The sequence below is a fragment of the Auritidibacter sp. NML100628 genome (assembly GCF_003185985.1).
In the GTDB taxonomy this organism is placed as follows: Bacteria; Actinomycetota; Actinomycetes; order Actinomycetales; family Micrococcaceae; genus Auritidibacter; species Auritidibacter ignavus.
The window spans coordinates 1-57130 of sequence record NZ_QHLP01000017.1 but is presented as its reverse complement, the minus strand read 5'-3'; the positions used below and the strand labels follow the sequence as shown (position 1 = coordinate 57130).

At 58.5% G+C, this 57130-nt stretch carries 51 protein-coding genes, 2 pseudogenes and 2 riboswitches (1 of these 55 cut by a window edge); of the genes and pseudogenes, 16 read left to right on the top strand and 37 right to left on the bottom strand.

Going from position 1 to position 57130, the window contains the following annotated elements; all coding sequences use genetic code 11:
- On the bottom strand, positions 1-796 hold the 5' portion of the coding sequence (locus tag DCC24_RS10460; RefSeq protein WP_110099857.1) for a hypothetical protein. It extends 311 nt beyond the left edge of the window; only the first 796 of its 1107 coding nucleotides appear in the window; its start codon is at positions 794-796; its stop codon lies beyond the left edge, outside the window.
- Positions 787-978 carry a hypothetical protein gene (locus DCC24_RS10455; RefSeq protein ID WP_110099856.1) on the bottom strand — a complete coding sequence of 64 codons (192 nt, stop codon included), beginning with the start codon at positions 976-978 and terminating at the stop codon, positions 787-789. The genes DCC24_RS10460 and DCC24_RS10455 overlap by 10 nt, the downstream gene beginning before the upstream one ends.
- Before the next feature lie 140 nt (positions 979-1118).
- Here DCC24_RS10455 and DCC24_RS10450 point away from each other — a divergent pair, with 140 nt between their 5' ends.
- From DCC24_RS10450 to DCC24_RS10440, 3 genes are read left to right on the top strand one after another with little or no spacing between them, the layout of a single operon-like run.
- Complete coding sequence (locus DCC24_RS10450) at positions 1119-2222, top strand: ABC transporter permease (protein ID WP_110099855.1); 1104 nt, start codon at positions 1119-1121, stop codon at positions 2220-2222.
- 55 nt (positions 2223-2277) lie between these two features.
- Positions 2278-3057, top strand: coding sequence for an ABC transporter ATP-binding protein (locus tag DCC24_RS10445; RefSeq protein WP_110099854.1), 780 nt, complete (start codon positions 2278-2280; stop codon positions 3055-3057).
- A 45-nt stretch (positions 3058-3102) separates the two neighbouring features.
- Positions 3103-5172, top strand: coding sequence for an acetoacetate--CoA ligase (locus tag DCC24_RS10440; protein WP_110099853.1), 2070 nt, complete (start codon positions 3103-3105; stop codon positions 5170-5172).
- Positions 5173-5178: 6 nt separating this feature from the next.
- On the opposite strand, the gene DCC24_RS10435 is transcribed toward DCC24_RS10440, so the two are convergent.
- The 3 genes from DCC24_RS10435 to DCC24_RS10425 all read right to left on the bottom strand — a co-directional run bounded on the left by DCC24_RS10435 (position 5179) and on the right by DCC24_RS10425 (position 7554).
- Positions 5179-6123: an aldo/keto reductase gene (locus tag DCC24_RS10435; protein WP_110099852.1), complete on the bottom strand. Its 945-nt coding sequence runs from the start codon at positions 6121-6123 to the stop codon at positions 5179-5181.
- Between the two features lie 91 nt (positions 6124-6214).
- Positions 6215-6811 (bottom strand): energy-coupling factor transporter transmembrane protein EcfT, encoded by a 597-nt coding sequence (locus DCC24_RS10430; RefSeq protein WP_110099851.1) that lies wholly within the window; start codon positions 6809-6811, stop codon positions 6215-6217.
- On the bottom strand, positions 6808-7554 hold the full coding sequence (locus DCC24_RS10425) for an energy-coupling factor ABC transporter ATP-binding protein (protein ID WP_110099850.1): 747 nt from the start codon (positions 7552-7554) through the stop codon (positions 6808-6810). The genes DCC24_RS10430 and DCC24_RS10425 overlap by 4 nt, the downstream gene beginning before the upstream one ends.
- A 15-nt stretch (positions 7555-7569) precedes the next feature.
- On the opposite strand from DCC24_RS10425, the gene DCC24_RS10420 reads away from it, so the two are divergent.
- On the top strand, positions 7570-8220 hold the full coding sequence (locus DCC24_RS10420; RefSeq protein ID WP_110099849.1) for a TetR/AcrR family transcriptional regulator: 651 nt from the start codon (positions 7570-7572) through the stop codon (positions 8218-8220).
- Here DCC24_RS10420 and DCC24_RS10415 read toward each other — a convergent pair.
- A complete protein-coding gene (locus DCC24_RS10415) occupies positions 8122-8754 on the bottom strand; it encodes a biotin transporter BioY (protein WP_110099848.1) in 633 nt (210 codons plus the stop codon). The genes DCC24_RS10420 and DCC24_RS10415 overlap by 99 nt on opposite strands.
- A 236-nt stretch (positions 8755-8990) precedes the next feature.
- On the opposite strand from DCC24_RS10415, the gene DCC24_RS10410 reads away from it, so the two are divergent.
- Positions 8991-9524 carry an SRPBCC family protein gene (locus DCC24_RS10410; protein WP_110099847.1) on the top strand — a complete coding sequence of 178 codons (534 nt, stop codon included), beginning with the start codon at positions 8991-8993 and terminating at the stop codon, positions 9522-9524.
- 2 nt (positions 9525-9526) lie between these two features.
- Positions 9527-10360, top strand: a complete 834-nt coding sequence (locus DCC24_RS10405; protein WP_199446271.1) for a DedA family protein — start codon at positions 9527-9529, stop codon at positions 10358-10360.
- A gap of 30 nt (positions 10361-10390) precedes the next feature.
- Here DCC24_RS10405 and DCC24_RS10400 read toward each other — a convergent pair whose 3' ends face one another.
- From DCC24_RS10400 to DCC24_RS10390, 3 genes are all read right to left on the bottom strand, one after another.
- The gene (locus tag DCC24_RS10400; RefSeq protein ID WP_110099846.1) at positions 10391-12031 is read right to left on the bottom strand and encodes a thiamine pyrophosphate-dependent enzyme; all 1641 of its coding nucleotides are present in this window, start codon (positions 12029-12031) and stop codon (positions 10391-10393) included.
- A gap of 212 nt (positions 12032-12243) precedes the next feature.
- Entirely contained in the window at positions 12244-12708 is a 465-nt protein-coding gene (locus DCC24_RS12230) for a hypothetical protein (RefSeq protein ID WP_199446270.1), read from the bottom strand.
- A 176-nt stretch (positions 12709-12884) separates the two neighbouring features.
- Positions 12885-13520, bottom strand: a complete 636-nt coding sequence (locus DCC24_RS10390; protein ID WP_146206321.1) for a hypothetical protein — start codon at positions 13518-13520, stop codon at positions 12885-12887.
- Between the two features lie 71 nt (positions 13521-13591).
- A riboswitch (SAM riboswitch) is annotated at positions 13592-13674 on the top strand.
- Between the two features lie 7 nt (positions 13675-13681).
- On the opposite strand from DCC24_RS10390, the gene DCC24_RS10385 reads away from it, so the two are divergent.
- Entirely contained in the window at positions 13682-14275 is a 594-nt protein-coding gene (locus tag DCC24_RS10385) for an OsmC family protein (protein WP_158278490.1), read from the top strand.
- Here the strand turns inward: DCC24_RS10385 and DCC24_RS10380 are convergent.
- From DCC24_RS10380 to DCC24_RS10360, 5 genes are all read right to left on the bottom strand, one after another.
- Positions 14272-15594 carry an MATE family efflux transporter gene (locus DCC24_RS10380; protein ID WP_233242922.1) on the bottom strand — a complete coding sequence of 441 codons (1323 nt, stop codon included), beginning with the start codon at positions 15592-15594 and terminating at the stop codon, positions 14272-14274. The two genes, DCC24_RS10385 and DCC24_RS10380, sit on opposite strands and share 4 nt — an antisense overlap.
- 67 nt (positions 15595-15661) lie before the next feature.
- Entirely contained in the window at positions 15662-16612 is a 951-nt protein-coding gene (locus tag DCC24_RS10375; protein ID WP_158278491.1) for a CPBP family intramembrane glutamic endopeptidase, read from the bottom strand.
- 10 nt (positions 16613-16622) lie between these two features.
- Positions 16623-18491 (bottom strand): ABC transporter ATP-binding protein, encoded by a 1869-nt coding sequence (locus tag DCC24_RS10370; RefSeq protein WP_110099842.1) that lies wholly within the window; start codon positions 18489-18491, stop codon positions 16623-16625.
- Positions 18488-20218: an ABC transporter ATP-binding protein gene (locus tag DCC24_RS10365; protein ID WP_110099841.1), complete on the bottom strand. Its 1731-nt coding sequence runs from the start codon at positions 20216-20218 to the stop codon at positions 18488-18490. The genes DCC24_RS10370 and DCC24_RS10365 overlap by 4 nt, the downstream gene beginning before the upstream one ends.
- 36 nt (positions 20219-20254) lie before the next feature.
- A complete protein-coding gene (locus DCC24_RS10360) occupies positions 20255-21205 on the bottom strand; it encodes an acyl-CoA thioesterase (RefSeq protein WP_158524662.1) in 951 nt (316 codons plus the stop codon).
- A 42-nt stretch (positions 21206-21247) separates the two neighbouring features.
- On the opposite strand from DCC24_RS10360, the gene DCC24_RS10355 reads away from it, so the two are divergent.
- Both DCC24_RS10355 and DCC24_RS10350 read left to right on the top strand, forming a co-directional pair.
- Positions 21248-21811, top strand: coding sequence for a HEAT repeat domain-containing protein (locus DCC24_RS10355; protein WP_110099862.1), 564 nt, complete (start codon positions 21248-21250; stop codon positions 21809-21811).
- Between the two features lie 186 nt (positions 21812-21997).
- Complete coding sequence (locus tag DCC24_RS10350; protein WP_110099839.1) at positions 21998-25843, top strand: phosphodiester glycosidase family protein; 3846 nt, start codon at positions 21998-22000, stop codon at positions 25841-25843.
- Between the two features lie 426 nt (positions 25844-26269).
- On the opposite strand, the gene DCC24_RS10345 is transcribed toward DCC24_RS10350, so the two are convergent.
- The 3 genes from DCC24_RS10345 to DCC24_RS10335 are packed head-to-tail and all read right to left on the bottom strand — an operon-like array spanning position 26270 to position 28739.
- Positions 26270-27187, bottom strand: a complete 918-nt coding sequence (locus DCC24_RS10345) for a MetQ/NlpA family ABC transporter substrate-binding protein (protein WP_110099838.1) — start codon at positions 27185-27187, stop codon at positions 26270-26272.
- 54 nt (positions 27188-27241) lie between these two features.
- The gene (locus DCC24_RS10340; protein WP_110099837.1) at positions 27242-27907 is read right to left on the bottom strand and encodes a methionine ABC transporter permease; all 666 of its coding nucleotides are present in this window, start codon (positions 27905-27907) and stop codon (positions 27242-27244) included.
- A 1-nt stretch (position 27908) separates the two neighbouring features.
- Positions 27909-28739 carry a methionine ABC transporter ATP-binding protein gene (locus DCC24_RS10335; RefSeq protein ID WP_110099836.1) on the bottom strand — a complete coding sequence of 277 codons (831 nt, stop codon included), beginning with the start codon at positions 28737-28739 and terminating at the stop codon, positions 27909-27911.
- Positions 28740-28745: 6 nt separating this feature from the next.
- Positions 28746-28837: riboswitch (SAM riboswitch) on the bottom strand.
- A 246-nt stretch (positions 28838-29083) separates the two neighbouring features.
- On the opposite strand from DCC24_RS10335, the gene DCC24_RS10330 reads away from it, so the two are divergent.
- The gene (locus DCC24_RS10330; protein ID WP_158524661.1) at positions 29084-30865 is read left to right on the top strand and encodes an HNH endonuclease signature motif containing protein; all 1782 of its coding nucleotides are present in this window, start codon (positions 29084-29086) and stop codon (positions 30863-30865) included.
- Here DCC24_RS10330 and DCC24_RS10325 read toward each other — a convergent pair.
- Genes DCC24_RS10325 through DCC24_RS10300 form a run of 6 tightly spaced genes read right to left on the bottom strand, consistent with a single transcriptional unit; the run spans position 30862 to position 36267 of the window.
- Positions 30862-31740 (bottom strand): dihydrodipicolinate synthase family protein, encoded by an 879-nt coding sequence (locus DCC24_RS10325; protein ID WP_110099834.1) that lies wholly within the window; start codon positions 31738-31740, stop codon positions 30862-30864. The two genes, DCC24_RS10330 and DCC24_RS10325, sit on opposite strands and share 4 nt — an antisense overlap.
- Positions 31740-32483, bottom strand: a complete 744-nt coding sequence (locus DCC24_RS10320; protein ID WP_110099833.1) for an amidohydrolase — start codon at positions 32481-32483, stop codon at positions 31740-31742. Before DCC24_RS10320 ends, DCC24_RS10325 begins: the two co-directional genes overlap by 1 nt.
- Entirely contained in the window at positions 32480-32893 is a 414-nt protein-coding gene (locus tag DCC24_RS10315; protein ID WP_110099832.1) for an RbsD/FucU family protein, read from the bottom strand. The genes DCC24_RS10320 and DCC24_RS10315 overlap by 4 nt, the downstream gene beginning before the upstream one ends.
- 4 nt (positions 32894-32897) lie before the next feature.
- Positions 32898-34154, bottom strand: coding sequence for an MFS transporter (locus DCC24_RS10310; RefSeq protein WP_110099831.1), 1257 nt, complete (start codon positions 34152-34154; stop codon positions 32898-32900).
- An 8-nt stretch (positions 34155-34162) separates the two neighbouring features.
- Positions 34163-34951 (bottom strand): SDR family oxidoreductase, encoded by a 789-nt coding sequence (locus tag DCC24_RS10305; RefSeq protein WP_110099830.1) that lies wholly within the window; start codon positions 34949-34951, stop codon positions 34163-34165.
- A gap of 11 nt (positions 34952-34962) precedes the next feature.
- Entirely contained in the window at positions 34963-36267 is a 1305-nt protein-coding gene (locus DCC24_RS10300; protein ID WP_110099861.1) for an enolase C-terminal domain-like protein, read from the bottom strand.
- Between the two features lie 105 nt (positions 36268-36372).
- On the opposite strand from DCC24_RS10300, the gene DCC24_RS10295 reads away from it, so the two are divergent.
- The gene (locus DCC24_RS10295; RefSeq protein ID WP_110099829.1) at positions 36373-37101 is read left to right on the top strand and encodes an IclR family transcriptional regulator; all 729 of its coding nucleotides are present in this window, start codon (positions 36373-36375) and stop codon (positions 37099-37101) included.
- On the opposite strand, the gene DCC24_RS10290 is transcribed toward DCC24_RS10295, so the two are convergent.
- The 3 genes from DCC24_RS10290 to DCC24_RS10280 are packed head-to-tail and all read right to left on the bottom strand — an operon-like array spanning position 37098 to position 40041.
- Entirely contained in the window at positions 37098-38063 is a 966-nt protein-coding gene (locus tag DCC24_RS10290) for an ArsA family ATPase (protein WP_158524660.1), read from the bottom strand. The two genes, DCC24_RS10295 and DCC24_RS10290, sit on opposite strands and share 4 nt — an antisense overlap.
- Positions 38054-38335 (bottom strand): cory-CC-star protein, encoded by a 282-nt coding sequence (locus DCC24_RS10285; protein WP_110099827.1) that lies wholly within the window; start codon positions 38333-38335, stop codon positions 38054-38056. Before DCC24_RS10285 ends, DCC24_RS10290 begins: the two co-directional genes overlap by 10 nt.
- Entirely contained in the window at positions 38335-40041 is a 1707-nt protein-coding gene (locus tag DCC24_RS10280) for a carbon starvation protein A (RefSeq protein WP_110099826.1), read from the bottom strand. Before DCC24_RS10280 ends, DCC24_RS10285 begins: the two co-directional genes overlap by 1 nt.
- A gap of 102 nt (positions 40042-40143) precedes the next feature.
- On the opposite strand from DCC24_RS10280, the gene DCC24_RS10275 reads away from it, so the two are divergent.
- Positions 40144-41367 carry a methyltransferase domain-containing protein gene (locus tag DCC24_RS10275; RefSeq protein ID WP_369860253.1) on the top strand — a complete coding sequence of 408 codons (1224 nt, stop codon included), beginning with the start codon at positions 40144-40146 and terminating at the stop codon, positions 41365-41367.
- On the opposite strand, the gene DCC24_RS10270 is transcribed toward DCC24_RS10275, so the two are convergent.
- From DCC24_RS10270 to DCC24_RS10255, 4 genes are all read right to left on the bottom strand, one after another.
- Entirely contained in the window at positions 41364-42197 is an 834-nt protein-coding gene (locus DCC24_RS10270) for a phosphosulfolactate synthase (RefSeq protein ID WP_110099825.1), read from the bottom strand. The genes DCC24_RS10275 and DCC24_RS10270 overlap by 4 nt on opposite strands.
- 18 nt (positions 42198-42215) lie before the next feature.
- Positions 42216-43580 carry an MmgE/PrpD family protein gene (locus DCC24_RS10265; RefSeq protein WP_110099824.1) on the bottom strand — a complete coding sequence of 455 codons (1365 nt, stop codon included), beginning with the start codon at positions 43578-43580 and terminating at the stop codon, positions 42216-42218.
- Positions 43581-43671: 91 nt separating this feature from the next.
- Positions 43672-44448, bottom strand: coding sequence for a carbon-nitrogen hydrolase family protein (locus tag DCC24_RS10260; protein ID WP_110099823.1), 777 nt, complete (start codon positions 44446-44448; stop codon positions 43672-43674).
- Positions 44445-46127 carry an NAD(P)/FAD-dependent oxidoreductase gene (locus DCC24_RS10255; RefSeq protein WP_110099822.1) on the bottom strand — a complete coding sequence of 561 codons (1683 nt, stop codon included), beginning with the start codon at positions 46125-46127 and terminating at the stop codon, positions 44445-44447. The genes DCC24_RS10260 and DCC24_RS10255 overlap by 4 nt, the downstream gene beginning before the upstream one ends.
- Before the next feature lie 66 nt (positions 46128-46193).
- On the opposite strand from DCC24_RS10255, the gene DCC24_RS10250 reads away from it, so the two are divergent.
- Positions 46194-46922: an alpha/beta fold hydrolase gene (locus DCC24_RS10250; RefSeq protein ID WP_158524659.1), complete on the top strand. Its 729-nt coding sequence runs from the start codon at positions 46194-46196 to the stop codon at positions 46920-46922.
- A gap of 23 nt (positions 46923-46945) precedes the next feature.
- Here DCC24_RS10250 and DCC24_RS10245 read toward each other — a convergent pair whose 3' ends face one another.
- The gene (locus DCC24_RS10245; RefSeq protein ID WP_110099820.1) at positions 46946-47911 is read right to left on the bottom strand and encodes a hydroxymethylglutaryl-CoA lyase; all 966 of its coding nucleotides are present in this window, start codon (positions 47909-47911) and stop codon (positions 46946-46948) included.
- On the bottom strand, positions 47911-49125 hold the full coding sequence (locus DCC24_RS10240; protein ID WP_110099819.1) for a CaiB/BaiF CoA-transferase family protein: 1215 nt from the start codon (positions 49123-49125) through the stop codon (positions 47911-47913). The genes DCC24_RS10245 and DCC24_RS10240 overlap by 1 nt, the downstream gene beginning before the upstream one ends.
- A gap of 254 nt (positions 49126-49379) precedes the next feature.
- Here DCC24_RS10240 and DCC24_RS12085 point away from each other — a divergent pair, with 254 nt between their 5' ends.
- Positions 49380-49517 (top strand): hypothetical protein, encoded by a 138-nt coding sequence (locus tag DCC24_RS12085; RefSeq protein WP_158524658.1) that lies wholly within the window; start codon positions 49380-49382, stop codon positions 49515-49517.
- Positions 49518-49848: 331 nt separating this feature from the next.
- On the opposite strand, the gene DCC24_RS12665 is transcribed toward DCC24_RS12085, so the two are convergent.
- From DCC24_RS12665 to DCC24_RS10225, 5 genes and pseudogenes are all read right to left on the bottom strand, one after another.
- Entirely contained in the window at positions 49849-50121 is a 273-nt protein-coding gene (locus DCC24_RS12665) for a thiamine pyrophosphate-dependent enzyme (protein WP_369860249.1), read from the bottom strand.
- Between the two features lie 324 nt (positions 50122-50445).
- Positions 50446-50802 carry a hypothetical protein gene (locus DCC24_RS12660; protein WP_369860248.1) on the bottom strand — a complete coding sequence of 119 codons (357 nt, stop codon included), beginning with the start codon at positions 50800-50802 and terminating at the stop codon, positions 50446-50448.
- Between the two features lie 244 nt (positions 50803-51046).
- Positions 51047-51328: pseudogene (locus DCC24_RS12655) on the bottom strand (thiamine pyrophosphate-binding protein); the annotation flags it as partial.
- A 61-nt stretch (positions 51329-51389) separates the two neighbouring features.
- Positions 51390-52379: an agmatinase gene (speB, locus tag DCC24_RS10230; protein WP_110099818.1), complete on the bottom strand. Its 990-nt coding sequence runs from the start codon at positions 52377-52379 to the stop codon at positions 51390-51392.
- Positions 52380-52430: 51 nt separating this feature from the next.
- A complete protein-coding gene (locus tag DCC24_RS10225; RefSeq protein ID WP_110099817.1) occupies positions 52431-53012 on the bottom strand; it encodes a helix-turn-helix domain-containing protein in 582 nt (193 codons plus the stop codon).
- A gap of 219 nt (positions 53013-53231) precedes the next feature.
- Between DCC24_RS10225 and DCC24_RS10220 the strand changes: the two are divergent.
- A pseudogene (locus DCC24_RS10220) lies at positions 53232-54758 on the top strand (sodium:solute symporter).
- Positions 54759-55367: 609 nt separating this feature from the next.
- Positions 55368-56837, top strand: a complete 1470-nt coding sequence (locus DCC24_RS10215) for a cytosine permease (protein WP_199446269.1) — start codon at positions 55368-55370, stop codon at positions 56835-56837.
- Positions 56838-57130 lie beyond the last annotated feature (293 nt).

Genomic DNA, 57130 nt, shown 5'->3' with positions numbered 1-57130 from the left:
CGACTGCCAGCAATCCAACGGCTACCAAAGGAATTGGATCAGAAACTACGGGGAACTGCGCGCCTGTTGTATCTACTACCTGCGTAATCGTGTTGTCTTCGATTTCGTAGTGAGTTGGCAGCCTCGTACCATCAGCATCCACTGACCAGGCGGTCTGATAAGCACCGACTACTTCCCAGCCTTCTACTACTTCGAAGTCGCCTGCCAATTCTTCCTCGGTAGCAACGTCTTCGCTACCAACCTGAGTTTCTGAGTCGAACGCCTGGTGGCCCTCAGTAGCAATCTCTTCGCCGTCAACCCAATCGGTTCCTTCTGCGTCTTCGTTATCCTCAGGAAGGACGTCCGCCAAACTCACCGGTTCATTTTCCACAGCAGTCGGAGTTGGAGCAAGAACAAAAACAGTGCCCTGGTCGCTCTGCTCGAGAACTGCACCATCCGGAAGATCAATTTCATATGAATACCGGTGTTCGGAGGTATCACTATAGTCTTCATCTGCGACCGTAAGAATTCGAGCTAAGCCCTCATCTCCTGCTTCAACGATCACGTCGAGTCCAGGAATGACATCCGCGAAAACTGCGGTTCCGTCATCACTCACGAGACCTTCTGCAGCCCCGGAGGGAAGTGAAATATTAGGGTAAGCATCCCCCAGAAGAACTTCACCACCCTCCACTGCAACCCCTGATTCAGCGAGAAGAACCCCTTCGCTGACTTCAATAAAAGGTGCTGTCTCGGAAAGCTCAGCGCCTACAGCATCAGCAGTAGACAGTGCTAACTGAGAGGATTCAGCTACATCCACTTGAACGTCATCTGCATCCCAGAGCTCAGCGTTTCGCAGAGCACGGCTCGGATCGTGGCGAAGACCAGCAGAAACGCAAACATCACGTGCAACACCACCCGCAACCAGCGCATCACCGACTCCACCGGAGCCGGATGGCCGGTGGTCAGATGCGCTACGGGCTCGGGTGTCGCAACGGTCACGTGTTGTCAGCGTAGTCGGGTTTCTCACCGAGTGCATCAACCAAAAGGTTGAGCCAGGTTCCAACCGGTTAGCCGATGTGTCTGCTCTTCCTCACGCGAAGACTAGAAGGCATAGCTGGTGAGTCAACGAAAGGAACCCCATGTTTCTTGCTGTTCGTGAAATATTCCATGCCAAAGGCAGGTTCAGCCTGATCACCGCAGTGATCGCGATGATGACCCTGTTGCTGATTATGCTGACCGGGCTCACCGCCGGACTCGGCGCCCAGAACACCTCCGCGTTGCAGGCCCTGGACGCCGACCGGGTGGTGTTCTCCGCAGAACAAAACCCAGACGGCTCTACCGCCGACCCCAGCTTCGCCAATTCCCAGATCACCGCCAGCCAGGCCGAGGACTGGGCCGAGACCAGCGGTGTAGATCAGGTCGCCGGTCTGGGCGCCAGCCAAACCACGATGGAGACCGACTCCACCTCCTCGATCGCCCTACTGTCTCTGCCGGAGGGAACCGCGATCCCCTCAGGGGAAACCGTTCGGCCCGGCACCGCTCTGGTGTCCCAGTCGGTGGCGGATGACCATGAGTTGCGCGTAGGCGAGACCATCACGGTCGGCTCTGGACAGGTCGAGGTCGCTGGTATCAGCGAGGATGAGTACTACTCACACTCCCCAGTGGTCTGGACCGACACCGACACCTGGGCGGCCGCCACCCATCAGCACGCTGATGCCGAGACCGTTGTGGGCACCGTGCTGTTGGTCCAGGGCACCGAGCCTGACGAGGCCGATGGCCTGTGGTCCACCACCGCCGAAAACACCGATACCCTGGCAGTGACCACCCAGGAATCTTTCTCCGCACTTCCGGCCCACCAATCCGAACAGGGTTCGCTGGTGAGCATGCAGGGCTTCCTCTACGTGATTTCTGCTCTGGTCATCGTCTCCTTTCTGACCGTCTGGACCTTGCAACGCACCCGCGAGCTCTCGGTGCTTCGCGCCCTGGGAGCCTCCGGGAGCTATCTGTTCAAAGATGCCCTGGGCCAAGCCGGCATCATTTTGGCCGTCGGCGTCATCATTGGCACCCTGGCCGGTGGCGGACTCGGCGCCCTAGCAGCCGGTGTCCTACCGTTCGAACTCACCTGGCTGACCCTATTCGGCCCGATGGTCGGTATCTGGGCGCTGGGCATGATCGGCGGACTGATCGCCACCCGCAAGGTCGCCACCGTCAACCCACTCGAAGCCCTGGGCACCGCAGCCTAGCCACCAGCCACCGACCCCAACCAGGCTTCTGCCCTCTCTGCACACAGGAGACACCATGACTGCATCGACACTGACGACACCAACCCTGCAACTGAACCAGATCACCCAGATCTTCCCCGACGGAGACTCCGAAATCACCGCCCTGGACCACGTCGACCTCACCGCCTACCCCGGTGACGTCACCGGACTGCTGGGAGAATCCGGATCTGGTAAGTCCACGTTGCTGTCCATCGCCGCCGGATTGATCGCCCCCACCAGCGGCGAGGTGATCATCGCCGGCGACGACATCTCCTCCGCCTCAGCGTCGGAACGGGCCCGGGTACGACTGAATCACATTGGTTTCATTTTCCAGCAACCGAATTTATTGAGCTCGCTGACCGTGATGGACCAGTTACTGATCACCGAGCACCTGCGCGGTGTGCGCGGTCGGGCCCTGCACGCCCGTCGGTCTCGGGCCGAACAGCTATTGGAACGGGTTGGTCTGCCCGGCTACGGGTCCCGCAACACCTCCCAGCTCTCCGGCGGTCAGAAACAGCGTGTCAATATCGCCCGGGCACTGATGGGTGAGCCCGAGGTGCTCCTGGCCGATGAGCCCACCTCGGCCCTGGACCACGAGCTGTCCACCCGGATCATGACGTTGCTGTCCGAACTGACCCGCGAGTTGAATCTCGCCTCGGTGATTATTACCCACGACCGGTCGATGCTTGCGGTAATGGACCGCACCGTGGTGCTACAGGACGGTGTGCTCTACGAACAGCACGAGGACCACCCCGCCACCCCACAACTGGCTTACGCCTCACCGGAGGTGTGTTGTGTTTTGTCTCACAGGCGGTAATCTAAGGGGCGAACACTCCGTCGGCATCGGAAGGAACCCCAGGCTATGGCATCAACCGCTGAGACCACACACCCGGTATTGTGGCAGCCCACCGCTGAACACACCGCCCATCATCCGATGACCCGTTTTGCTCGGCGGATCGAGGACAAATATGGGGTGACTCTGGCAAACTACGCGGACTTGCACCGGTGGTCGGTGGATCACCTGGCCGACTTCTGGCGCGAAGTCTGGGACTTCTCCGATGTGATCGCCTCGGCCGGCTCCGAGACGGTTTACGAGGGCGAGGAGATGCAGCACACGCGCTGGTTCCCGGATGCTCGTCTGAACTTCGCCGAAAACATGCTCCGCCATGTTGCCACGCACCCCGAGGCCGAAGCCATCATCGGTGAACACGAGCTCAGCGGCACCGAAACACTCACCTGGCAACAATTCCACGACCAGGTTGCTGCACTGGCCCACTATCTGCGTGCAGTCGGGGTACAACCCGGGGACGCGGTCTCGGCGGTACTACCGAATCTGCCACAGACCATAGTGGCCATGCTGGCCACGGCCTCGGTGGGTGCCATCTGGTCAGTGGTCAATACGGACTTCTCCGCCCACGGTGTGGCCGACCGTTTCGCGCAGATTGAGCCGAAGGTGCTGATCACCGCCGAAGGGTTCGAGTTCAACGGCACCTACCGCGATCTGCGCCCGACCATTCCCGCCTTGCTCGAGGTGCTTCCTACCGTGGAACATCACCTGCTGATTGACCGCTACTGCGCCGATGAGCACCTCACCGCTGCCGGGGTGGAGCTGGGCGACGAGTTACCCGATCTGGGCTCAATCACCTCCACCCGGTACTCCCAGGTCATTGCTGAAACCCACGAGGCGGTATACGAGCAAGTACCCTTTGGCCACCCGCTGTGGGTGCTCTATTCGTCCGGCACCACCGGCAAGCCCAAAGGCATCGTTCACTCGCACGGCGGAATGACCATCGAGTTCTACAAGCTCGGTGGCATCCACGCCGGGTTGGGACCCGATGATCGCAGCTATTACGCGGTGGCCACCACCTGGATGGTGTGGAACCTGTTGCTGGCGATGCTAATGTCCGGGGCAACCATCATCACCTACGACGGCTCCCCCACCGCCGGCGGACCCGCCAAAACCTTCGAGATCCTGGCCAAACACCGCGTCACGTTCTTCGGCACCGGCGCCGCCCTGCTCTCACTGGCCGAACGTGCCGGGATCTTCCCCAACCGTCAGATGGATCTCTCCAGCATCAAGACCATGATGGTCACCGGCTCCCCGTTGCCCGACACCACCTGGGAATGGGTGTATCAGGCGATTAATCCCGACCTGCGACTGGGTTCGGACTCAGGTGGCACCGATATGTGCTCGGCCTTTGTCGGCACTAACCCGTATCGGCCGGTACGTCGCGGTGTGTTGATGGGTGCCTATCTGGGGGTTGATGCCCGCGTCGTCAATCCCCAAGGCCAGCGCGTCTTTGACGAGGTCGGCGAACTCGTCGTCGCCCAGCCCATGCCGTCCATGCCCATCTACTTCTGGAACGACCCGGATGGCCAACGCTATCACTCCGCCTATTTCGACGTCTTCGATGGCCTGTGGCGTCACGGGGACTGGGCCACCGAACTCTCCGGGGGCGAAACACTCAGCGCAACCGGCGAGACTGCTGGCAACGGCTTCATCATTCACGGCCGGTCTGACTCCACCATCAACCGTGGTGGCATCCGGATGGGCTCGGCTGACATCACCCAGGTGGTCGACGGGGTTGACGGCGTCGCAGCATCCATGGTGATCGGTGCCGAGCTGTCCGGTGGCGACTACTATATGCCACTATTTGTGGTGCCCATCCCGGGCACCTCTGTGACCGAGGAGCTCAAACAGGATATCGTCACGGCCATTCGCACCCGGATTTCTCCGCGCTATGTCCCGGACGAGATCATCGAAGCCCCGGCAGTACCCACCACCAAGACCGGCAAGCTCTTGGAGGTTCCGGTGAAACGACTCTTCCAAGGTGCTTCACCCGATACCGTCAATAAGGCCACCGCCAGCGATGCCGACACCCTGGAGTGGTACATCAAGAAAGCTGAGGACTTCGTCGCTCAGCGTCAGTGACGGTGATCAGGCGAAGATCTCGGAGGCCTCAGTCAGCAACCGGACTTCTTCGTCGCTGAGTTGTAGCGTGGTGGCTTCCAGCAAGGCCGGGAGCTGTTCGACCGTGCGGGCTGAGGCAATCGGGGCCGTGACTCCACGGGCCAACAGCCACGCCAGCGCTACGGAGGCCGGTTGGACCTGGTGGTGCTGCGCAACCTCGACGAGCTGGTCCACCACACGCAGACCGTCAGCGTTGAAGTACTCGGAGACGTGGTTCTTTCGTTCGGTCTCTAAGTCAGCCTCGGTGCGATACTTCCCGGTCAAGAACCCTGCTGCCAAACCGAAGTAGGGGAACACCGCGAGATTATTCTCTTCGGCCACGGCCCGGTAGGTGTTTTCATAGTCGGCACGACGAACCAGGTTGTAGTGCGGTTGGATCGCCACCGGCAACGCCAAATTCTCCTTTCGGGCCACGCGGAACCACTCCCGCATCCGATCGGGCGAATAATTCGACAGACCGATATAGCGAATGTGCCCGGCGGTGACGAGCTCGTCAAAGGCCCGAGCTTGATCGGCAATCGGCACCTCAGTGTTGTCGAAGTGCCCGTAGTACAGATCGATGTAGTCAGTCTGGAGACGGCGTAGGGACTCCTTCACCTGCGACTGAAGATAGTCCAAGGTCTGTGGTGCCTGCGGAAAATCGCGGACTTTGGTGGCCACCACAACGCGGTCACGAGGCTGGCGAGCCAGCCAGGACCCAATCACGGCCTCGGATTCACCTCCCACAGCATTCGGCGCCCAATGGGGGTAGGTGTCGGCGGTGTCTAAAAAGTTACCCCCGGCATCACAGTAGGCGTCCAAGATCCGGTGGGCGGTGGGTTCATCTGCGGTCCAGCCGAACGTATTAGTCCCCAGGTTCAGTGGAAAAACGTCCAAGTCTGTCTGGGGGATCGTGACACGTTGTTGTGTCATCTCCGAGCCATCCTTTCTCTACCGGGGTACTGCTTTTCTCATCACAACACAACAGCGGGGGTGGATTCCAGGACCTCGTTGAGCAGACGGGTTAGTCCAGGCCACGGGCGGTGAGCGCATCCCCCAGATCATCGGCGTGTTTCAAGCTCAGGACCAAAACGGGCACCACCCACGACCACGGCGCGATGCGCACACCCCGGGCGCGTTGGGCTTCTCTGACCTGGTTGATGACCGCCGAGAGGGTTCCCACCGAGTTGAGCATCAGCCCCAGCGCCAACCCAATCTTCTCCGGATTCGCCCCGAACCGGCGCAGGGGCCCGAAGAGTTTTTCGGTCGTGGCCACAATGCCCGAAATCTCGGTGGTGCGGGTCAGCACCTGGGCGAGCAGGATGATCGAGATGAGTCGTGCGGTATTGGTGGCAGCTTGGACGGGGTCCAGAAAGATCAGCTGGGTGACCACCAGAAAGACCAGCAGAAAAGAGAGTCGCAACAGGTCGGTCACCAGCAATCGCAGCGGAAGTTGAGCCACCAGATACCCCAGAATCGGCAGGAGCACGAAAACTACGGCCGCCGGATAGGAGGGTGGAATCAGAAACAACACCAGAGCAGTCAGGGCCAGCACGAGCAGTTTCAGCCCGGCCGGGGCTCGGTGTACCAGCGAGTTTCCGGGGATATAGAGCGAAATCATATTCGTTCCTGGTCGATCTCGGAATGAATAAAGTCCAGGTAGTTTTCCACCACCGTACGGGGGTGACCGTGTTCGCGCAGACGCCCCTGATGGATCCACAAGCAGTCGTCGCAGGCGGTGGCAAAGTCCAGGTCGTGGGTGACCAACACCAGCTGGGTTTCTCTCGGCAGGTGCAATAGTCTGCGTCGGACTAACAAGGCGTGGCGGGTGTCCAGCATCGAGGTCGGCTCATCGGCGATCACCAGCTGTGGCTCGGTAATCAGTACCGAGCACAGCGCCAAGCGTTGCAGTTGTCCCGACGACAGAGACAGGCACGGCCGATCGGCCAGCTCGGTGAGGTGATGCGCTTCCATGGCCGCCTGCACGCGGACGGTCATCTCGTCTTTGGACAGCCCGGAGCCACGCAATGAGAGCGCGATGTCTTCTTCCACCGTGGGCATGACCACCTGAGCGGCTGCCTGCGGGAAGATCATCCCGATCCTGCCACGCAACCCCGGAGCCATTTTTGCTTTCCCAGGCCCCTGGGAGACCAGGTGTCCATTCACCGTGGCGGCACCGGAGGTATACCCCAGCAGGCCGGCCAGCACGCGGGCCAGGGTGGATTTACCCGAACCGTTCTCGCCAATAATGGCGATTCGAGGTGCGTCGAGTTCGGCGGTGATATCGGTCAGAAGTTGTGCTTGGCCGGAGGATTCACCGGGTGCATCAACCCTGACGCACAACTGATCGAAGGCAATCGTCATCGTTATGATATTCCCATGGTCTCTCGGAAAACATCGGTCCCTATCGTGGTGGACGATCTCATCCGGTGCGGACTGGAGATCCTGCGCACCCACGGGCTAGCCGATGTCTCGATGCGCCGGGTGGCCACCACGCTGGGGGTGCGGCCCTCGGCATTGTACTGGCATGTCAAAGATAAACAGTCGTTGCTGGCACTGATGGCCGATGAGATTTTGGCTGGCATGAAGATTCGTAACACCGATTCATTGAGCCACCGCGCCCTGACGCTGTACCAGGGATTGCTCGCCACCCGCGATGCCGCAGAACTCGTCAGCTCGGTGATTGCACTGGGAACCGGAGGCAACCGGCTTCGGCGTAGCTTACGCCAGGCCAGAGAAATGGACCAGGAACCAGACCCCGAGTTGCTGACCGACACGCTGGTGTCACTGATCTTAGGTGCGGCCGTGGTCTCCCAACAGCGATTGCAGGCCGAACAACTGGGCGTCACCACCGCGGACACGGTGCCGGAGCGGAACCAGATGCGCAGTGATTTTGCCCAGATGCTCAAGGTGGTTATTCCCTCCTCGGCCTCAGGCGCGGAAGGCCTTCGGGTAGGCGCGCCACAGCCCCATGGTGATCAGCACGGTCAGCACCACCTTGGTGAGGTCACCGGGCAAGAAGACCAGTGAGGTATAGGCGGTCTCCAGCATGCTCAGCCCGGTCATCAACGCCTGCCCCGGGATACCAAAAGCATAAATCACCAAAATACCGCCGACGATGCTGCCCAGTGCCACTTTCCACCAGGTAATGCGCAACCCGGTACGCCATGAGCTCGCGCCGTGGACGATCAGGCCGATGACGACAACACCGGCCAACCAGCCGATCAAGTAGCCCACCGTCGGGGTGGCGAACACGCCGATACCACCACGACCACCAGCCAGCAGGGGCAGTCCCAGTGTTACGGCCAGTTCCAGCAGCGCCACCGCACCGAGTCCGCGCCAGGGTCCCAGCACGGAACCGGCCAGCATCACCCCCAAGGTTTGTAGCGTAATGGGCACACCGCCGGCAATATTGATGCTGCCAACGAGTCCGAAGGCTCCGATGAGCGCGGCAAACACCGCTATTTGTGCCAGCGCGCGGGCCGAGACACCGCCTCGAAAGCGAGAGGTTCTCGCCTCGTGTTGAGGTGTGCGCGCATCGTCAGGGGTGGTGGTTTCAGCCATGATGTGAATTCTTCCAACGGTCGATGAGAAATCATCCGCAGGCGGGACACCTGAGGGTTTAAAACACCGTTCACTGAACAGCGTTCAATACATGGTAGACCCGCAAGCCCCACCTGCGAAAATCCGGGGCAGTATTACTGCGGATCGGGCTGCGAGATCTGGCTGTGGATACGGCACCGGATCGGCATTTTCGCGTACAGTATGACACGCAACCATCATCCGAAAGGTGCCCTGTGATGAACGATTCCTCATCCCGTCCGATCAACCCCGACACCGGGCTGCCACAAACCGCACCCCAGGCTGGGTGGCCAACGGCGGTCGACGCTGGCCCGAAGGTCATCTCCTACCGCGTCAACGTCAAGGCCAGCCCGGAGGAACTCTGGGAGATTCTGGCCGACCCCCACCGCCACCACGAGATCGACGGCTCTGACACGGTCAAGCCCAAAGTCTCCGGACCGCACCGGCTGACGATCGGCGATACGTTTAAAGTCGCCATGCACAAGTTCGGCATCGACTACACCATGAAGTTGACCACAGTAGCCGCAATCCCGGGAGAGATTGTGGAATGGAAACACCCCGCTGGCCACACCTGGCGCTGGGAACTTGCCGCCGATGCGCACCACCCTGGCTACACCACGGTCACCGAATCTTTCGACTATTCCTCGGTGCCGTTCTTGGTGGCGATGGCCTACTACTTCTCGAATACCGTGGCATTCAACGCCCAGGGTATCCAGGCATCGTTGACTCGACTGGCAGGACGCTATCTCTGATCATGACCACTTCGTATCCCGATCCGCACTCCGACGCCTGGCAACCGGGCGAAACCGAGCCGGGGGCAGAATATCGGCGCGATCCGCACCCGCAACAAAAGACCGCCGAAGAAGATCTCAACCTCCCCGAGTTCTTGGCCCACCCCACCAAAGTGGATATCTTCCTGCTGATCATGCTGTTCGCCATGGCCGTGTGGGGCATTGCTCTCATCCCGTTCCGTGCCTGGCTGTTGACCGAGCCGGTGGCCTACACGTTATTGGTGGGTGGCTACACCTCGTCGGTGATTGGTGGCGCCCACGCCTCAGTCGGTGAAGGGCCCTGGTGGATGTACTGGTTATTCACTCTGGTCGGGGCACTAAAGTTTGTCCCCTTCTACTACTGGATGGGTAAACGGTGGGGCATGGATTTCATCGACATGTCGGTGAAGTACACGCCCTGGCTGAAGAAAATGGCCCACCGGGCGATGACGTCCACGAAGGCCAAAGGGATCACCGGCGCACTGGTGCCCCTGTGCTATACCCCCGGACCAGTGCCGAGCAATATCATCAACGCGTTGCTGGGGTTATTGCGGGTCTCAGCTGGATTGATGATCGTACTTAACGCGGTCAGTGTGCTAGCAATCAATGGGCTGTTTATCTGGTTGGGCTACACCTTCGGAGATCAGGTGCTGGCCGTGGTTGAGGTCGTCAACCGCTATCTGCTGTGGATTACGCTGGCGCTGATTGTGGTGGCGATCTTCCAGGCTCGTCGTACCATGAAACGCAATGCGGCCCTGAACGCCGACACGAACCAGGACGAACCTGGGAAAGCCAACGCGCAGGACCGCAACGTCTAAGAACCAGATCAGGGCCACATCCCGACCGGGTTAGTACGCCTTCCGGCGTTGCTCGACGACCAGGTGGATCAGCGCGAAGGTGCCGTCTTCGTCCACAGCTTTCAGCGCACGCTCGAGAGCGGCCGGAATCTCCGCGTTGTGGGTGACCTTGACCCCGAACCCACCGAAGGCTTCCGCCATGCCAGCGAAATCCGGGTTGAACAGCTGCGTACCGGACACACGTCCCGGGTAATCGCGTTCCTGGTGGGTGCGGATAGTGCCGTACTCCTGGTTATCCATTACGATCACCAGCGGGGTGGCACCGTACTGGCGGGCGGTGGCCAGTTCCTGCCCGTTCATCAAGAACTCACCGTCACCGGCAATCGTGATGATCCGACGGTCCGGGTAGTTCAACGAGGCGGCCACACCCGAGGGCACCGAGTAGCCCATCGAGCCGTTACGGGCCGAGATCATCGAGGCATAGGAGCGGGTCGGGAAGTAACGGTGGGCCCAGTTGGTGTGTTCACCGGCGCCAAAGGTAACCATTGGATCCTGGGGTGCAGGAAGTGCCGCAACCAGATGGGCCATCATTTCATCCATGGTGGCCGGGCCTTCACCGGTGATCTCCGGCAACGCCGCAAACTCTTCCTGTTGGGCCCGCATCTTCGCGGTCCAGGTCTTCCAGGAGTCCTTGACCTCCAGGTCCATGCGGACCAGGTCGTGGATAAACAGATCCGGTTTCGCCACGATCTGGTAGGACACCGGGCCAGAACGACCGCGCAGTGACGGGTCGATAGTGACCAGGAAGTTGGTTTTCTCCCAGTTCTGGCGCACCCGGAAACCGTCGGTAACAGTATCACCGGGCACCGTGCCAACGAAGACGATCAGGTCGGTTTCTTCCAGCAAATCGTAGGTGGGCTTGGGCCGACCATACCCGATTGGCCCCACATAGCTGGGTGAGTCAGAGGGGATGGTGCCTTCGGTGCGCCATTCGGCTGCTGCGGCGATGTGGTGGTCTTCCAGCCATCGGGTTAGTTCCTCAGCGGATTCGTGGCTCCAGTCGTTCCCACCGGTGATGAATAGCGGCTTATCGGAGTTCAACAGCGCAGAGTGCAGTGCCTTCCAGTCGTCCACGGTCATACCGCCACCAGCCACCGGAATCTGTGGGTGCAGCCGGGCGTCAATCTCGTGGGTGATGACATCTTCGGGCAGACCGACAATCACCGGACCGGGGCGACCCGAGGCGGCTGCGAACATCGCTTCGGCGACGATCTCGGAGGCGCGCTCAGCATGGTCGAGCACCATGACACGCTTGGCTCCAGAGTCAAACCAGGCATGCGGATCGAATTCCTGGAAGGCTTCCTTATCGCGGTGTTCGAACGGGATGAGTCCAACAAACAGCACCATCGGGGTCGAGTCCTGCCAGGCGGTGTGCAGTCCCACGTGCGCATTCGAGGCACCGGGACCACGGGTCACCATGGCCACACCGGGGGTGGAATTCATCTTGCCCTCGGCTTCGGCCATATAGGCCGCCCCGCCCTCGTGGCGACAGACAATATTGTCAATGGGTGAATCATAGAGTCCGTCTAGCACGTTCAGGTAGCTCTCCCCTGGAACGCTGTAGACGCGTTTCACGCCGTGAGCGACCAACGTATCAACGATGACGTGGCCGGCAGGCTTCTTCTGGCTCATCTGGCTCCTCAGCTCCACACAGAATGTGTTTACAACACTTTTTCATCATGAACCGCGATCTCATGGTGGTGGACAACGGTTATCTCTCGCTTGACTATCCAAACTACCATCGACCCGATGTCCGCCCCGTCACATTCCGGGGCAGATTCAGTCCTTTGTGAACATGCCGGGACATTTCTATGATGTCCACCACGTTCGTTGCACAGAACGCGTTAGGAGGAGCGACCCTCACCGTGCTGTGGGTCCTCGCGGTCCGCATCCTCCGCGTGCTGCGGGGTTGAGTCGCGCGGGTGAGATGCTGGGGAGCGCTGCGCTTCGGCCCGTTCGGCCTCAGCGCGTTTTTTCGCCCGCGCTTTGGCCATGGCTTCACGGTGCATTTGTTCCGAGGACCGGTTAATGCCGGAGCCTTCGGAAAGGTGTTCGGGGTTGTCTCGTGATGCCAGCTGGAGCAAGGAGACCACCAGCAGGGAGACGATGAAAAACACCCCGAAAGCGATCAAACCCAGGTCCAGGCGGAGGGGCCTATCGGGGTTGTTCAGGCCACCGGTGGAGGCCAGCGTGACCACGACACCACCGATCAAACCGAGGACGGCTGAGAAAATCAGGGGTGCCGCAACGCCGAGGGGTTTCTTCTTCTCGGGGCCGTTCGGAGGTTGCGGGCCGCGCTGAGTAGTCACGACTCACGCTCCTGGGGTGCTCGATGATCACAATACATAATGCCTGCACGCTCCGGATGATCCACGTCGTGGGGCACCAGGGCGCACCTGACTATTCTAATCACGGCATGCTGACAGAATCCGCACGTGACCTCTCAGAGTGAACAACAGGGCGCACCACAGACCAGCACTGCAGGTCAGGATTCTTTCGGTCTCCACCCACGACGACGAGCCCGGCGGGTGTCGAGGTAGTACCCCACCCCGGGAATACTGCAAAACACCACGTGAATAAAGGCCGCCGAGCCCACAATACCGAGCAGATTGTGGAAGTCAGCGCCGACGAAGATCGCGATGACGGTGGCCACCGCCGTGAGCACATCGACGGCTCCGGGGATCAACCAGTCGCGGGCCGGGGGAAATTCTTTGCGGTATCCACCACCGGCCACCAGCTGAGCGATACCGGCAACCAGCAAGGCCAGGCTGAGGATGATCGCGGTGGCCATCACCCCGGCGGAGAACAGTTGGGCCCCAACTAATGCAACCGGCCCAAGCACCCAGGCGGCCGCAGCCATCGACAAAGGCGAGCGCATGGCCTCCGGCACCGGTTCTTGGCGCAGGAATTCCCACATCGCCACCCCGGTGAGAAACAGGTAGATGGCGCAGCTGACATTAACCCAGGCAGGGCCGGAGTCCATCAGGTCGGGCGCTTGGTAGATCAGCGAGAAGATCCCGAAGGCTAAGGCCACCCCGGCACGAATCAGATACGGTCGAAAAATCAGGTGGGCGGTGTCGGGGCTGATCTTGGACGGAGGCTGCTGTTGGGTCTGAGTCACGGGAGACATTCTAGGCAAGAAAACGTTCTCCGGCAGTTTTCTCCTTCGCGACCGGTATGACAGAATATAAATGTCCATCACGAGCGGCCGAGAGATCTGGCTCCGTGACGCCGCAGCAATCTATCTCGAGTGCTAATGCCAGAATCGATGGGAGGAAGAATATGACAACGTTCACCGAACAGCCCCAGGTGGCCGAATCTGAATCCAACCGGGTGTCCGGCGTGTTCCACGGTTCCGCGCAAACAACCGTGAGCACCGGTGCGTACCGTTTCCTGGTTGATGAGCCGGAAGCCTCCGGTGGAAAGAATGCAGCGCCTAACCCGATGGAATACATTCTCGGGGCCACCAACGGGTGTATTTCCGTGGTGATTGAGGCCAAGTCCGGCACACACCAGATCCCGATTCAGGGCATTCACACCTACTCCTATGCCTCCCAGGATTTGGGTGGTCTGGTGGCAGGCCGGGATGTCCAACCTCACTTTCACACCTATCATTTGGCCGTGTTAGTCCAGACCGATGTGCGCGACGCGGACCGGCTACGGGCCTTCGCCCAGGACGTGGAGCACGCTTGCCCGGCAGCCAACCTGTTGCGAGCGGCCCAAGGGCTACAGCTGACCGTGCACTGGCAGTTCGTCGACCGGCTGGTTGATCACGATGCCGAGGCCGTGGTGAATCAGGGGCTGGGGGTCCCCAACCGGAATGAGCCGGTGGACGCTGCCGAACCATTTCTGACGCTCACCAACCCCGATGCCTAGGACGAGCGCGACGGGCCGACCTCACTGCCCAACACGATCCAGGCCTCGCCCCGAATCCGCCACCACAGTGTCAGCGCACGAGCGCCCAGATATACCACGGCGAAGCCGACCCAGACCAACACCACCGATACGACCCCGGAGCCGTCGTCGAGCTGGGCGGCCAGCCAGCCGAGAAACAGAATGAACGGCAGGTAGAGCACCAAGGCGACCACTGAGGCGATCCCGAGGTATTTGGCGTCCCCGGCCCCCATCAGGATGCCGTCAAGGATGAACACATACCCCGCCAGCGGCTGGGCGATGGCCAACACCATCAGCCCGGCCGCTCCGGCCTGGATCACGACCGGGTCTTGGCTAAACAGTCGCGGGATCACCGCAGACAGCCCGGCCAACAACAGCCCGGTGATCACCCCGAAGCCCATCGACCAGCGGATCATCGTCCGGGTCAGCTCCCGAACTTCCCGGCGGTGGCTGGCGCCGAGTTCCTGACCGATCAGTGCCTGGGCGGCGATGGCCAGCGCGTCCAGGGCGAAGGACAGCGTGGAGAAGATGGTCATCACCATCTGGTGGCTGGCCAACACTGGGGCGCCCAGTTGCGTGGCGGTCAGTACTGTGACCAAAATCCCGGCACGCAGTGCTGCCGAACGCACCAGCAACCACGACCCGATCTGGGCGGTGTCTTTCAGCCCCGCCAGCGTGGGCAACAGGCGACCGCCCTTTCCCCGGTAGCGGGTGGTGAGAATCATCAGGTAGATGCAGAACATCGCCCATTGGATCACTGAGGTGCCCAAGGCGGAGCCGATCACGCCGAGTCCGACCACGTAGATCAGCAGGTAATTGACCGCAATGTTGATCGCAAAGCCTACACCGGCGACCACCAGCGGGGTTTTGGCGTCGGCCAGTCCCCGCAGGGTGCCCACCGTGGCCAGGATAGCGGTCATGGCCGGAAGCCCGATCATCGAATACTGCAGATACTCCACCGCGTGAGCGTGGGTCTGCCCGCTAGCCCCCAGCGCGCTCAGCACCCACGGGGCAGTGAGAGCCAAAGGTATGGCGATCACCACGCCCAGTAGCAACCCCAACCAGATACCGTCACGACCACGTTGCAGGGCCCGGTTGAGCTCACCGGCACCGAGAAAACGGGCGACAGCCGGGGTGGTGGAATAGGCCAGAAAGACGAGCAAGCCGGTCACGGTCTGCAGCACCGTGGCGGCCAGGCCGACCCCGGCCAGCTGACTGGTACCCAGGTTGCCGATCATGGCGGTATCGACGACTAAAAACAGTGGCTCGGCGATCAGTGCCCCGAGTGAGGGCACGGCCAATGAAAGAATCTGGGCAGATACCGACCGCGGCCGGTCTGAACGGCGGGACTCAGCCTCAGGCACCGCGTTAAGCCAGGCCTGCCCACGGTGCGATGGTGAACCACCATGCCGCACCCAACTGCTCCCGGCCTTGTTCCAACAGCTCTGCCGGGGTGAGGTAGAGCAGACAGACCGCCACCGCGTTATTGAAGGCGTGTTGGACGTAGCTGAAGGCCAGCGAGAACTTCATCAGCGTGTAGACCAGCGAGAACGCCAGTCCCATCACCGCGTACGGAATGGTTTCAATGATGTTGAATTGGCCCGCCCCAATGAAATGTAACAGCGAGAAGGTGATCACCGAAATCGGTACCGAAACCCACACCGTGACCCAGCGGGAGAGCTTACCGATCAGCAGGTGGCGGAAAATGTACTCTTCGACCAGCGGGCCACAAATTACCACAGTGATAAACATCAGCCAGAACGGGGCCACGGTGGTCATTTCCTCGAGCACCAGCTGGTTCTCCGAGCTGGGGACCTCACCGATCAACACGGTCACGACCAGGTTGATGATGATGGTGCCGAACCAGATGGCCGGAATCATCAACAGTTTCAGTGGCCACAGCCGGCGGAAGGATCGGAGCGAGGACAGTAGCGTCGGGCCGGCGGCGATGAGCACCAACACGGTCATGATCAGGTAGTTGATCAGATTCACCGCGAAACCGATTTCAACCGGGAACACGCCCCGGGCAAGGTCTTCGACGCTGACCGGATCGGTGCCCACCAGCCACGCCGAGAAGGACACAAACCCTGGAATGAACAGCATCAGCGCTCCGAGTCCGAGCAGAAACAGCAACACGTAACCCAGCACGGCGAGCAGATCGCGCCACACAAACGGGCCGGGCCGGCAGTCCGGGATCACCGGATCGCGGGGCTCGCCCAACCGGGAGGGCGGTGCGGAGCCGGGCCAGCCCGACGGGATCGGATACGGGGCGCCGGCCGGCTGCGTCCACCCCGGCGGAAGCTGTTGCTGATCAGTCATGACTGCCAGTCTACTGGGGGTACTGGTCACCGGTGTTGTCAGTGTTGTGAGTGGCACCGTTGCTGGCATACTGATCGTGGTACAGCCGGGCGTAGGCGCCGCCACGGCGTAGTAGTTGCTCGTGTCTGCCCTGTTCGACAATCCGGCCGTGGTCCATGACCAAAATATGGTCGGCGTGTCGGATGGTGGATAGCCGGTGGGCGATCACGAAGGTGGTCCGATCTGCTCGAAGCGTGGCCATGCCCTGCTGGATCAACTCTTCGGTGCGGGTATCGACCGAGCTGGTGGCTTCATCCAGAATCAGCACCTTCGGGTCGGCTAAAAACGCTCGGGCAATGGTCAACCGCTGTAACTCGCCGACGGAGAGGTTCTCGGCCTGCAACGAAATCTCCGTGTCATACCCCTCGGGCAACGTGGTCACGAACTCGTGGACCCGGGTGGCCTTTGCGGCTGCTATCAGCTGCGCTTCGGTGGCCTCGGGCCGGCCGAGTCGCAGGTTCTCGGCGATGGTCCCGGTGAGCACCACCCCGTCTTGGAGCACCATGCCGATCTTCCGGCGCAGTTTGCCCCGGGAGATCTTCGAAATGTCCTCGCCATCGAGGGTGATCCGACCGGCATCCAGCTCGTAGAACCGCATCAGCAGATTCACCAATGTGGTCTTACCGGCCCCGGTGGGACCGACAATGGCGACCATCTCCCCGGGCGCCACATCCAGGTTGATCTCGCGAATCAGTGGCTCGTCGGTATAGGAAAAGCTCACGTCCTCAAAACGCACCGCACCCCGACCCGAGGTGGCGTCTGGTTCCGTGTTGTCAATGGCGGGATCGGCTTCGGGCTCGGCATCCAAGAACTCGAAGATCCGCCCGGCCGAGACCACCGCGGAGATCACCATATTCGAGGTGGAGGCCACCTCGCTGACCGGTTGGGAGAACTGTCGGGAGTACTGGATGAAGGCAGTCACCCCGCCTAAGGTCATCGACCCGCCGGCGACCTTCAGCGCACCCAGCACCGCCAGGCCCACATAGGCCAGCTGGGTGATCCACTCCATCAGCGGGTAGATCAGCCCTGAATAAAACTCTGCCTGAGCCGAGGCAGCATACAGGCGCTGATTGTCTTCGCGGAACTGGTCGCGCACCCATTGCGCCCGCCCGAAGGCGACCACCACCGGATAGGAGCTGACGGTTTCTTCCACACGCGCGTTCACCTCACCGGTCACCGCCCACTGTTCGGTGAATTTCCGATGTGACCGGGCCCCGACCAGCACCACCACGATCGCTCCGGCAGGCAGGATCCCCAGGGCGACCAGGGCCAGCTGCCAGTCCAGCGCCAACATCATCACCGCGATCCCGATCAGAGTCATCAGCCCGTTGATCAGCGAGACCATACCACCTTGGATCGCCCCGTGCAGGTTATCCACATCGTTGGTGGTGCGTGAGAGTAGATCCCCGCGCGCCCGGCCATCCACCCAGGCCAGTGGCACCCGGTTCAGCTGAGCCTCGATCCGCTGGCGCAACCGGTACACCACCTGCACCGACACGCGGTTGACCACCAGTCCCTGCAGATACTCAAATCCCTGGGCCACGCCATAGAGCGCCAAGGCCAGCAACGCGTAGCGATTCAACTGGCCGAAGTCGATGCCGGTCCCGGCGGTGTAGTCGGTCTCCACCGCGCCGGAAAAAATCACGTCCATCGCTGCCCCGAGCATCAGCGGGGCCGCCACCGCGGCGGCCACCGAGACCACCGCGAGCACCGGAACCACCAGCATCAGCCGCCAGTGGGGACCAAAGAGTCCGAGCACCCGCCCGCTGGTGGCAAAAAATCCCGGGGTGTTCTGTGCTGGCTGCGCTGACTGCTCTGTCTGGGCCGTCTGCTCTGTCATGAGGTCACCTGCTGCGAGTCGATAATCTGCCGGTAGACCGCATTCGTTTCGCTCAGTTCGGCATGCGTGCCGATCCCGACGATCCGCCCCTGATCGATGACCAGGATCTGATCCGCCTCGGTGATCGCCGAAACGCGCTGTGCCACCATCACCACACTGGCCCCACTGTCCCGCTGCAGCCGAGCCAGACCGGCACGCACCGCCGCCTCGGTGCTGGCGTCCAGGGCCGAGAGCGCATCGTCAAACACGTAGATCTGCCGCCCACCAACCAGCGCGCGAGCGATGCTGAGCCGCTGACGTTGCCCGCCGGACAGATTCGCCCCACCCTGGCTGATCGGGTACTCCAGGGACTCCGCTAGCTCTTGAGGCAGAAAGTCCCAGCACTGGGCGATCTCCAAAGCCTCGCGCAACTGCTCGTCGGTGGCTTGCGGGGCGGCGAACCGTAGATTCGAGCCCACGGTTCCGGAAAACAAGGTCGCGGTTTGTGGGGCCAGCCCCACCAGATCCGATACCGTCTGTCGCGACAGCTCGCGCAGATCCACCCCACCGAGCCGGACCACCCCCGCGGTGGGATCAATCAGCCGGCTCATCAGCTTCACCAGTGTGGTCTTCCCTGACCCGGTGGAACCGATGATCGCTGTGGTAGTCCCCGGCGGAATCCGGAAACTGACCTCATCCACGATGGGTGCCTCAGCCCCGGGTAGCTGGACCTGCACGTGATCAAACACCAGCTCCGCCGAGGCCGGTTGTGCCATCTGCCGGTGCGGGGAAACCAACTCCGGTTCGGTAGTCAGCACCTCCTGGATGCGCCGGGCTGCCACCGCCGCCCGCGGGATCATCATGAACACGAACACGCCCATCATCACCGCCATGAGGATCAGCGTCAGATACTGCATCAGCGCGGCAACGCCACCGACCTGCACTTCCCCGGCCGCCACCCGGTGCCCGCCGAAATACAGCACCGCGACTATCGCTGCCTGCAGGATCATGGCGATCACCGGGCCCATCAGCACCATCCAGCGACCAATGCCCAGGCTGATCGCAGTCAGTTTCCGGTTCGCCCGATCAAACCGTCGGGTCTGCTCGGCCTCCCGCACAAAGGCTCGCACCACGCGGATGCCAGCGATCTGCTCGCGCAGCACGGTATTCACCCCGTCAATGCTGTCTTGCATGGCCTGGAATAACGGCATCACCCGCGCGAAGAGTAACCAGACGAACAGCAACAACACCGGGACTGCCACCCACACCACGGCGGAGAGCACCACGTCTTGTTCCATGGCCATCACCAGCCCGCCGACCAGCATAATCGGGGACAATAACACCGTGGAGGCCACCACCAAGGCCAGCGACTGCACCTGTTCGACATCGTTGGTGGTCCGGGTGAGCAAGGTGCCGGGACCGAACTGTTGGACCTGATGTACCGACAGGTCGGTGACCTGCTGAAAGAGATCGGCCCGCAGATCCCGGCCGATCCCCATCGTCGCCCGTGCTGCGAAGAATGTGGCCGCGACCTCACAGACCACCTGAAGGCCCGCCACCCCGAGCATCACCAACCCGGTGGAACCGATATATCCGGTATCCCCGGTGGCAATTCCGTGATCGATAATGTCAGCATTCAGTCGCGGCAGTGCCAGTGTCGCCATCGTGGCCATCACCTGCGCGATCACCACGATCAACAGATGCCACCCGTAGGGTTTGGCGTAGCGACTGAGCAGGCGGAGAAGCACTCTCGCCATTCTACCGGACGGCCAGACCACCCAGCATTACAGGGCCCAGGAATAGGCAATCTCATTGCGCATCCGCACCAGCTCGGTGCAGTGTTGCTCCAGCTCGGTTTCCAACACCGTGCGCGGATGCCAGGGTCGAATTCGCTTGGCCTTCCCGTCCTCGCCGGGATCCACCAATACCGTGATCCCGTGGGCCACCGGGATCTGCGTGGGATCAAACCGGGTCGAAGTCCAGGCCCGCAACATCACGTGCATGGAGTGTGCCGAGGTGTGCACCAGGCGAGCCTCGATCTCCAGTAAGTCACCGCCGTACACCATATTCTCGAACCGCACGCCCCCGGCAAAAACCGCAACCACATTGTCCTGCACCCAGCGGGCCCCGCACACGTTGGCGGCCTCATCCAGCCACCGCAACACCGAGCCACCGCCGACGCGTACGCCGACACCGGCATCCGGTTCGGAGACAATAAACCGCAGACGAATGATCTCGGCGGTAGTCTCTTCCTGCTCCGGAAAAGCAATGGTCATCAACGACTTTTCGGAGGCTTTCAGCTGATCCGAGCGGGCCTTGGCTTTCACCGCCCGCTCCTGGGCCGCATCCGTGGTCGGCTCCCAGGGCTTGACCCGGACCTTCTCACCGTTGTCGTCAATGGCCACATAGACCATGATCACCTCGGTGGCCACCGTCGGTTGCCCCTCGTCATCCCGAATGGTCGGAAGCACCAACCGAGACTGCACATGTACCGAGGAGGTTCCGGTATACAGCATGCGACACTGCACCGTGATCGGGGTTTCCACCGGCACCGGATGCGCGAAATGCAAGTTGCCCACATACCCGGCGACCACATTCGTTCCGGTCCACGAGGCCGCGGTGGCATACCCGGCCTTATCCAGCCAGCTCATCACCGTTCCCGCGGTCACGCTCCCGGTCGGAAAATCGTACGCCTCGGCACGAAACTGCAGAGAAAGTGAACTACGGGAGCGCATGCCTCTCAATTTATCACTGTGGCATCGACCATAATAGAGACCATGAGCAACACAGCACCGCATTCACTGTCCCCCACCACCGTATCCCGCATTCACGACGCTGCTGAAACCCTCGGAACCAACCCGTTGCTGGACTGGGTCTGCCGCCTGCTGGATGGTCGCGCCCAGCCCGGAGCAGACAGCGATCCGGATATCGCCGTGCTGGGCGGAATGGAGGCCGTCGAGGACTGGATGGGCCGTGTCTGGGCCGCCCAAACGCTACTAGAACTCTGGCACCACACCGCCACCACATCCGTGATCACCGCGCTCAACGATCCCGCCTGGCAGGTCCGCGTCATCGCCGTTGAGGTCGCCGGTTACCGCGACCTCAACGAGGCCACCGACACCTTGCTCGACCTGCTCGACGACCCCACCCCGCAGGTCCGCTCGCAGGCCGCCACCGCGTTGGGCGAGATCATCTCCGCCGAGAACGAATCCGCCCTGAAAGCCCTCAACAGCGCGGTCACCAGCACCGATTCGGTCATGGCTGACGCCGCCGAGTCTGCGCTGAACCGCGTGGCCGAACGCTTTGACCGCAGCGACCTGCGTCCCAGCCCGCGGTACTAGCCGATTACAAGAGATAAGTCGGCCCTGACGATCAGCACCTCGAAATACCCCGCTCGTGTCGCGCGCTCATCAACGCGTACCCATTAATACGTACGGGACATCATTCGGTAACTCACCCGTCACGATCAGTCTACCTCTCACACCTATGGTCAGTGCGTCGAATATCACTCTGACCTGGGAGAAAAGGTGTCACACTCTCTTCACTCAACTACCGCGCACGAGCGTGGCCGGTCGACGCGGTTCCGTCGTTTCGGTCGCTTCGCGACGATCGCCACACTCGCTTTCGGCCTCACTCTGTCACAGACCCCGGCATTCGCCACCCCTGCATTTCCCCACTCACAACGAACCACTGAGCAGGCATCCAAACAGCCCGTTGGTGAAACGCTCGAGACAGGCGGGCTCAACCTCACCGGTAGCGGCTCGACTCTGCATCAAGCAAACACTGAAACGATTGCCCCGGGCCTCAACCACACCTCGTTCACGCGCGAACAAAAGACCGGCTTCCAAACGGGTCATGTATTGAACGTGGACTTGACCGACGCTTCACTCTCACTCGATGTCGTCGATGGCGGTTCTGTGTCCGGCGTTTCGAGCGTATCCAATCAGATCGAGAACGAAGACAACGTCGTCGCTGCCGTCAACGGTGATTGTTTTGATATGAACAACACCGGAGCCCCCATAGGCACAAATGTGTCTGCTTCAGAAGGGATCCGTTCCATCGCAAATGGCTCATCACAGGCGCTGTCTGTGCATGAAGGAACAGCGAGCATTGGAGCACTGACCAGTGCCGCCACGGCCACCATCGAAGGCAGAACCTACGACGTGCCGTCGGTGAACTCGCCAACCGAAGACCGCGACGGCATTGCGTACTACACCGCTGCCTGGGGCACAACACCGATTTCTCAAGCTCTGTCTGCCAACAAACGGACCGCCGTCAAAGTCATCGACGGGGCTGTTACCGAGATTCTCGAAGCCAGCGCTCTAGATTCAGACACCAATCTTTCCGAGGGCGAGGGCGTGCTCGTCTTTTCCGGTTCAAGCTCGGATCACGTCCCGACTGTTGGTACCAACGTTGAAATCTCGGTAGCGCTGGACCGCGATGTTGACCTGGCGGTTTCTGGCCAACAGGTGCTCGTCCGTGACGGTCGCGCCACCGGCGCAGAACAGGCAACTGCCGCCCGGACAGCTGTCGGGATCTCTCAAGACGGGACACAGCTATTTGTCGTTTCAATCGAGGGTCGGCAAGATGACGCGGTCGGTATGCGGCTCAGCGAACTTTCGGAGTTGATGGTAGATCTCGGTGCCTACCAGGCTCTCAACCTTGATGGTGGTGGATCCACCACTTTGCACACCCGCAATCCAGGCGACGCATCAGCATCACCGACCAACCGTCCTTCCGACGGTAAGGAGCGCGACGTCGCCAACGCCCTCGTCTTCCGTTCAACTGCTCAGGCACCGGCGGAAACCGCCGGCGTCACCGTCAACCCCGCAAGCGACTCGGAACGAACCGACCGCGTATTCACCGGACTTGGCCGGACTGTCATCGGTACCGCGACGAACTCCAGTGGTGATCCACTCACAGCTGACGTTGCAGTCTCGCCTGGTGATGGCCTCGAGCTACTCGGCACCCCGACACAGAACGACCGCGGACAAACAGTGGCCCGAGTTACTGGAACCAAGCACGGCCTCTCCACCGTTCGCGGTGAAAGCAACGGCGGACAAGGAGAGTTGCCTGTGCGCGTTCTCGGAGAGCTCGAGCATCTCGAGCTAAGTCATCAAAGATTAGCGTTAGAAAATGCGGACGCTTCCGCTTCGGTGCGTGTGCTAGGAATTGACGGCGACGGTTTCCGTGCACCCATCGAAACCGAGGATATCGAGGTTTCCAGCAACGACACCATCGAGGTGACACCCAGTGGCGTGGACACTTTCACCGTGTCCCCGAACGCCGGTAGTGGAAGTGGCACCATCCACTTTAAAGTCGGCGAGAAGCGCATCGATCTCCCAGTGACCATTGGCTTCGAAGAAGTCACTATTTCTGATTTCTCAGATGCTGACAGCTGGGAGTTCAGCCAGGCCCGCGCCTCTGGATCGGTCTCCCCTAGCGAGGGTGAAAATGGTGAAAATGCTCTTGAAATCTCCTACGACTTCACGGGGTCGACTGCAACTCGGGGCGCTTATGCTGCTCCGCCTCACCCGATTCAAGTGGATGGACAGCCCCGTTCAATTACCCTGAGCATCTACGGTGACGGCAATGGCGCATGGCCCCGTATTCAGTATTTAAACGGAGCAGGCACACGATCGAATCTTGATGGTGGAAATATCACCTGGCACGGGTGGCGAGATGTCACGTTCCCCGTTCCCGACGGGATCGAGTATCCCATCACGATCGAAATGGTGCGACTCATGGAAACGCGCCCTAACGCTTCCTATTCGGGCAGCGTGAAAATTGCGAACCTGGGCGCCGTGGTAGCCCCCGACACTGATGCGGGCGAAAAGACAGAAATTCACGATTCCGTTGTCGATACCGCTCGTCTGTATGAAGAACGACCGCAACAGATCGCAGTGATGAGCGATGCTCAGTTCGTCGCTCGTTCACCTCAGAGTCAAAATGTCCAAGGAGCGCGACGGGCACTGCAAGAGATCAAAGCCGCATCTCCTGATGCAATATTCATCGTTGGCGACTTTGTCGATGAGGCCTCGCCGGAAGATTTTGAACTCGCTAAGCGGATCCTTGATGAAGAAATTGGTGATGAAATTCCGGTGACCTATGCGCCCGGAAACCACGAAATCATGGGCGGGGAGATCGACAACTTTGTGGAAGCATTCGGCGACACAAGGACTTCTCAAAATCTACAGGGGACACAGTTCCTGACCCTCAACACCGCTCAGGGCGGGCTCCGGTCTTCCGATCGAGACCAACTTCCTTGGCTTGAAGATCGGCTGGAAGCAGCAGCCACAGATGAAGGCACGACCAGTGTCGTTTTGATGTGGCACCACCCAATGAATGATCCGCTACCAACCAAGCTCAGCCAGATGGGAAATCGCGTTGAAGCACGAGAGGTCCAAGACCGTCTGTCCCGCTTCCGGACCGAAACAGGCAAATCCGTCGCGGTTATCAACGGACATGTTGGAGTATTCCATGCGTCAACCGCCGACGGCGTGCCCGCAATTATCAACGGCAACAGTGGCAAAGGTCCCTCCGGCACACCCGAGACCGGAGGATTCGTCGGTTGGAGCATGCTCACAATAGATCCTTCTCAGGGCATCGTCGGTAAGTCCCCAGAGCCTGAAGTCGCACGTAATGCCTGGCTACAAGTGCAGATGCATCCTTTTGTCGATTCGATCACGCTCGGTGCAACTACCGAGCTCCCGTCAACCATGACGGTCGGTGACCAGGTATCCGTTGACGCTAGTTTCACCCAGGACGGCAAGCACATGCCGTTTGTCTGGCCGATGAGCGCCAAATGGGGTGGCGACCACGTAGAAGTCAACAATGGTGGATCAGAAGGGAATGCCGCGGTGATCCGAGTCAATCCTGCCACTGGTCAACTCGTAGCCACCCAACCGGGTACCGCAACGCTCACCTTCACGATTAATGGCGAGACCGCTTCACACACAGTCGAGGTCGTTGCCGCCCCAGCACAAGATCCCGAGGAGGAGCCGGAACCTAATCCAGACGCTACCCCTGAGCCACAACCGGTTCCGGAGCCTACCTCCGAAACAAGCACCGCCCCGCAACCAGGACCAGATACAGAACCAACCCCTGAACCCACCACGGGAACCACCACCCCCGAACAACAACCAACCCAGGAACCCACCGCGGGAACCACCACCCCCGAACAAGATATTGCTGGAGATCCGGGAGCTGGAACAGAACAAGTTCAAGAAGATTCTCCAGGTCGCGCTGAGTCAGAGAAAACTGGCACTCTCGCGAGCACAGGAGCCAACTTACTCCTTGTCCTCGGGGCAGGAATACTGCTTCTCGCAGGGGGATCTCTAGCCGCACTGTCGGCAACACGTCGCAGACACTAGGGACCTAGCCTACGAAATTGCCACCCCGGCGCATGCTTCAGCCCTCTGACAATGCGCGGGGGTGGCTCTCTTCGACAGCTATTCCGCAAATCTGATAGGCGGGTAGAAACATGGCCCTTGAGATTCTGGCACCCCCAACGCTTCCCTCAACCATTCGTCCCCCTTGCGCACGCCCACGCACCGGTGTAATGTGAAGTGCATCACAATTAAGCGCGGGTTTACTGCCAATAGTCCTCAAGCACCCGCTGGCGATGGCTCAGGTTTTGTGTGTTGACCGAGCCAGGAGGGCACTGCGGAATCCAGCGCGATCACCACAGAAGTCTCAGCGAGCCGATCTTCCACGGTGACGAGCAACACCTCGGCCCTGAGACAGTGATCGCACCGCAGAGCCCTCCATTTCTCTGTTCAGCCCGCGTCCGCCGAGCCTTACAGCTTGCCCGACGTGAACTCCTCCCACTTCTGAGCCGAATCACCTACGGTGATCGTATCCTCAGGCGCGACCACTCCCCCTCCGAGATAATCCTCATACCACTGCTGGACTTCCTCAGACTGGTACGCCTCCTGTAAGACCTGAGCCGCCTCGGTATCGCGGAATTCCGGCTTGGCAGCCACGACAACAGTGAAGGGGACCTCAACCTCAGGATTATCCTCGAGAATCAGAGCCGTCTCCTCCACGTCATATCCGGCTTCGGCAATCAATCTGACGAACCCGAAGCCCGCGTCAACATCGGGCAAGGACCGCCCCAAGGACTGCTGATCGATCTCCACGAACTCAATATTCTTCGGGTTGGCGGTGATGTCCTCTTGAGATAGCGCCGTCACCTCTTTGGACTCATCCACCTCGATCAAGCCTCCCTCGGCCAACAGCTTGAGAGCACGACCGTTATTGGAGGTATCGACCGGAATGGCAACGGTCGCCCCCTCCGGAAGCTCGTCCAAGCTCTCGTACTTCTCCGAGAAAATACCGGAGTGAGCGTAATTAACCGAGAAGAGCGGCTCAACATCGGTTCCGTTGTCTTGATTGAACTGACGCAAGAACGCTTGATGCTGGAAGAAGTTGACGTCGTACTCACCTTGGCTCACCGCCTCATTCGGCAAGACGATGTCGGTGACATAGGTGGTATTCAGCGTCCACCCCTCTTCCTCAAGCTGATCTTTCACGATCTCAGTGGGCTCCTGGAAGGGCGCCGATTCGGTGACGATCATCGAAATGGTCTGTTCCTCATCAACAGTGCTTTGCGGATTAGCTAACCCGCAGGAGGTCAAGGACAGCCCGGCCAGCAGGCCCGCGCCGAGAGCGCCCCATCGTCGCGAGGGTGCAGTGGTGAGCATGGTGATTGACATGGTGAGTTTCCTTTCGCAGCAAGATTTCTGAAGGACCTGATGACCACTGGCGAGCTAAGCCAAGCGTTTATCGGTGATGCGCACCAGGCGGTTACCCAGGATTTGCACCGCGCTGACCAGCAACAGCATCAGGACGATGGCGACCAGCATGACTTCAGTTTCATAGCGGTAATAGCCGTAGCGGATCGCGAAGTCCCCGATCCCACCACCTCCGACCAGGCCGACCATGGCCGAATACGAAATAAACGAGACGGTGGTGATCGTGATGGAGCCGATCAGCGCCGGCCGGGCGTCTACCAGCATGACCTGCCGGATGATCTGACTACGGGTCGCTCCCATCGCGCGGGCCGCCTCGATCGGCCCGGAGCCGAGTTGATTGATGTTCTGTTCCACCAGTCGAGCGAAGTACGGGATGGCATTGACCGTCAGCGGAACGATAGCCGCCGCTGTGCCGACCGTAGTTCCCACCAGCAAACGGGTGAAGGGAATGATCGCGATCAGCAGGATCAAGAACGGGAATGACCGCACCGCATTCACCAGAGCCGATATCACCTTGTGGAGTTGAGGTGAAGGCGAAATCCCGTCGGGCGCGTGGTTGACCAACCAAATTCCCAACGGGGTTCCGAGCAGCACCGCGATCGGGATCGCGACCCCGATCATGACGAAGGTCTGTAACAGTGCTGTGGTGAGTTCGGGAAGGAGCTCGAGGATGCGTTCCATCTCACTCACCCACCTTCTGCAGTGCCAACTCCGCGGCCTCTTCCACCACGACAGGAACATCCGGGGGCGTACTCCGTCCCTTCTGTACCGAGATCCCTTCAGAAAGCAGGTAACGCCCGATCGCGGTCTGAGGCTGGAAAGTTGCGGCCCGCAGGTCATCGGTGGTGAATTGCTCCACGATCGAGCCGTGCTCCATAACCGTCACGTCATCGGCCAGGGCTTTAATCACTTCCATTTCGTGGGTCACCAGCACAATGGTGATCCCCAGTTGAACGTTAATATCAGCCAGATATTGCAAGACCGTGGCAGTAGTGAACGGATCCAATGCCGAGGTTGGCTCATCGCACAACAACACATTCGGCTGGGTGGCTAGCGCCCGCGCAATCGCAACACGCTGTTTTTGGCCACCAGATAGCTGCGCCGGATAGGCCCTAGCCTTCTCCGCAAGATCCACCAAGTCGAGCGCTTCCAGCGCCCGCCGGCGACGCTCACGTCGGTCTTTCACCCCGGAAAACGTCAAAGACTGCTCGACATTGGCCAGCGCTGTGTGATTATTGACCAGGTTGAACCCCTGGAAGATCATCCCGATCTGATGGCGACGCTGACGCAGTTGCTCAGCGTTGAGCTGTGTCAGCTCCTCGCCATCGACCCACACCTGCCCGGCCGTGGGCCGTTCGAGCAGATTGATATTGCGCAACAGTGTGGATTTACCGGCTCCCGAAAAACCGATAATGCCATGGATCGAGCCCCGACGTATCTCAAGGCTGACGTTATCGACTGCGGTAATCTCACCACCTTTGAACGTTGTGGTGACGTGACGCAGAGAAATCATAGGAATCCTCCATCGTAGCTGGCAGTGGCACCTTCGCCTCATAGGGCGGGTTGCCTCGACGTCATCGAGCCAGGTCTCTCGGTCGATCTGGATGGTTACCGGGCTAGTCTGACACACCACAATGAGGCTGTCATGACCGCTGTCACATACACGACTTCAGAGCTCGACGAGCCCGTTCAACCTCAATACAGACCCAGAGATGACTCCGTAAGACGCCACACTGCACGCTATCCACAGTCACAATCGGCGGTCTTATCGTGTCCTCAGGAATCGGTACTATGTTCTACATAACGATTGGCAGAGCATATTATCAAACAATTGATCGACGATGGGAGGTGTGGACGATGACGGTCACTGACTCACCGCGCGCCCACCACCCATTGTCATTTTTGGATCTCGATGGCGTGGCCGGGGCCTCCATGGGAGATAAGGCCGCCGCTGCTCTGGTATTGCTCAAATCGCTGGGGCAGGACCTGGCCGCATCGGACGCTTACGAGAAATTCGCTCGCTACACTCCCGAAACCGCGAGCGCAGACTGGAACTCGTCGCTCGCCTCCGCCCCGCAACAACATGACTCCACGCGGTTAGTGGAACCTGACAACTACTGGGACTCGTTGCCGGAAATAAACCATGTGGCAGAAGCCTTGCAGACTGCGTTGGCCGGGGCCCAGACGCTGTTGAGCGGTCATACCCAACGCGCCACGGCGTCCAGTGCCGATCAGCAGGATCTTTTGGGCGTTCCCGAGGGCGCTCGTGGTTACCGGGATGGCCGGAAGTACTTTACCGAGTCTGTCGGGATCGGAACTCGAGAAGCCAAACAACGCCAGCAACGCTCCGAATTCATCTCCGGCGGTCCACCACCGATCAGTGGCGGCCCCGAGATCCCACCGGAGTTTCCCGCAGCGACGAAGGCCTTCAGCATTGGGTCGATCAGCACAGAACACTTGGACCGGCTCATTCGCCTGGTCAATGATGTCAAGAAGTATGCCCGGAACACACATACTCCACCTGGTTTGATCGATCGACTGCTTGATGAGGTCGTGCCCCTGCTGGTCGAGCGCGCCGAGGAACTCAGCGTCAACGAGTTCAACACGCTCTGCAAGGAATGGCTACCCAAGATCTGCCACCACATTGATCAAGACGGCCCGGCACCCGAGGAGGTCGTCGACCCACAGCGGGGCCGGGAAGATTTTTGGGTCCGACCGCGTGAAGATGGTGGCCTTGATTTCGGTGGTACGGTGTACGGGTTGTCTGCCGAACTCCTCTCGACCATCGACCATGCTGCGAACAACTACGCTGCCCTGAAAAACAACGCCACCAACGAGGCTCAGGCGCAGACGCCACGCAATCCGCTGATCAAAGCAATCATGGCAAACTTCCCAGAGCTGAAACCCCACGATGTGATCAGTGTTGACGAGAACGGCACTGAGCAGGTGTACGCAGAGCACGATCTGCTCGACCGGAGAAGTCGCAATCAGCGTACGCTGAATGCACTGTTCGCGGTCCTCACCGCGGGACTCAGAGCAGGCCGTCAGAAGAACGCGCTCCCCTCCACCCGCGGTCAAGATACGAAGATGATCGTGACCATGGACTACGAAACCTTCAGCCATCAACTCTCCCGACGCTTCCAGCTCGATGAGGATCTCAGAAGGTCCACACTTCGAGATTGGTTGGTTGATGACCCCACCACTCGCGGACACAGATTCCGATCCGAAGGTCAATATTCTGCAACGATTCATCCCTCACGACTCAGAGCGATGGCCTGCCACGCCGGAATCATCCCGCAACTCATGGATGGCGATCACGAGGTCCTAGACATGGGACGGCAGCGACGCGATTTTTCCGCCGCTCAACACCGCTGCCTGGTGGCTCGAGACCGCGGGTGTGCCACACCGGGGTGCACTATGCCTCCAGCCTGGTGCCACGTCCACCACATCACAGAGTGGGAACACGGTGGCGAAACGGACATCGATAACGCGGTACTACTCTGTAGCGCCCACCATACCGATGTGCACACCGGTAAGTGGAGTATTGTCAGAGTCGACCGCGAGGGAGTGTGGTTCTCACCGGCTCCGTGGCTGAACCCTGATCCCACTCCCCGTCGAAACGTCAGGGCACACAGTTAAGATTTCAAAACTTTACTTACACTTTTTTCTAGCTCTTGATCAGCCTGTACGCCTGGTTCGAGAATCTCTGTGCTTATCGGTAGTCCCTTGGTTTTTACCGCTACTTTTATGGCCGAAATGAAAAGATCAGCTGTGTCATAAAGTCGCATCAAACTTGTTATACGAGTAGCACACTCGACCACGGTCTGGCAGTGTTTTGCTTGGTAAGCCCGGTGTAGCCTGACGAACAGCTCGGGTTCAACATTGGTCAACCCAGAAAGTATCCCGGCACCACCACTGACTCTGTTGGTCAAATAGTACTCATCAAAACCCGATAGCACTGAAAAGTCATCCCGGGCTTTCGACACAGCTTGAATAACTTCCCTGGTATGCGAAGCAGAATCCACCGTATCTTTGATCCCCACAATATTTTGATATTTGCTCGCGAGACGGGTTACAAGCTCCGGGCCGAGGTCCGAACCAGTCCGGGCCGGAAAGTTATAGAGCATAACCGGCATGTGGACAGATTCAGCGACGGTAGCGAAAAACTTCTCAGCCGAGCATTCCGAAGGGCCGAAGTAGTACGGTGAAACCACAACTACTGCATCTGCACCATGTTCGCGCGAGTAATTCGATAATTCGATTACGTCTTCTTGGCGAGTAGCTCCGGTCCCCACTAACAGTTGGATCCTCGAATCAAGATGCTCAGCCAGAATAGCCACGGCTTCTTTCTTTTGCTCCAAGGTGAACCCGTAGAACTCACCAATAGAACCAAAGAGCAACACGCCGTCTATCCCAGCCTCAACTAGATGATCGAGGTGTCGTTTCCAGTTGTCAAAATCGAAGGAACCGTTTTGCAGCGGGGTAATTGACGGCGTATAGACTCCGTTAAACATTATCGCTCCTGACCAATTTGATAAGCGCGAAGCGCGTTGAAGGCGAAGACATCCTCGTCATCTTTAAAGACTGATCGGACAAAGCAGAAGTGCTCATCGAAGTCAGCTCGCACCGGGAAATTTGATGCGTAAAGCACTTTGAACTTCCCGAACGTTTCGGCAACATAGTCCACTACTTCCTTCTGCACCGGGTCATCGCCGGAGATCTTGACATAGCAGCTAGGCAACTGGGCCAAATCCCGCAACGCAGCTCGTGATTCAGGGGTCAAATCGGTGACATTGCCCAGGTGATCCAAAACGAGCTGTGCTTCAGGAACCTTAGCCAGGGCTCGGGCTATATCCGTGATGTCTTCGCCTCTGCATGTGACATCAAAGGGCAGAGGCAGAGAGCGCAGACCTTCTATAAAACTCTGTTCCATCACTCTTCCAGAAGGAGCAGTGTGAAGCGGCTCTCGAATGCCGGTAGCGTGGACAGGCACCCTCATCCACGGGCTTAGTTGAGATCGCAAAACCCGTCCGAGGATTTGTGGTCTCTGACGTTCGTAGACCAACTGATCTTCCTGTTCTGGATCATCTTGATCAATTTCAACGTAGACCCCACCGAGAAACTCGACGTCATCATACTTGTCATATTCAGCCCGAAGATCCTCGAACCGGTACGTTCGGTTCAGTCTGTCGCTCAGCCACGGGATCGACTGAACATTCGGATCCCACTGGTGAAAATGGGCGTCAATGACCTTCATACAACCACCCCTTTGGTCAAGATCAAATTGGCATACTGCGCGACTTCGCCCGTAGCCACCACTGCATAAGCCTGCTGAGCCTGCTCATAGAAGTCGAAGCGGTTCAAAAACCCAATATTCTCCTCGTTTAGGAGCTCGATATAATCGTTCCAGATAGGCGTTTCTACCCGATCTCCAGCCACGACTTCCATAAGCGTAACGGGTTTCTCAATGTAGGTATCTAACGGGATCAGCTCAAGAACTGCCTTGACTAGCCGTAAAGTCCCGTGGCCATCAGCACGCACAATCCGCTGCCCGATGGAAGTCGCGGGAAAGTGCGCGTCCGCAAGCACAATTGTGTCCCCGTGGCCCATTTCAGCAAGGACCTTAAGAAGTTCCGGCGAAATGACCGAGTCAATTCCCTTGAGCATTGTCCTAACTCACTTTCTGGTGGTAGCCGATTCGAGAACCGGAAATGCCGTACCAAACCAGGTAGGCAAAGCCAATCAGAGACACAAATAGCGAAGCTTCCAAACCGAAAGCGTCTTGGACGAAACCCAACAGGAGCGGGATAACTGCTCCACCGCCAATAGTCATCGTGAGTATCGCTGCACCGTTCTTCGCCGCGGCTCCATCAATGCCACGCAGTGCCAACGCGTAAATAGTTGGGAAGCCAATCGACATAAAGAAGTAAAGCACCATAAACGCGATCACTGAGATGGGCCCGAGTCCAAGTGCCGCTAAGAACATCATCGCAAAACCAGCACTGAAATAGATGGCAAGAACTTTTCCAGATTCAACGTATTTGAAAACTGGCGCCGTGGCGAAGCGCCCCAACGCGAAGAGCACAGTCAGAACTGCCAAAAGGGTAGAAGCCACTCCGGCGTTGATCCCGTCCCACTGCTGCTGAGCAAAGGTCGAAAACACTGAAAATCCAAGAGTTTGCAACCCCACGTAAACGAACAAGGCAACTACACCAAAGGTGAAGTAGGGCCTAAAGAACACCGCTCCAAACCTCGCCGAATTAGCCATCCCCACATCATCGCCTGCGGGTGTGGGGAGTTTGGCGAAGACGAATACCAGCAACACGGCAAGCACAACAATACCGATGACCGTATAGATCAGTGCGGTCTGCCCCATAAAAGTATCCCGGGCTTCCTGGAAGCCGGGGTCGCCGGCGGTTACCGTCTCACCCAGGATCAGGCCAAGCAACAAGGGGCCAATGACCTGACCAATACCGTTAAACCCCTGGGCGATGTTCATCCGCGTCGACGCAGTACTTTCACCCCCAATCTTGGTCATATACGGGTTGCAGTTAGCTTCCAGCGCAGCGGCCCCCAGAGCAATAACGAACATCGCTATAAGAAATATCCAGTAGGACAATGTAGAAGTCGCAGGGATAGTCAGCGCCGCACCGAGAACAAAAAATACGAGCCCGACAATCATGCCACCCTTATACCCATGCCGTTTCGCCACCATTGTTGCTGGGATCGCCATCACGAAATATGCCCCGAAATAAGCGACCTGCAAGAGCGAAGACTCCGCACCGGAAAGTTGAAGATAGGTGGCAAACGGGTCACGGATGCCATTGACGAGGTTCATGGTCAAACCCCAGATAAAGAAGAGGGCAGTAACCAAGATAATGGCCGTGCGGACGGCCGAGGTTTTTCGTCCGGTATTTTCCGCAGACATGATGGCTCCTAATTCAGCGCGCGGTCGAGATGAACGTACCCACCGTCAACGTAAATCTGCTGACCTGTGGTGTGGCTGGACAGTGGTGAGAGCAAGAAAACACCCATATCAGCGATTTCTTTCGGAGTCGTCATCCGCTTTTCCAAGGGGATGTTTTCGGTGATCTCCTCAAGTCGCGCTTGTTGTTCGGCTTCTGCCCCGAAAGTTCTAATCCAATTGGCATACATCGGGGTCCAGGCTTCTGCAACCACAATCGCATTAGCACGTACCGAGTCCTTCGCAAGGGCGGCCGCCCACTCGCGTGTCAGACCAAGGATCGCACCTTTCGCGGCCGCATAGGCGGACGTCTTTCCCTGACCCGTTACCGCGGTTTTGGACGTGATATTTAGAATGGACCCCTTAGATTCGCGCAAGTAATTCACCGAGGCATGCACGGTTTCGTAGTAATGGGTGAGATTGCCGTGCAGAGACTTCTCGAATTCTTCCCAAGTGGTGCTATCTAGATCCAGGTTGTCATTTGTCCCAGCGTTATTGACCACTCCGGCCAGGACACCGTACTTCCGGTAGACTTCATCAACGATCGGTGCAATTTGCTCCGTATTGTTTAGGTCAACCGTGTAATATTCATAGGTAGCGCCTAGATCACTCATTGAAGCGGTAAAATCCTCATCGGCTTCCGAACGGTTCAAGACGACGGGTATAGCACCTTCACGTGCCAGAGATTCAGTGATGGCCCGTCCAATGCCATGTTTACCACCGGTAACAATTATGGGTTTTTCTGCTAGTTTCAGATCCACGATAGGTCTCCTTATTGCTGGTTTAGAAGTCGCTGCGACGCGGCGTCAAAGGTATATGCCGTGATTGATTCAGGCTTCATTTCGCTCGACGCGCCTGGAGTTCTGGGAGCCACATAATGGCCCTGACGAATTTCGGTGGGAGTCACAAAATGCTCGTGTAGGTTATCGACATATTCGATGAATCGGTTTTCTTTAGTCGCCGAAACGGCGATATAGTCAAACATTGACATGTGAGCCACCAACTCGCATAGCCCTACACCGCCAGCATGGGGGCAAACGCGAACTCCGTACTTAGCGGCCAATAGCAAGATCGCTATGTTCTCATTCGGTCCGGCTACCCGAGTGGCATCCATCTGATAAACGTCTAGAGCACCCGAAGTAATGAACTGCTTGGCGATGATCCGGTTCTGCATTTGTTCACCGGTCGCGACTGGGATAGGGGTAATGGCCTCACGTATCGCACGATGCCCGAGAATATCGTCCGGGCTGGTCGGCTCTTCTACCCATGCTAAATCGTAATCTTGAAGCTGGTTGATCCACTCAATTGCTTCGGGAACATCCCAAACTTGGTTGGCATCGACCGCTAGTTTCACGTCCGGCCCCACAGCCTCACGAGCGAGAGCAAGTCGTCGCCAGTCATCTTCCACGCTGCCACCGACTTTGAGCTTAATCTGACCGAAACCGTGGTCCTTAACGGCCTCTTGACACAAGCCCACCATCTTCTCGTCTGAGTAGCCCAACCACCCCGGAGCTGTCGAGTATCCCGGGTAACCATTGGCTAAGAGGTCAGCTTTGCGCTCGGCACGAGTGGGCTCAGCACATCGCAGTATGTCGAGAGCTTCATTGCGAGTGATGGCATCTGATAAATAACGAAAGTCCACCAGATCGACGAGTTGCTCTGGTGTCATGTCCGCAAGCAATTCCCAGAGCGGTTTCTTCTCTCGCTTGGCTTTAAGGTCCCAGAGGGCGGTGAGCATCGCTCCAATGGCCATGTGCTCCACGCCTTTTTCCGGACCAAGCCAGCGGAGCTGAGAATCGTTTATAAACATTTGAGATGTCGCACCCATATCTGCCAGTAGCGCGTCCACCTCGGAGCCGACAACATAGTGTTTCAGCGAATCAATCGCTGCGACAACCACGTCGTTTCCGCGACCAATAGTGAACACAAACCCATGGCCGGTCTCCCCGGCGTCAGTTTCGACAGTGAGATAGGCCACCGAGTAATCCGGATCGGGGTTCATCGCGTCAGAACCATCGAGAAAATCGGAGGTTGGAAAACGCACGTCACTTGTGCGCGCTTGGGTAATCAGGCTCATGTCATACTCCCCATTGAGTTCCATCAGATGAAACTAAGTTTCATATTTTGTTTTGTACTATTGAGCCTAGTTTCACCGATCTCCCAGCACAAGGATTTGTCTCCTATGGAGCCTGTGACCGCCACCGACAAAACTCTGATGGTGCTACGTTCTGCTATCACTCATCGACGTTTCACCGATATCGTTGAAGATACTGGTCTAGCGAAAGCCACCGTGCATCGGATCCTGCAGAAACTACTGAGCTACGGTTTCTTAACCTTCGACGAGCAATATTTTCCAGGGCCAGTAATGTTATCGATGGCATCCGAAGCTTTTGACGCGATCGATATTTCCGCAGTAGCCACACCGGTTATCCATCGTCTAGCGCACGAGACCGGGTTTACGGTACATGTGGGAGCTCGTAACGATAATGAGGCCATATATGTGGCTATCGACAACGGTCGAATGCCCTACAGACTCCCTTCCCATGTTGGTGATCGCCTGTCGCTACATTCCACCTCGATCGGCAAGGTGCTACTGGCAACCTCCAGCCCAGAATATGTGGCTGATTACGCCGACCACCCAGGTCTAAACGCCAAGACTCCCCGGACAATTACAAACTTGACGGCGTTAACCAAAGAGCTGGATCGGGTGCGCGAACAGGGGTACGCCCTCGACGATGAAGAGAATGTGCCGGGCATTCGTTGCGTCGGGGCACCCGTGACCAACTACTTGGGACAAGTTTCTCATGCGGTTTCGGTGACCACCTTGGCCATGGAAAACGTCAACATGCATGGACTTGCCGATGAAGTCGTTAGGGCTGCGACAGAGATTTCCTATCGGCTTGGATCTTAGCCAGCATCGGTGGAGGCCAAGATCTGCTCCAGGTCGCCGTCGGTATAGAGCGGAACCTGGAAAACCGGGGAGAATGTCTCGGTGACGCGCTGAGCCCATACTGCTTCACGCTCCCGGCGCTCGGCAAAAACTCCCTCGGATCCGGCCGGCGTTCGGCGATTAATCATCACCGCGACGACAGGGATGCGACTGGATCGCAGTTGATCGGTCAGCTCCAGCGTTTCCTGAACCGGAAGTCGCTCAGCGGCGGTGACCGGGATGAAACCACACCGGGCAGAATCAGTCAGCAATCGATGAAAGTTCTCCAGCAATTCCTTGCGACGGTACAGCGCGGTACGGATTCTGGCATTGCGTTCATCGGTGGGCGTGGTGCCTTCGGGTTGGTCAGGACCGGGCAATGCATTTAGGGCCGCGACGTAGTTCTCGGATTTCCGGCGCCGCGACAGCATGGCTTCAGCCCAGGTCGTCATCGTCTCGGGCAGTTCCAGCAGCCGGAGCGTATGACCGGTCGGGGCGGTATCAAAAATCACCAGATCCCAGTCCGGGCTCAAGCTCAGCTGCGCCATATGCTCCAACAGCGCAGCCTCGTGAGCGCCCGGCGAGGCGGTGGCGGCCCGGAAATACCGGGTGACCTCGCCGTGCAAATGCGGGGGCATCATGCCTCGGACCGTCTCGGCCACGGTATCAAAATGCTCAGCGGCAACCCGTTGCGGATCGGCTTCAAGTACCCAAAGGTTGTCGTGTAATCGTTCGGGCTGATCCGAAAACTGCCGCTCAAACAGGTGCCCGAGGTTATGTGCAGGGTCGGTCGAGACCAACAGAAGACGCGCGTCAGGGCGAGCACGAGCCACGGCCAGTGCGGCGGTGGCAGACAACGTGGTCTTACCGACTCCACCTTTCCCACCAAAGAGCACGACGGATCGGTTGCCGATCACCTGGGTGAGGAACTGGTTTAGCAGCACCGTAGTCCTTCCACCGGCGAGCGTTCCATTCCCATGCGTCGGTGCCAGTCGTGGAAATTCTCGTACAGCACGGGCATCAGCTCAGCCGTGTAGTAAGTGGCCGGGTTGGGAATACCTAATGCTTCGGAGAAAACCATCATCATCAGCAGGTCATCCTCGTCGCGGGCGGATCGTGCGAAGGTCTGACGATAAGGCCCGGCGTAGAACTCCTGGAGCCCTGCGGCGAGTCCGGTAAATTTGTCCCGGACCCACCGCCAGCGTGCCGTAGCCATTAGACCTTGGCCTGCGCGTTGGCCTCGAGATCATCGTGCTCGGTATCAAGATCCAGCGGTTCGTTGCGGGTGGTGATGTAGGCCCGCACCGCGGTGATGATCACCAACAGCGAGGCGACCAGGATGATGATATCTAGCACCAGGAGCAACCAATTTTCCTCTCGGTAGAACTGGCCCAGCTGAATGATCAGCGCGTAGACCGAGACCACCAGCACAAAGACCAATGGGATCACCACCGGCCAGATGGGACGCTTCAGGCGTGCCAGGATGATGGTCAAGACCGACAGGGTGAGGGCAGCCATCAGCTGGTTGGTGGTACCGAAGAGCGGCCAGATGATCATGCCACCTTCGCCATCCGCACCAGCCGAGAAAGCCAGCCCCATGGTCACCAGCATCACGATCAAGGTGGCCACGAGAGGATTGAGCTTCAGGCCCATGGTCTGACCAATTTCAGCAACCACGAAACGTTGCAACCGGACGCCGGTATCCATGGTGGTGGCTGCAAAAAGCACGGCCATGGTGGCCAGGATCGTGGCCGACAGCGACGGTGGGATGCCCAATCCCATGTTCAGAATGTTGCCACCGGCTTCCACAAAGGCTGGGGCACCACCGGCATTGAACTCCGAGTAGACCTCTTTCCAATCCGCCAAGGCTTGGAAACCTGAGGTGGTCGCGATGATGGTACCCAGGGCGAGCAAGCCTTCGCCCACCGCACCGAAGTAGCCCACGAACCGCGCATCGGATTCCTTATCGAGCTGTTTGGACGAGGTCCCCGAGGAGACGATGCCGTGGAAACCAGAGATCGCCCCACAGGCAATCGTGACGAACAACAACGGGAAGATTCCCGGAGTACCCTCGGGGAGGTCTTGGTTCACCGCGGGAGCAACCACGGTGGGGTTCGAGATCAAGATAGCGCCGTAGAGTAGGGCCAGACCGACGAAGAGCTGCAGACCGTTGATGTAGTCACGTGGCTGCAACAGCATCCACACAGGAAGCACCGAGGCGATCCCGGCGTAGATGAACAGCACCACAATCCAGAACGCACTAGCGGACAGGCCCATGATGGTCTCGGGCAGTTCAACGGGGTACCGGTCGCCAAGGATCATCAAGCCGTAGAGGACGACCACACCGATCACCGATACGAGCGGCAGGTTCCACTTCCACTTATAGATGGCCTGACCGATCAGCAGCGCTACCACGATCGCACCCCAGGTGGGGATCACGGCGGTTGGGGTGGAGACCAGCAATCCGGAGATGACCACTGCAAAGGCGGCGTTGACCATCAGCAGGAGCAAGAAGATGACCACCAGGAACAGGTTTCGCCCGTGCGTTCCGATGTAACGGCCGGACAGGGTTCCGATGGAACGGCCTTTGTGCCGGCTGGAGGCCCACAGGGCACCGAGGTCGTGCATGCCGGCGAAGAAGATGGTGCCGAGGGTCACCCAAAGGAACGCCGGAGCCCAACCCCAGATCACCGCGACCGCGGGACCAACGATCGGGGCCGCACCGGCCACCGAGGTGAAGTGGTGGCCCCACAGCACATATTTATTGGTGGGAACGAAGTCCACCCCGTCACGGAACTGGTGAGCCGGCGTGACGTAGGTGGAGGAAAGCTTGTAGACCTTTTGCGAGAGGAATTTCGAATAGAGAAAGTAGCCCAACAGGATCATGGCGACCCCGACCACGGCAAGAATGAGTGAGTTCATGATGTCCTCAGGTGTGAGATGGAATACTGCCGAAAGCGTACTACATCACAGCAGATTTTTACTTCTGAAGGCTAGTAGATGACGCCCGTGGTCAACCACTGTGTGACACTGTTTAAAATTGAGGACATGCGCTGCGACTACTTCGACAAGGGGCTGTGCCGGTCGTGCACCTGGATGAATATCCCGTATACGGTGCAGTTGTCCGAAAAGGTCTCCACAGTGCGCTCCTACCTTGACCCAATCCTGACCAGTCGGGATAGCAACCCCGACGACTTCTGGACGGCGCCGGTGTGCTCACCGGAGAAAGGGTTCCGCAATAAGGCCAAGATGGTCGTGACCGGATCTGCCCACGAACCGAATCTCGGAATTCTGGATCCGGATCAACATCCGAAGCATCACGATGGCACCGGGGTAGATCTGTCCGAGTGCCCGCTATACGAGCCGGCAATCGTGGCGAGTTTTGAGCCGATCCGCCGACTGATCATAGCCGCCGGGATCGAGCCGTATCAGATGCCCACGCGTCGCGGCGAACTCAAGCACGTGATCATCACGGTTTCACCGCAACAACAGCTGATGATCCGGTTCGTGTTGCGCTCCACCGAACAACTCGCCCCGCTACGCGAGCATCTGCCAGCACTCCAAGACGAGCTGGCACGGCGCCAGGCCCCGGCCCGGGTGATCACCGCCAATATTTTGCCCCAGCATCAAGCGTTGCTGGAAGGCGACGAGGAGATCCACCTGGCCGGAGATCAGACGCTGACGATGTTGCTCAATGGGGTGCCGTTGCGGTTACGCCCGCAAGGGTTTTTCCAAACCAACACCGTCATTGCTGCCGAGCTATATCACCGCGCGGCCACATGGATCGCTGAGTTGCCGGAGATCCGTGTGGTGTGGGATCTATATGCCGGAGTGGGCGGTTTTGGGTTAACCCTGGCCGACACAGCGCGTCGGGCCGGCACCCCGTTGCGGGTGTGGGGCATGGAGAGCTCACCGCAAGCGATCACCGCTGGCAATGAGACAGTGGCCGATCTGGGGCTGGCGGACACCGTGCAGTTCCGGTCCGGGGATGCCACCAGACTGGCAACGGCGGAGGAACGGCCGGATCTGGTGGTGGTCAATCCGCCCCGACGCGGGATCGGAGCCGAGCTTGCCAGCTGGTTGAACACCCACACCGATCACGTGCTCTACTCCAGTTGTCACCCCAAGACCTTGGCGACCGATCTGGAGTATCTGCCGGACTTCACGCCGGTACGGGGCACCGTGCTCGATATGTTCCCCCAAACCGCCCACTGCGAAACGCTGGTGTTACTGAGTCGTTGCGGTTAGCTCGGGTTGATAATGCGACCCCAGGAGCCCTTATTGCCCCAAATGTTCTGTCGCATTCCTTCCAGTTGCAGAATCTGGGAGTGGTCGACGAACAGGTTGACCTCGTTACCGTAATTCTTCAGGTACCACTCGAACACCAGCGGGTCGGCGGCCTCGAACATCACGTTCTCCTGACCGAGACCGTTCATGATGGAAGCGGCCACCCCGGTATTCCATTCGGCGACGTTCTCGGTGATCCCTTCGGATTCGATCATGATGATCTCGGCGCCAGCCTCGAGGGCGGCCTTGCCGCGATCAATCAGGTCACCGACATCTTTGGCACCTTCAGCAGCGAGTTCGGATTCGGCGGAGTCACCACCGGAACCGATCTGAATGCCCAGTTCGGGCTTGGGTTTCAGTCCAGCGTTCGCCACCCGTTCCACCAGTCGCTGCAACCCCGAGGTGGGGAGCATAATGAACCCGGTGGAAATCTCGATGACGTCCATACCGAGGTCCTTGGCCCGTTTCAGGTATTCGTCCACGGCCTCGTCGCCGTAACGCAAGACGGTCTCGATCCAGCCTCCCGAGGAGACATAGGCGTCACCGTGGTGGGCGATCTCGTTGATGGCCTTGACTTGTTCGTCGGGAATCAGCGCGAAAGAACCACCGGCCCACTTAATGCCGTCAATCCACTGCCCGGCCACGTCGAAGACATCCTGCATATGCCGGGTGCCGTAGGTCGAGTAGTGTGGCGCTCGAATCTCGGTCATACCGATGGTGCGCGGCTTGGCGGGACGGTGAGCGCGCGGGACAAAGTTCATCGAGACATCGAAAGGAATCTCGTTCGACATCAGAACCTCTCTTTCTTCTTAGCGGTTCACCTGAGCCAGAAGCTCAGTCAGGTCTGCAATCGGGCGGTTGTCGAGATCGTAAATGACCTCCACCATGTGGTCGCGCCAGTCTTCGGTGGTGAAGGGACTAACGAGCGCGTCGAACTTGGCGCGTTCGTCTTGCCAGTTCATCGGATCATCGTGAAAGCCCGGGTAAGACCGTTTTTCGGCGTTGAGCACCGTACCGTCCTGTAGCGTGACGGTCAGCTCAGCGGGCATATGCTGTGGGAACTGCGCGGAGAACTCGGGATCGTCGGCAATCTCGACCTTGGTCATCAGCGATTGCACATCGTCAGCCACGATGCGCTCGGGGCTGTATTGTGCCGGAGTGAGCTCTCCATCGAGGAGCACGCAAGCCAGCATCCACGGCAGGGAGTGATCGGCTTCTTCCTTGGTGCGGATGGTGCGTTTATCGCCTTCTTCACCCCCACCGATAATGTTCCAGGCGACGTCGAAGGTCTTCAGCTTCACGCTGGCGATCGCTGTGGGGTCGAAATCGTGCTGGGCGCGCATATCTTGAGCGGCTTGTAGGGCCGACTGCGAGTGGATCTCGGCATTGTGTTTTTTGATGATGGTCTCTGTGACCTTCTCGAGATCTTCGGCGGACCAGGAGATCTGGAAATCTCCAGCGATGGAGTCCTTGAAGCCCTTATTGCCCTCAAAGACCTCGGCCGGTCCGGTAATGCCACGTTGGGCCAGCAAGGCCGCCCAGGTCGCTGCCTGTGCCACGTGGGCGTAGGCCAGGCCTTTCCAGTGCGATAAATCCCCGGTGCGGGTCACGCGCAACGCGTTATTCGCCGTGCCGGCGATGGCCATCGCATGGGCGGCTTGATCGGCGGTGAGTCCCAAGGCCTTCGCGACGCCAGCGGCTGCGGCATAGCTACCCTGGGTGGTGTGGTCGAAGCCGCGATCGCGCACCGGAGCGACGTCGGAGAGTCGCGTGTGGACCTGAATCGCGACCGCGAAAGCGTCTAGGAAGGTTTTGCCACTGGCCCCGGCCAGTTCGGCGGCTGCCAGCACGGCCCCCATGTTGTCACTGGGGTGGTTGGTTTCCTTCGGCGCTAAGTAGGCATCCATGAAGTCCAGGTAGCGTGAGAGTGCCGAGTTGTAAAAGGCGGCTTTCTCGGCGGTGGTGCGTCCGCCACCGATCAGCGTGGCCTGTTCGGCGCCACCCTGCTCGTCCACCAGCTCGCGGATCGCCACGAGGGGCTCGGCGTTCAAGGCACCAATAGCAACGGCAATGGTGTCCATGACACGAATCTTGAGTTGTTTCACAGCGTGTTCGGACATCGTGGCTGAATCGGCCGCGACCACAAATTCAGCCAAATCCTGAATCTCGGTCATGATGTCCCTCCTCTCCAAAACCGTTGACACTTTGGAGTGTAGGGCACGCCCACTAATTACGCAACACCTATGTGCGGTAATTGACATCAGTTTACCTAAGAGTAATGTCGAAACGTCGGTCGACCAGATACGAATGGCGCTGTCGACAGGCGGTCAGTCGGTCACGATCGATCTCCACCACCAGGATGGTGGGGTCCCGCGTTGCGGTGGCGACAACCTCCCCGGTTGGCGCCAGCACGCGGGACAGTCCGCCATACTCGTGCTGGGTATCGGACCCGCAATAGTTGGCGTAGGCCAGATACACCTGATTTTCCAGAGCGCGGGCCGGCAACAGCAGCTGTTGCACCTGGTCGTAGTCGATCATGTTCGCGGTGGGCACCACGATCAGATCCGCCCCGGCCACCGCGAGCGCGCGGGCAGTCTCGGGGAATTCGATGTCATAACAGATCGCCACCCCGATCTGCCAGCCCCGCCAGGAGACCACCTGAGGCGGCCGCCTGGGCGGAGGGTCGAACTGGTCGGCGTCGAGCTGGCCGAAGTAGTGGATCTTGCGCTGATCGAGCAACCGCGTCCCAGCCTGATCGAGAACCCCGACCGTGTTGAACACGGTCGCCCCGTTGCGTTCGGGGTAACCGTAAGCGATGGCCAGGTGGTAGCGGGTCGCCATCTCGGCGACCTCGCGGTGATAGGACCCGGCCAGCTCGAGGATGCGCTGCCGGCCGAGCACGTAGCCGGTGAGAAACATTTCGGGCAACACCAACAGCTCAGCTGAGCAGTCATGCGCCCGGCGAGCGAGCTCGTCCAGCCGGCGCAGATTGGCCGGCGGGTCCCCGTCGAGCGGTGGTACTTGGGCGATGGCGAGTCTCATGGCGCCAGCTCAAGGGGTCCGAATTGCTCGTACAGGTCACCGGGTCCGGGATTGGCCGGATCGGTGGTACCGCCGAAGTGGTGAAGTACACCCCAGACCGCGTTCAGCCCGGTCTGTACCGCGCCTTCGGCCCACGCGGGCGTAAAGGACACGCTGTCTCCGGCGAGGAAGATCCCGCGCTGACTGGCGGGCAGATCGTCCTGGACGAAGTGACCGTACATGCGGTGGTTGTACCGGTAGTGGCCCGGTAACGCCCCTTTGAACGCGCCCAAGAAGTAGGGGTTGGCTTCCCAGGAGACGGTCACCGGCTCGCCGATAATGTGACTGCGGATATCGACGGTGGGATAGATCTTCTCCAGGGCTCCTAACGCCAGCTCAGCACGCTTCTCTGGGTCGTAAGGCAGCATTTTCAGCGCATCCGACATCCACGAGTAGGTCAAACAGATCACCCCGGGCTGATCGTCGCCGTGATCGAACAGGTAAGTCCCACGGGTGATGCGGTCGGTGAGCGTCATGCTCATCACATCCTGGCCGGTGGCGGGGTCCTGGTCTTTCCAGAAGGGGCGATCGACGGGCACGAAAGTTTTCGAGGACTGCATATACCGAGTCCGATCCAGGGCCATCCACATCTCTTGGGAGAACAGGTCTTCAGCGCAGTCGATCTCAGTGGTCAGTAGCCAGGATTGGCAGGTCACCACCACCGCGTCGTAATGCTGAGCGCTCCCGGTGGCTTCGGTGACCACAATCTGCTCGCCATCGCGGTAAAGCCCCGACACCGCACCCCGTGGCTGGCGGTTGTCGTGGAGCGCGGCCAGGCTGGTGCCCTGAGACCAGTGCACCGGGTCGATCAGACCGCGTTCCCACAGACGCCGAGGCAGTTGTTCGGAGCCGCCGATCACCAGGTGCTGATGTGAGTCGCATTCGGTGAGCACCACGCGCAGAATTTCGAGCATGGAGTTGGCGAAGTCCGAGTCCCAGCCCCCGGTCCCGAAGCCAACTTGACCGAAGACTTCTCGGTGCCGGTAGGACAGGCGGGAAAATTCCTCGGATTCGGTCACGAACTCGTAGAAGCTCTTATCGTCCCAGGCGGCCACGATCTGGTTCCACGCCGCTTTCAGCCCGGTGGCGTCTTGGCGCTTGATGGCCTCCTGCAGGCTCTTGAGCCCGAATTCTCGCTCCAGGGCGGCATCCCAGGCTTCGGCTACTTCGGCGAAGAACGGGGGGAGATCCTCCAGACTGCGCGCGTACCAGGTGTCACCACCCAAATCGATCACGGTACTACCGGCGGCCTCGGTGAGCGGGTTGGGGAAGGGCTTGGTCTCCAATCCGACCAGATTCAGATTGTGAAACAGCGTGGTGGAAGAGACCGGGAAGCGCATGCCACCCAGCTCGGCAATGATGGCGGAATGATCGCGCCCGGCGTGTTCTGCCGTGAAGGTGAAGGGCTCGGAACGTAGCCGTCCGCCGAGACGTTCGGCCTCGTAGACCACGGGTTTCAGTCCCAGTCGCATCAGCTCATAGGCGGCCACGAGCCCGGAGATGCCGGCGCCAATAACCGCCACCTCGGTGCCAAGTGCGTGATCGGGAAGGCGACCGATGTGTTGGCCTGCGGTGAGCCAGTGCCGGTAGTCGAAGGGGAAATCGGGGCCGAAGATGGTAACAGCGTGGGTGTGCGCCATTGATACTCCTTAGATAGCAATCGGTGTGACTTACCTTACATGAGCCGCTACGGCTACAGTAGAGCCATGGAGCATGAGACAGTTTTCGTCCACGGACTAGGCCAATCGGCGACAAGTTGGGAGCCCGTGGTCGAGCACGTCACCGGCGCGGTGGCCTACGATGTGCGTGGCTTTGGACAGGCCCCTTTGGGTGAGGCCGAGGGAACCCTGGAGCAGTTGGGTCAAGACCTGGTGGAGGTCATGGAGCGCACCGAGGCCCGCACCGCGGTGGGCTTTTCACTCGGTGGGATGATTGTGTTGTGGGCGGCCGCCTATCGACCGGAGCTCTTTGATCGAATTGTGGTGATGGCGACCTCTTCGGTGGTGGGAGCCCGAGCCGCTGACTACTACCTGAAGCGGGCCGAACTTGTGGATCATCCCACACAGTTCTTCGAGATGCTCACGCAAGATACTCGGAATATGGTGTGTCACGACACCGTCGACGTGGAGAGCCTCACCGCCCAGCGAGTGGAGGACATCGGGCAGGGTGCCGGCTTTGCCAATGCCGCCCGGGCGGTGGCGTCGGTGGGATCGAGCCTGCACGAGCAGCTGGACCGGATCACCGCCGAGGTGCACGTGGTGAGCGCAGCAAAGGACCAGCTGTGCTCATCGAAAGCGACCGAGATCCTGCTGGAGGCCCTGCCACAGGCCGAACACACCGTGATCGAGCAGGCCGGTCACCTGATGCTGATCGACCAGCCTGAAGCCACCCTGCAGGCCCTTGATGTGGCCTTGGGCTATGCCTCAGCGCGTTGACGGTACCGACATTTGGTCTTCCATTAATCCCAGCTCGCTTGGGCCAGATCATCGCGGGTGCCACCGCGGAGCACGAAGGAACTAGGTGGGAAGCCCGTCCAGCCCACCACGTCAGTGGCCAGGGCGCGGAGGTCCTCGAGGTTGAGGCCAGTGGCGATCCCCATGGACTCCAGAAAGTGCACAAGATCTTCGGTGGCCATATTGCCTAACACGACGGGGTCGCCGGGGAACCACATGTCCCCGCCCAGGGCGGCCACGCTGGTTTCCAACCAGTCTGCCCCGGCAGCCAGGGCGGCGAGTGCATTGGCCGGGGCCGCACCGTTGCGGTTGTGCAAGTGAGTTCCGAAACTTACGTAGGGATACTGGACGCGGGCCTGGACCAGTCCGGCATAAACTTCGCCCGGGTGTTCTTCACCGGTGGTGTTGGCCAAGTAGATCTTATCCACCCCCAGGTCCACGGCGGCGCGGATCACCCGGTGTCGCATGGGCGCAGTGACCTCACCGTAGCACGGTGAGAAGTAGGCGCAGGCCACCGCGACAATCAAACGTTTGCCGGCTTGGTCGACCACCCGCGCCATCTCAGGGAGCTGGTCGAGGAGTTGGCCAGTGGTGGCCGATTGGTTCTTGAGCGCCATACCGTCCTCGGCCGGAATCACCACCGCGATTTCCTCCAGCGAGGTCTCCACCGCGCGCTGGGCGCCCTTAAGGTTCGGGGCCAGCCCACGCAGGGTGACGTTTTTACGCCACGGGAGTTGGTCAAGTTCTGCGACCAGTTGGGTCGCATCGGCCAATTGGGGTAGCACTTTGGGATGGGCAAATGAACAGACTTCTAGCTCCGTGCAACCGACTGCCACTAAGCGGTCGGCGATCTCGACTTTCCGGGTGGTCTCTAACGGATCTGCCACCGCTTGGAGACCATCGCGTAAGCCCACATCAACGATTCGGGCACGCTGGGGAAGGTTCCAGTCATTCGCCAAGGTGCCAGCCATTAGCGGATCACCCCCGCAGCACGAAGTTGGTCTTGTCGGTCAGTGTCGTAGCCGAGATCAGTCAAGATCTCTGCGGTGTGCTTGCCTAATACTGGACCCGACCACCGCACCCGGGTGTCCGTGCGCGATAGCCTCGGGAAGGCGTTGTGCATATGGACTGAGCCGTGTTGCTCCGAGTCCACGGCGATAATGGACTCCCGGGCGATGAACTGCGGGTCGGTGACCATATCTCGAGGTCGGAAGATCTTGCCCACCGGCACTGAGTGGGACTGGAGTAGCTCAGTGAGTTCTTCCGAGGTTTTGGTCATGGAAAACTCGGCAATCAGTTCATCAAGTTCGGCCTGATGTTCGCCGCGGGCATGATGATTCGCATACCGGGGGTCCTCGGCGAGTTCGGGCCGGCCCATGGCTGTCGCCAGGCGCGCGAACACCGTGTCCTGATTGGCGGCAATGATCATCCACTCCCCCGAGCCGGTCGGGTAGACGTTACTGGGAGCAATTTTAGGCAGGATCGATCCGGTCCGCTCACGCTGGATGCCACCTTCGGTCCAGTCGGGAACCAACGATTCCATCACGCCCAGCACCGATTCGTAGATCGAGGCATCCACGACTTGGCCTCGGCCAGAGTTTTTGACGTCGAGTAACGCCGCCAATGTTCCCATGGTGGCGAAGATCGCTGCCAAGGTGTCCCCGATCGAAATCCCCACACGGGAGGGCGGGGTCGCAGGGTCACCGACGATGTAGCGCAGCCCGCCCATGGCCTCACCGATCGAGCCGTAGCCGGGTTGCTGGGAACAGGGGCCCGTTTGGCCGTAACCGGAGACTCGCGTCATCACCAGGCCGGGGTGATCCGCCGACAGGGACTCGTAATCCAGCTGCCATTTCTCCATCGAGCCGGGGCGGAAGTTTTCCAGTACCACGTCCGCGGAGGCTATCAGCTCGCGGGCAATGGACTGACCGGCTGGCTCGCGCAGGTTGAGGGTCACCGACTTTTTGTTTCGGGCCAGCACTGACCACCACAACGAGTCGCCCTCCACCCGGGCCTGACCCCATTGACGTAAAGGATCGCCACGCACCGGGTCCTCAATCTTGATGACCTCAGCGCCGAGATCCCCCATCAACTGCCCACAGAAGGGACCGGCAATGAGCTGTCCCATCTCGATGACCCGAATGCCTGCCAGCGGTCCGCTTTCACAGTGTTGTTGTTCTGCCATGAGTGTCCTTCCACAGCAACGCCCATATCATTCTCTAGTACGTAGGAAGCCAGAGGTAAGCAACACTCACCTCTTGAGTTACTATGCCTCGCCTTGACCAGCCTAGAATCGCCCGTTTCATCAACGCATTGCTACCGCAACTACATGTCTGGTGTTCTTGATTGTGCTATACGCGGTTCTGAAGGTCTTCGTCCGGCTCCCCACCGAGACCGAGGAAGTCCTGTACCTATGGTGCGTTTTCGTCGCCAGCCCCATTGACCAGTACTGCTGGTGGCCCTAAACACTATTCGTTTGATGTCGAAGACCTGCTCAGACCGCTGACCGCTCCCCTGTGCTTGATGATGCTCGCCACGATGCTCTTAGCGCTCACCATCGTCGGTGCGGTGGGTTGATTGATGAAGCCCTACGTGATCGATCGGATCGCATCAGTCGGGTCGACCTTGGCCGATTTTAGGTATTCCGACGACCTAGAGGTTCTCCAGGTAACTGAGCGACTGCAACCTCAGCCATTCTTAAGGATTGCCTCCTCGGCAGTGGGGGCCGTTACTCGTTCCGGAGTTACTGCGCCATTCGCGAATCCTACATCTGGTGAGTCGGCTCCCACATACGCATATGCGTTGAAAACACAAGGACAGAAGGACCACGTTGCATAACCGAGTCGCGAAGGTCTGTGGCAAGAGTTTCGGCCGTCGTATACTTGGCGGGAATTCCAAAAGAGGAAACCTATGCAACAAAGTTTGGCCTGGATAGCTCTGTCGCCGTCGCTTTATCAAAGGCCCCGGTCATATATTCGCAAAGGGTTCCGTAACCACCATCGTCAATTACTATCCAGGTCACTGGTAGTTGATGTTGATGCGCGCTCGCCAGTTCGGAAATGGAGTACATGGATGAACCATGTCCTGATATTGCAAAGACTCGATCGGCGGAGGCAGTAGCGGCACCCAAGGCAGCTGGGAAAGCGTAACCAATACCGCCGGCACCTTGTCCAGACTCCATGGCACCATCAAACGCGTCCCAACAGTTCCAGGCCCAGTACCCTGAGATGGTTATGTCCCAGAAAGTTGTAGCTTCCCTTGGGATTCCCGCTCTTAAACCAGCCATAATCGCTTGTTCATGGTCAAGATTCTGGGCCTTGAGCCGCTGCTGGATTCTATCTCAGATTTATTGAAACTTTTTTTACCGCTTGATTGCCTGCGGACGATACCGTCGGGGCGTAGCTGGTCCGGTTGAGCTCCTCGTTGATCGCTACGAGTGCAGCAGACGCGTCGGCGCGAATGCCCAACATTCGGTAGTTCGAACCAAGTACTCGCCCCTCCGCATCTATCTGAATAATCTCGCCAACGGATTCATGCTGAAATAATTAGAACTAACCTCGCTCAATGAGGTTCCAACAGCAATCAGTGTCTCAACCTCGTTTAGATATTCTGTGATGTAGCTATCTTCAATCCAGCTTCCAAAACTCAGCTCATGTGAGCCTGGGAAAACGGAGTTTCCACGAGGTGTGCACACAACCGGAGCATCGAGAGTTTCTGCCAATATTTTCAATTCTTCTCGCGCCGTTTGACCACTGCGTTTGACACCGCCACCAGCGATGATGGCGGTCGATTTGCTGGATCTTAACTTCCCACACGCTTCTCTGATGATCTCGGTACAAGGAAGGGATGGTGAACCAGACACGGACTCGAGGTTTTCGGGAGGCGGGATCTCCGATTCGCTGAGCAGTACGTTCTCTGGAATTTCTACCCAGACCGGGCCACAGGGGTGGAGCGAGAGCTAGTGACCATGTATCGACAAGTGTAGAAACTATCCCATCGGCACGGTGCACCGTAGACTGAAACTTTGTAACGTTACGCGCAGATTCCCGCTGGTCGTCTAATTGGTGCAAATACCCCTTACGACGCCCGCCCAGTCCGTCTTCGGGGATTTGCGAAGAGACCACGAGAATCGGCACGCCGGAGGAGTACGACTCCTGCAATCCTGCCAAACTGATTAAAGCACCAAGACCAGTGGAGACAAAGAGAACGCCAGGATTGCCCGTCATTCGCGCGTACCCGTCTGTAGCATATGCAGCATTATTCTCCACGCGCGATGAAATGTAGCGAATGGGGCTGTCTCCTAACTCATTGAACAACGATAAGACATGCTGTCCAGGAGTCCCAAACAGGGTATCAACGCCCAGCGCTTCTAAGGTCTCCAGTACCAAGTGCCACCAGTTCTCGCGGTACCCTTTCGTGTCAAGAGATCACAAACTAACGACTAGCCCTTTACGTGTTTTGTCGCAGGTCAGCCATCAAAGTCAACAGGTCGTAGCAAACGTGCGCAGCTGCGATACCGGTAAGCTCAGCATGGTCGTAGCCAGGTAGCACCTCTACAACATCAGCACCAACAAGGTTAAGACCGCGCAAACCGCGCAAGATCTCGAGTAACTCACGACTTGTCATACCACCGGCTTCCGGAGTACCTGTTCCGGGGGCATGCGCCGGGTCTAGCACATCGATGTCTAGGGAGATATAAAGAGGCCGGTTACTTATACGTTCGCGAAGGATTTCTACAACATCGGTGACTCCGCGCCGGAATATGTCCGTGCTGGTAATGACGCCAAAACCGAAGCGTTCGTCCTCGTCCAGATCTTTCTTGCCATACAACGGCCCGCGAGTGCCAACATGGCAAATCGCTGAAGTATCGATGATTCCTTCTTCTGCAACCCGGCGGAACGGTGTGCCATGCGTGTAATCTGCACCAAAATACGTATCCCATGTATCCAAATGCGCATCGAAATGTAATAGTGAAACGGGTTGGCCGGCGCGTTCACTAGCGGCACGCAACAATGGCAGAGCGATTGTATGGTCTCCACCAATTGTTAACAAAGACGCGCCATGGGCGGTTAGCTCCAGAGCGTCAGACTGAATAGATTCGATAGCTTCCTCAATCTTGAAAGGGTTAACCGCCATATCACCGGCATCCGCAATCTGCACCTGAGCAAAAGGAGATGAGTCAGTTGCGGGGTTATAGGGACGTAGCAATCGGGATGACTGACGGACGTGAGCCGGACCGAATCGTGCTCCTGGGCGATACGAAACACCCGTATCGAACGGGACGCCGATAATTTTTATTTCAGCGGAACGTCCTTCGTTTTGAAGATCGCGCAAGCGCGGAAGCAGAGCAAAAGTTGATTCGCCACTGTAGCGAGGAACTACAGCAGAATTCACAGGTCCAATATTGCCGTTGTCTATGATTCGAGGAGTTTCAAGCATTGGTCATCCTTTCGTTACGGATTTCATCGCCACATTGTTATGTCAAAATTTCTAGTGGAATCCCAAGCCATTTCCAGCTAGTACCCACAATATTGTCGCGGTTTCTGCACTGGGGTTGTACCAACTGTGCGGTTCTGCTCCGGGAAAAGTGAGGGTATCTCCAGCAGATAGCGGGAAGTCCTCCGTGAAAGTTTTCAAAACAAATTCTCCCTCAATCACATAGACGGATTCAGTGAGGCAGTCAATTGTGTACAACTCTTCTTCTCCCCGCCCATGCGGGACAATCTCAGCATGAATTATTTGCAAATGCCTTTGATCTGGAGGAGTAAGCAATTTCTCCGATATTCCGGCTCCACCCATATCGATAAACGGTGCTTCTTTCAGTGATATATGCGAAGTTTCCGGAGCTTCAAGCATTTCACCAGCCGAGACACCCAGCACCTGGCAGATGGCGACCAATGACGAGACAGATGGGCTTGTAAGATCTCGTTCCACTCGGGAAATGAAGCCCTTCGATAACCTCGTAGCCTTAGCGACTTGATCTAACGTAAGACGCCTTTGTTCCCTGTAGGCGCGGAGTCGGCGCCCCAAAGCTTTTGGCGCATCCGATGGCTCGATTGGAAGTGACTTCATCGCTACCTTTCCCCGCTCACTTGCACAGAATTTTACATCCGCCTCCTTTCCCCAAACCGATAGACAGTACCGATGATTATGCCAGTAATCACATCACGAGCCTAACCCTATGTTGCCTATTGGACAACATGTATTTATCATGGAGAACCAATGTGAGCTGAGTCATGCAATGACCAGCTTCCACCGGCTGACTTATACGCTTCAAAACGGAGTATCACAATGGAATGGCTTGACGCGGGTGTAGTTCTGCTATACCTCGTAGCGATGGTGCTATTCGGCTTCTGGGGCCAGCGCCGCACAAAGAATGTTGACGACTACCTGGTAGCTGGGTGACGTTTGGGCCCCATGGTCTACACCGCAACGATGGTCACAGTAGTCCTTGGTGGCGCCTCCGCGATTGGTGGCGTGGGTCTGGGATATGAATTCGGCATTTCCGGATTCTGGATGGTGGCCGCCATTGCACTCGGGGTGACTATCCTTAGCCTGGTCTTTGGCCCCATCCTGCAGAAGCTGAAGATCTACACCGTGGTTCAGATGCTCACCCTGCGCTACGGCCACCAAGCTACCCAAGGCGCATCCGTAGTGATGTTGGCTTACACACTAATGCTGTGCGCCACCTCCACCGGCGCCTACGCGTCCATTTTCGTTGTACTCTTCGGCTGGGAACGTTGGTTATCAGTCCTTGTCGGGGGCGCTGTCGTACTGATCTATTCCGTTGTCGGCGGCATGTTCTCGATTACCCTCGCCGATGTGGTCCAGTTCTTCGTGATGACTGTGGGGCTCTTCTTCCTGATGTTGCCCTTTAGCCTTAGCCACGCTGGTGGTTTCGACGCGATGCAGGAACGCTTGGATGCCGAATTCTTTAGTATCAGCGGTATAGGTTTACAATCAATCGTTACCTACGTGGTGGTCTATACATTGGGGGTATTGATCGGCCAGGATATCTGGCAACGCGTATTTACTGCCCGAAGCGCACCCGTCGTACGCTGGGGCGGGTTGGCCGCAGGGATTTATATCTTTCTGTTCGGACTGGCGAGCGCCGTCGTGGGCATGGCAGTTGCAAGCACGACCCCGAATATCGAAGTCCGCGACGATGTCTTTGCCCTTGTGGCCACGGATATCCTGCCTTACGGGCTGGGCGGGATAGCTATGGCCGGCGGTATTGCGGCGATGATGTCCACCGCATCAGGCGGACTGATTGCTGCCGCCACCGTTGCTCGGGCCGACGTCGTTCCCCTGATGAAGTCCATCTTCTCCTCACGCACAACTCCTCAACAGCTCACCGCTGAAGAAGCAGCTCGCACAGCTCAAGAGAATATTCAGACCAGCAAAACCCAGGAAACCGATATTAATTCCAGCCGTATGTGGGTGCTGATTCTAGGCGCCATCGTGATGGTACTGGCGATGATCGTCCCAGACGTCGTCGCAGCACTGACCATCGCCTACGCCATCTTGGTCGGCGGTCTCTTCGTCCCGATTTTAGGCGCCCTGCTATGGAAGCGTAGCACCGGCGTGGGCGCTGCTTGGTCGATGCTGGCTGGCTCGGTGGCCACCATCGCGATCATGATCGTGATGGAAATAAATGCCGAAAACCCGATGGACGGAATCTTCGCCAATGAGCCGATCTACTTTGGTTTGCTCTCTTCGGCGGTGGTATTCGTGGTGGCATCACTGATCAGCAAGAAAACACCGTCGCCAGTGTACGAGGCCTGGCGGATCCGGTCGCAGCAGGGGGCCGATGCTTAGCAACTTCCCTCAACGCAAGACGGCTAGGGCACCAATTGAATGTTCCCCGAGCCGTCCTCTCAACCGGTCAGAAACAAAAATAAACACCAGTGCTGTTCCTGTAGGGCCGGGGCAGTTCGCGGTCTTCTGCTGTAAGGCGCACCTATGGAGTCTTGAACGACATATATTCTCAGCCTGTAATGAGGAACTACCGATGGTGGGGACAGAGCTTGGACTGGTTTCGCTTGTTATTTGCTTTGACGTCGAATTTGCTGAACGGCTAAGAACCGAGTCGCACCTAGCGCGACCAGGTAAATTGGCCAAAAGTAGAGTGACCTTTCAACGAGAACCTCACCCAGTTAGCCAGCGTTCAGACACAAGAGCCAATAAGCCGAGTAGCGATTGCCACTTGCGACCGGAACGGAGATGAACGGGGGCGGTGGCCTTCTGTATCGAATGCATTGTGGTCGCTGATGTGTGGCCACAGAATAGAACGAATCTTCATAACGGCCATCCCTGGATACTACAGATCGACATAGACCTGTATGAGAGCGGGAACATAAGGTACCGCATACAGCAACGGGTTCTCAGACCAACGTAGAGATCTCTACCCACAGTTCTTAGGGATACATGATCCCATCACCAAAGTTTAGCTATCGCTTCGAATTGACCCACCTAATTACCCCCTCGAAGGAAATGATGTCTTCTCAAAACACCACCCCGCTCATTGAGTCCAGGTCAATCGACATTGTGCCTAGGTCTGAACGTCACGGAAAAGTCTGGCATCAAGGTCCGTTCTGGTTTGCAGGAAACTTCGTCCTGACGACACTCGTGGTAGGGCTCACAGGGCCTTCCATGGGCCTGTCCTTGGGTTTTTCCATACTCGCCGTGATTCTCGGCGTGGGGTTCGGGACGTTTATCATGGCGTTCCACGCCAATCAAGGACCAATCATGGGGCTAGCACAGATGATCCAGTCTCGTGCACAGTTCGGAAGCAAAGGGGTCCTACTCCCCTTTGTTGCGACGGTCTTCGTCTACATCGGATTCCTCGTTTTCGACACCATTCTTGTCACCTACGGGATCGGGATATTCCCCGATGCAACATGGTTTTGGTACCCAGTAATCATCGCCGTATCAATTCTTATCGCTGTCGTAGGGCACGACTTGCTACATCTTGTCCAACGTTGGATGACTTATGTCCTGATTATCGTCTTCGCTACTCTGACGATCTTTTCAGCTATACATTTTCCAAACACCCTTGCGGACTTGGACGCCGCGGTGCATACAGCCGGATGGAATTCTGCAGGTTTTCTGGTTCAGTTTTCACTAGCGGCAGGGTATAACATCAGCTACTCTGTCTACGTCTCTGACTACACTCGCTATCTTCCCCCAAATTCGTCGGGGCCTAAACTTGTTGGCGCCGTTTACGTAGGTGCAGGATTTTCAGCAGTCTGGCTAATGTCTCTCGGAGCATTGCTTGCCACCTACTTGCCAGATGCTGACCCTATTTCCAGCCTTCGAGAAGTTGGCGATCTTATATTCCCTGGTTTCGGAACAATCGTGGTCCTCGTGTCTTCCCTTGCCCTAATTTCAATCATGGGTGTGAATGCCTACGGCGCCATGCTCACAGCTGCCAGCGCTATCGATGGTTTTAAGCGCGTCAACCCCACTGTGAAGTTGCGCGTTGTCTCTCTGATCATCGTGGGTCTCGTAACACTGATCATCGCTCTTGCGATCCCCAATAATTACATCGACAGTTTCAACAGCTTCGTAGCACTCATGCTCTACTTTTTGATCCCATGGTCAGCAGTTAACCTGGTGGATTTCTATCTGATACGACGCGGTGAATATGTCCTTGATGAAATCGTCAAGAATGACGGAATTTATGGTCGGTGGAATTGGAGAGGCCTAGCAGCCTATGCCGCGGGCTTTGTCGCCATGATCCCATTCTATTCATTGTCTTTCTACACAGGTCCAGTAGCCGAAAGACTGAGCGGAGCTGATCTAGCCTTCGCTATCGGGCTACCCGTATCAGGTTTTGTCTACTACTTTTTAGCACGTGGCCGTCGAACAAGAAACAACGAGAAATTAATGCTGTGAAATGCCCTATTATCGACCGCGCTGGACCCCTTTTCTCATTTCACGGAGAACGTCAACGTCGGCTTCTTCCCACTGAAACTCCGTGCTACTGACGGGAACCCAGGGGGTAATCTCTAGCCGAGCCAGACAATAGCCAGATCGAAGTCGACAAAAATTTAGGTAGACGGGCTCTTCACAATCGAGGGTGTAGACGGGGCTTGAATCCTCCGCTCTCGAGCAAGGACCTGGCGATGTAGTTGGTGAGATTCCGGAAGCCCAGGGCGGATCCGCGCAGGTGTTCGAGTCGTCCGTTG

What these genes read in the sequence shown, in the direction of transcription:
- DCC24_RS10450 (WP_110099855.1), top strand. Translation starts at nt 1,119, where the DNA reads ATGTTTCTTGCTGTTCGTGAAATATTCCATGCCAAAGGCAGGTTCAGC.
- DCC24_RS10445 (WP_110099854.1), top strand. Translation starts at nt 2,278, where the DNA reads ATGACTGCATCGACACTGACGACACCAACCCTGCAACTGAACCAGATC.
- DCC24_RS10440 (WP_110099853.1), top strand. Translation starts at nt 3,103, where the DNA reads ATGGCATCAACCGCTGAGACCACACACCCGGTATTGTGGCAGCCCACC.
- DCC24_RS10435 (WP_110099852.1), bottom strand. Translation starts at nt 6,123, where the DNA reads ATGACACAACAACGTGTCACGATCCCCCAGACAGACTTGGACGTTTTT.
- DCC24_RS10430 (WP_110099851.1), bottom strand. Translation starts at nt 6,811, where the DNA reads ATGATTTCGCTCTATATCCCCGGAAACTCGCTGGTACACCGAGCCCCG.
- DCC24_RS10425 (WP_110099850.1), bottom strand. Translation starts at nt 7,554, where the DNA reads ATGACGATTGCCTTCGATCAGTTGTGCGTCAGGGTTGATGCACCCGGT.
- DCC24_RS10420 (WP_110099849.1), top strand. Translation starts at nt 7,570, where the DNA reads ATGGTCTCTCGGAAAACATCGGTCCCTATCGTGGTGGACGATCTCATC.
- DCC24_RS10415 (WP_110099848.1), bottom strand. Translation starts at nt 8,754, where the DNA reads ATGGCTGAAACCACCACCCCTGACGATGCGCGCACACCTCAACACGAG.
- DCC24_RS10410 (WP_110099847.1), top strand. Translation starts at nt 8,991, where the DNA reads ATGAACGATTCCTCATCCCGTCCGATCAACCCCGACACCGGGCTGCCA.
- DCC24_RS10405 (WP_199446271.1), top strand. Translation starts at nt 9,527, where the DNA reads ATGACCACTTCGTATCCCGATCCGCACTCCGACGCCTGGCAACCGGGC.
- DCC24_RS10400 (WP_110099846.1), bottom strand. Translation starts at nt 12,031, where the DNA reads ATGAGCCAGAAGAAGCCTGCCGGCCACGTCATCGTTGATACGTTGGTC.
- DCC24_RS10385 (WP_158278490.1), top strand. Translation starts at nt 13,682, where the DNA reads ATGACAACGTTCACCGAACAGCCCCAGGTGGCCGAATCTGAATCCAAC.
- DCC24_RS10375 (WP_158278491.1), bottom strand. Translation starts at nt 16,612, where the DNA reads ATGACTGATCAGCAACAGCTTCCGCCGGGGTGGACGCAGCCGGCCGGC.
- DCC24_RS10370 (WP_110099842.1), bottom strand. Translation starts at nt 18,491, where the DNA reads ATGACAGAGCAGACGGCCCAGACAGAGCAGTCAGCGCAGCCAGCACAG.
- DCC24_RS10360 (WP_158524662.1), bottom strand. Translation starts at nt 21,205, where the DNA reads ATGCGCTCCCGTAGTTCACTTTCTCTGCAGTTTCGTGCCGAGGCGTAC.
- DCC24_RS10355 (WP_110099862.1), top strand. Translation starts at nt 21,248, where the DNA reads ATGAGCAACACAGCACCGCATTCACTGTCCCCCACCACCGTATCCCGC.
- DCC24_RS10345 (WP_110099838.1), bottom strand. Translation starts at nt 27,187, where the DNA reads ATGTCAATCACCATGCTCACCACTGCACCCTCGCGACGATGGGGCGCT.
- DCC24_RS10340 (WP_110099837.1), bottom strand. Translation starts at nt 27,907, where the DNA reads ATGGAACGCATCCTCGAGCTCCTTCCCGAACTCACCACAGCACTGTTA.
- DCC24_RS10335 (WP_110099836.1), bottom strand. Translation starts at nt 28,739, where the DNA reads ATGATTTCTCTGCGTCACGTCACCACAACGTTCAAAGGTGGTGAGATT.
- DCC24_RS10330 (WP_158524661.1), top strand. Translation starts at nt 29,084, where the DNA reads ATGACGGTCACTGACTCACCGCGCGCCCACCACCCATTGTCATTTTTG.
- DCC24_RS10325 (WP_110099834.1), bottom strand. Translation starts at nt 31,740, where the DNA reads ATGTTTAACGGAGTCTATACGCCGTCAATTACCCCGCTGCAAAACGGT.
- DCC24_RS10320 (WP_110099833.1), bottom strand. Translation starts at nt 32,483, where the DNA reads ATGAAGGTCATTGACGCCCATTTTCACCAGTGGGATCCGAATGTTCAG.
- DCC24_RS10315 (WP_110099832.1), bottom strand. Translation starts at nt 32,893, where the DNA reads ATGCTCAAGGGAATTGACTCGGTCATTTCGCCGGAACTTCTTAAGGTC.
- DCC24_RS10310 (WP_110099831.1), bottom strand. Translation starts at nt 34,154, where the DNA reads ATGTCTGCGGAAAATACCGGACGAAAAACCTCGGCCGTCCGCACGGCC.
- DCC24_RS10300 (WP_110099861.1), bottom strand. Translation starts at nt 36,267, where the DNA reads ATGAGCCTGATTACCCAAGCGCGCACAAGTGACGTGCGTTTTCCAACC.
- DCC24_RS10295 (WP_110099829.1), top strand. Translation starts at nt 36,373, where the DNA reads ATGGAGCCTGTGACCGCCACCGACAAAACTCTGATGGTGCTACGTTCT.
- DCC24_RS10285 (WP_110099827.1), bottom strand. Translation starts at nt 38,335, where the DNA reads ATGGCTACGGCACGCTGGCGGTGGGTCCGGGACAAATTTACCGGACTC.
- DCC24_RS10280 (WP_110099826.1), bottom strand. Translation starts at nt 40,041, where the DNA reads ATGAACTCACTCATTCTTGCCGTGGTCGGGGTCGCCATGATCCTGTTG.
- DCC24_RS10270 (WP_110099825.1), bottom strand. Translation starts at nt 42,197, where the DNA reads ATGTCGAACGAGATTCCTTTCGATGTCTCGATGAACTTTGTCCCGCGC.
- DCC24_RS10265 (WP_110099824.1), bottom strand. Translation starts at nt 43,580, where the DNA reads ATGACCGAGATTCAGGATTTGGCTGAATTTGTGGTCGCGGCCGATTCA.
- DCC24_RS10260 (WP_110099823.1), bottom strand. Translation starts at nt 44,448, where the DNA reads ATGAGACTCGCCATCGCCCAAGTACCACCGCTCGACGGGGACCCGCCG.
- DCC24_RS10255 (WP_110099822.1), bottom strand. Translation starts at nt 46,127, where the DNA reads ATGGCGCACACCCACGCTGTTACCATCTTCGGCCCCGATTTCCCCTTC.
- DCC24_RS10250 (WP_158524659.1), top strand. Translation starts at nt 46,194, where the DNA reads ATGGAGCATGAGACAGTTTTCGTCCACGGACTAGGCCAATCGGCGACA.
- DCC24_RS10245 (WP_110099820.1), bottom strand. Translation starts at nt 47,911, where the DNA reads ATGGCTGGCACCTTGGCGAATGACTGGAACCTTCCCCAGCGTGCCCGA.
- DCC24_RS10240 (WP_110099819.1), bottom strand. Translation starts at nt 49,125, where the DNA reads ATGGCAGAACAACAACACTGTGAAAGCGGACCGCTGGCAGGCATTCGG.
- DCC24_RS12665 (WP_369860249.1), bottom strand. Translation starts at nt 50,121, where the DNA reads ATGGAGTCTGGACAAGGTGCCGGCGGTATTGGTTACGCTTTCCCAGCT.
- speB (WP_110099818.1), bottom strand. Translation starts at nt 52,379, where the DNA reads ATGCTTGAAACTCCTCGAATCATAGACAACGGCAATATTGGACCTGTG.
- DCC24_RS10225 (WP_110099817.1), bottom strand. Translation starts at nt 53,012, where the DNA reads ATGAAGTCACTTCCAATCGAGCCATCGGATGCGCCAAAAGCTTTGGGG.
- DCC24_RS10215 (WP_199446269.1), top strand. Translation starts at nt 55,368, where the DNA reads ATGATCCCATCACCAAAGTTTAGCTATCGCTTCGAATTGACCCACCTA.